This window comes from Liquorilactobacillus sp. (genome assembly GCF_047719775.1).
In the GTDB taxonomy this organism is placed as follows: domain Bacteria; phylum Bacillota; class Bacilli; order Lactobacillales; family Lactobacillaceae; genus Liquorilactobacillus.
This window is the reverse complement of record NZ_JBDNTS010000004.1, coordinates 57,672-115,342: the sequence shown is the minus strand read 5'-3', so window position 1 is coordinate 115,342 and position 57,671 is coordinate 57,672. Positions and strand designations below refer to the sequence as shown.

The 57,671-nt window shown below is 37.0% G+C and carries 52 protein-coding genes and 1 tRNA gene (1 of these 53 only partly in view); 8 read left to right on the top strand and 45 right to left on the bottom strand.

Going from position 1 to position 57,671, the window contains the following annotated elements; genetic code table 11:
• Positions 1–492, bottom strand: the 5' portion of a protein-coding gene (locus ABF682_RS03380; protein ID WP_415619008.1) for an MBL fold metallo-hydrolase. 273 nt of this gene lie to the left of the window's left edge; the window shows 492 of its 765 coding nt (coding positions 1–492); it begins with the start codon at positions 490–492; its stop codon lies off the left edge, out of view.
• A 64-nt stretch (positions 493–556) separates the two neighbouring features.
• On the opposite strand from ABF682_RS03380, the gene ABF682_RS03375 reads away from it, so the two are divergent.
• Together ABF682_RS03375 and ABF682_RS03370 are read left to right on the top strand one after the other, a co-directional pair.
• On the top strand, positions 557–1,018 hold the full coding sequence (locus ABF682_RS03375; protein WP_289977958.1) for a hypothetical protein: 462 nt from the start codon (positions 557–559) through the stop codon (positions 1,016–1,018).
• Between the two features lie 50 nt (positions 1,019–1,068).
• A complete protein-coding gene (locus tag ABF682_RS03370) occupies positions 1,069–1,626 on the top strand; it encodes a M15 family metallopeptidase (protein WP_415619007.1) in 558 nt (185 codons plus the stop codon).
• Positions 1,627–1,895: 269 nt separating this feature from the next.
• Here the strand turns inward: ABF682_RS03370 and nrdG are convergent, their stop codons facing one another.
• The 6 genes from nrdG to ABF682_RS03340 form a co-directional block, all read right to left on the bottom strand.
• On the bottom strand, positions 1,896–2,486 hold the full coding sequence (nrdG, locus tag ABF682_RS03365) for an anaerobic ribonucleoside-triphosphate reductase activating protein (protein ID WP_289977955.1): 591 nt from the start codon (positions 2,484–2,486) through the stop codon (positions 1,896–1,898).
• On the bottom strand, positions 2,479–4,638 hold the full coding sequence (gene nrdD, locus ABF682_RS03360) for an anaerobic ribonucleoside-triphosphate reductase (protein WP_415619006.1): 2,160 nt from the start codon (positions 4,636–4,638) through the stop codon (positions 2,479–2,481). The genes nrdG and nrdD overlap by 8 nt, the downstream gene beginning before the upstream one ends.
• Positions 4,639–5,052: 414 nt before the next feature.
• Positions 5,053–5,520, bottom strand: coding sequence for a tRNA (adenosine(37)-N6)-threonylcarbamoyltransferase complex ATPase subunit type 1 TsaE (tsaE, locus tag ABF682_RS03355; RefSeq protein WP_415619005.1), 468 nt, complete (start codon positions 5,518–5,520; stop codon positions 5,053–5,055).
• A gap of 128 nt (positions 5,521–5,648) precedes the next feature.
• Positions 5,649–5,747, bottom strand: coding sequence for a zinc ribbon domain-containing protein (locus ABF682_RS03350; protein WP_354669246.1), 99 nt, complete (start codon positions 5,745–5,747; stop codon positions 5,649–5,651).
• A 41-nt stretch (positions 5,748–5,788) separates the two neighbouring features.
• Positions 5,789–6,763: a phosphate acetyltransferase gene (pta, locus tag ABF682_RS03345; RefSeq protein ID WP_289977950.1), complete on the bottom strand. Its 975-nt coding sequence runs from the start codon at positions 6,761–6,763 to the stop codon at positions 5,789–5,791.
• Positions 6,764–6,781: 18 nt separating this feature from the next.
• Positions 6,782–7,465 carry a uracil-DNA glycosylase gene (locus ABF682_RS03340; RefSeq protein WP_415619004.1) on the bottom strand — a complete coding sequence of 228 codons (684 nt, stop codon included), beginning with the start codon at positions 7,463–7,465 and terminating at the stop codon, positions 6,782–6,784.
• Between the two features lie 161 nt (positions 7,466–7,626).
• Here ABF682_RS03340 and ABF682_RS03335 point away from each other — a divergent pair, with 161 nt between their 5' ends.
• The 3 genes from ABF682_RS03335 to ABF682_RS03325 are packed head-to-tail and all read left to right on the top strand — an operon-like array spanning position 7,627 to position 9,640.
• On the top strand, positions 7,627–8,493 hold the full coding sequence (locus tag ABF682_RS03335) for a Cof-type HAD-IIB family hydrolase (RefSeq protein WP_289977946.1): 867 nt from the start codon (positions 7,627–7,629) through the stop codon (positions 8,491–8,493).
• Positions 8,494–8,525: 32 nt separating this feature from the next.
• Positions 8,526–9,041, top strand: coding sequence for an LURP-one-related/scramblase family protein (locus ABF682_RS03330; RefSeq protein ID WP_289977943.1), 516 nt, complete (start codon positions 8,526–8,528; stop codon positions 9,039–9,041).
• A 20-nt stretch (positions 9,042–9,061) separates the two neighbouring features.
• Positions 9,062–9,640, top strand: coding sequence for a GNAT family N-acetyltransferase (locus ABF682_RS03325; protein ID WP_289977942.1), 579 nt, complete (start codon positions 9,062–9,064; stop codon positions 9,638–9,640).
• Between the two features lie 222 nt (positions 9,641–9,862).
• On the opposite strand, the gene ABF682_RS03320 is transcribed toward ABF682_RS03325, so the two are convergent.
• From ABF682_RS03320 to rpoN, 11 genes are all read right to left on the bottom strand, one after another.
• Positions 9,863–11,029 carry a 2-isopropylmalate synthase gene (locus ABF682_RS03320; protein ID WP_415619003.1) on the bottom strand — a complete coding sequence of 389 codons (1,167 nt, stop codon included), beginning with the start codon at positions 11,027–11,029 and terminating at the stop codon, positions 9,863–9,865.
• A gap of 478 nt (positions 11,030–11,507) precedes the next feature.
• Complete coding sequence (locus ABF682_RS03315; RefSeq protein ID WP_415619002.1) at positions 11,508–12,623, bottom strand: 3D domain-containing protein; 1,116 nt, start codon at positions 12,621–12,623, stop codon at positions 11,508–11,510.
• 327 nt (positions 12,624–12,950) lie between these two features.
• Positions 12,951–13,418, bottom strand: a complete 468-nt coding sequence (smpB, locus tag ABF682_RS03310) for an SsrA-binding protein SmpB (RefSeq protein ID WP_289977936.1) — start codon at positions 13,416–13,418, stop codon at positions 12,951–12,953.
• Between the two features lie 24 nt (positions 13,419–13,442).
• Positions 13,443–15,791 carry a ribonuclease R gene (rnr, locus tag ABF682_RS03305; RefSeq protein ID WP_415619001.1) on the bottom strand — a complete coding sequence of 783 codons (2,349 nt, stop codon included), beginning with the start codon at positions 15,789–15,791 and terminating at the stop codon, positions 13,443–13,445.
• Between the two features lie 105 nt (positions 15,792–15,896).
• Positions 15,897–16,133, bottom strand: a complete 237-nt coding sequence (gene secG / locus ABF682_RS03300) for a preprotein translocase subunit SecG (RefSeq protein ID WP_289977931.1) — start codon at positions 16,131–16,133, stop codon at positions 15,897–15,899.
• Between the two features lie 390 nt (positions 16,134–16,523).
• A complete protein-coding gene (gene eno, locus ABF682_RS03295) occupies positions 16,524–17,849 on the bottom strand; it encodes a phosphopyruvate hydratase (RefSeq protein ID WP_289977930.1) in 1,326 nt (441 codons plus the stop codon).
• A 103-nt stretch (positions 17,850–17,952) separates the two neighbouring features.
• Positions 17,953–18,708: a triose-phosphate isomerase gene (tpiA, locus tag ABF682_RS03290; RefSeq protein WP_289977928.1), complete on the bottom strand. Its 756-nt coding sequence runs from the start codon at positions 18,706–18,708 to the stop codon at positions 17,953–17,955.
• Positions 18,709–18,742: 34 nt separating this feature from the next.
• On the bottom strand, positions 18,743–19,933 hold the full coding sequence (locus ABF682_RS03285) for a phosphoglycerate kinase (RefSeq protein ID WP_289977927.1): 1,191 nt from the start codon (positions 19,931–19,933) through the stop codon (positions 18,743–18,745).
• Between the two features lie 100 nt (positions 19,934–20,033).
• The gene (gap, locus tag ABF682_RS03280) at positions 20,034–21,047 is read right to left on the bottom strand and encodes a type I glyceraldehyde-3-phosphate dehydrogenase (RefSeq protein ID WP_289977922.1); all 1,014 of its coding nucleotides are present in this window, start codon (positions 21,045–21,047) and stop codon (positions 20,034–20,036) included.
• Positions 21,048–21,107: 60 nt separating this feature from the next.
• Positions 21,108–22,136, bottom strand: a complete 1,029-nt coding sequence (locus ABF682_RS03275) for a sugar-binding transcriptional regulator (RefSeq protein WP_289978640.1) — start codon at positions 22,134–22,136, stop codon at positions 21,108–21,110.
• Between the two features lie 320 nt (positions 22,137–22,456).
• Positions 22,457–23,773 carry an RNA polymerase factor sigma-54 gene (rpoN, locus tag ABF682_RS03270; protein WP_289977920.1) on the bottom strand — a complete coding sequence of 439 codons (1,317 nt, stop codon included), beginning with the start codon at positions 23,771–23,773 and terminating at the stop codon, positions 22,457–22,459.
• A 65-nt stretch (positions 23,774–23,838) separates the two neighbouring features.
• Here rpoN and ABF682_RS03265 point away from each other — a divergent pair.
• Positions 23,839–23,910: transfer RNA gene (locus tag ABF682_RS03265), tRNA-Arg, on the top strand.
• Between the two features lie 531 nt (positions 23,911–24,441).
• A complete protein-coding gene (clpP, locus tag ABF682_RS03260) occupies positions 24,442–25,035 on the top strand; it encodes an ATP-dependent Clp endopeptidase proteolytic subunit ClpP (RefSeq protein ID WP_289977919.1) in 594 nt (197 codons plus the stop codon).
• Positions 25,036–25,210: 175 nt separating this feature from the next.
• On the opposite strand, the gene whiA is transcribed toward clpP, so the two are convergent.
• From whiA to ABF682_RS03130, 26 genes are all read right to left on the bottom strand, one after another.
• Positions 25,211–26,161, bottom strand: coding sequence for a DNA-binding protein WhiA (gene whiA, locus ABF682_RS03255; RefSeq protein ID WP_289977917.1), 951 nt, complete (start codon positions 26,159–26,161; stop codon positions 25,211–25,213).
• A 22-nt stretch (positions 26,162–26,183) separates the two neighbouring features.
• Entirely contained in the window at positions 26,184–27,203 is a 1,020-nt protein-coding gene (locus ABF682_RS03250) for a gluconeogenesis factor YvcK family protein (protein WP_289977914.1), read from the bottom strand.
• Positions 27,200–28,084 carry an RNase adapter RapZ gene (gene rapZ / locus ABF682_RS03245; protein WP_289977913.1) on the bottom strand — a complete coding sequence of 295 codons (885 nt, stop codon included), beginning with the start codon at positions 28,082–28,084 and terminating at the stop codon, positions 27,200–27,202. The genes ABF682_RS03250 and rapZ overlap by 4 nt, the downstream gene beginning before the upstream one ends.
• A 156-nt stretch (positions 28,085–28,240) precedes the next feature.
• Complete coding sequence (locus ABF682_RS03240; RefSeq protein WP_289978638.1) at positions 28,241–28,711, bottom strand: S-ribosylhomocysteine lyase; 471 nt, start codon at positions 28,709–28,711, stop codon at positions 28,241–28,243.
• Positions 28,712–28,778: 67 nt separating this feature from the next.
• Positions 28,779–31,613 (bottom strand): excinuclease ABC subunit UvrA, encoded by a 2,835-nt coding sequence (gene uvrA / locus ABF682_RS03235; RefSeq protein WP_415619000.1) that lies wholly within the window; start codon positions 31,611–31,613, stop codon positions 28,779–28,781.
• Positions 31,614–31,629: 16 nt separating this feature from the next.
• Positions 31,630–33,633, bottom strand: coding sequence for an excinuclease ABC subunit UvrB (gene uvrB, locus ABF682_RS03230; protein WP_289977909.1), 2,004 nt, complete (start codon positions 33,631–33,633; stop codon positions 31,630–31,632).
• Positions 33,634–33,739: 106 nt separating this feature from the next.
• A complete protein-coding gene (locus ABF682_RS03225) occupies positions 33,740–35,182 on the bottom strand; it encodes a nicotinate phosphoribosyltransferase (protein WP_289977908.1) in 1,443 nt (480 codons plus the stop codon).
• Between the two features lie 142 nt (positions 35,183–35,324).
• The gene (locus ABF682_RS03220) at positions 35,325–35,840 is read right to left on the bottom strand and encodes a 3H domain-containing protein (protein ID WP_415618999.1); all 516 of its coding nucleotides are present in this window, start codon (positions 35,838–35,840) and stop codon (positions 35,325–35,327) included.
• A 264-nt stretch (positions 35,841–36,104) separates the two neighbouring features.
• Positions 36,105–37,832 (bottom strand): phospho-sugar mutase, encoded by a 1,728-nt coding sequence (locus ABF682_RS03215; RefSeq protein WP_415618998.1) that lies wholly within the window; start codon positions 37,830–37,832, stop codon positions 36,105–36,107.
• Positions 37,833–38,200: 368 nt separating this feature from the next.
• Positions 38,201–39,130, bottom strand: a complete 930-nt coding sequence (trxB, locus tag ABF682_RS03210; protein ID WP_415618997.1) for a thioredoxin-disulfide reductase — start codon at positions 39,128–39,130, stop codon at positions 38,201–38,203.
• 64 nt (positions 39,131–39,194) lie between these two features.
• Positions 39,195–40,217, bottom strand: coding sequence for an NAD(P)H-dependent glycerol-3-phosphate dehydrogenase (locus ABF682_RS03205; RefSeq protein ID WP_415618996.1), 1,023 nt, complete (start codon positions 40,215–40,217; stop codon positions 39,195–39,197).
• An 11-nt stretch (positions 40,218–40,228) separates the two neighbouring features.
• Positions 40,229–41,062 (bottom strand): prolipoprotein diacylglyceryl transferase, encoded by an 834-nt coding sequence (gene lgt / locus ABF682_RS03200; RefSeq protein ID WP_415618995.1) that lies wholly within the window; start codon positions 41,060–41,062, stop codon positions 40,229–40,231.
• A gap of 17 nt (positions 41,063–41,079) precedes the next feature.
• Positions 41,080–42,018, bottom strand: a complete 939-nt coding sequence (gene hprK, locus ABF682_RS03195; protein ID WP_289977900.1) for an HPr(Ser) kinase/phosphatase — start codon at positions 42,016–42,018, stop codon at positions 41,080–41,082.
• A 48-nt stretch (positions 42,019–42,066) separates the two neighbouring features.
• Positions 42,067–42,411: a phage holin family protein gene (locus ABF682_RS03190; protein WP_289977898.1), complete on the bottom strand. Its 345-nt coding sequence runs from the start codon at positions 42,409–42,411 to the stop codon at positions 42,067–42,069.
• A 24-nt stretch (positions 42,412–42,435) separates the two neighbouring features.
• Entirely contained in the window at positions 42,436–42,741 is a 306-nt protein-coding gene (locus ABF682_RS03185) for a PspC domain-containing protein (protein ID WP_289977897.1), read from the bottom strand.
• A 113-nt stretch (positions 42,742–42,854) separates the two neighbouring features.
• Positions 42,855–43,526, bottom strand: coding sequence for a phosphate signaling complex protein PhoU (gene phoU / locus ABF682_RS03180; protein WP_289977895.1), 672 nt, complete (start codon positions 43,524–43,526; stop codon positions 42,855–42,857).
• Positions 43,527–43,718: 192 nt separating this feature from the next.
• Complete coding sequence (gene pnpS, locus ABF682_RS03175) at positions 43,719–45,122, bottom strand: two-component system histidine kinase PnpS (protein ID WP_415619029.1); 1,404 nt, start codon at positions 45,120–45,122, stop codon at positions 43,719–43,721.
• Positions 45,100–45,840 (bottom strand): response regulator transcription factor, encoded by a 741-nt coding sequence (locus ABF682_RS03170; RefSeq protein WP_289977893.1) that lies wholly within the window; start codon positions 45,838–45,840, stop codon positions 45,100–45,102. Before ABF682_RS03170 ends, pnpS begins: the two co-directional genes overlap by 23 nt.
• Before the next feature lie 18 nt (positions 45,841–45,858).
• The gene (locus ABF682_RS03165; RefSeq protein WP_415618994.1) at positions 45,859–47,007 is read right to left on the bottom strand and encodes a PDZ domain-containing protein; all 1,149 of its coding nucleotides are present in this window, start codon (positions 47,005–47,007) and stop codon (positions 45,859–45,861) included.
• A gap of 421 nt (positions 47,008–47,428) precedes the next feature.
• Positions 47,429–48,316 (bottom strand): permease-like cell division protein FtsX, encoded by an 888-nt coding sequence (gene ftsX, locus ABF682_RS03160; protein ID WP_289977888.1) that lies wholly within the window; start codon positions 48,314–48,316, stop codon positions 47,429–47,431.
• Entirely contained in the window at positions 48,306–48,995 is a 690-nt protein-coding gene (ftsE, locus tag ABF682_RS03155) for a cell division ATP-binding protein FtsE (RefSeq protein WP_289977887.1), read from the bottom strand. The genes ftsX and ftsE overlap by 11 nt, the downstream gene beginning before the upstream one ends.
• Before the next feature lie 103 nt (positions 48,996–49,098).
• Positions 49,099–50,212, bottom strand: a protein-coding gene (gene prfB, locus ABF682_RS03150) for a peptide chain release factor 2 (protein WP_415618993.1) whose coding sequence is annotated in 2 segments (ribosomal slippage) — positions 49,099–50,139 and positions 50,141–50,212 — 1,113 coding nt in all. Because the reading frame shifts where the segments join, the coding sequence is not laid out codon by codon here.
• Positions 50,213–50,306: 94 nt separating this feature from the next.
• Positions 50,307–52,670 carry a preprotein translocase subunit SecA gene (gene secA / locus ABF682_RS03145; protein WP_289977883.1) on the bottom strand — a complete coding sequence of 788 codons (2,364 nt, stop codon included), beginning with the start codon at positions 52,668–52,670 and terminating at the stop codon, positions 50,307–50,309.
• 173 nt (positions 52,671–52,843) lie between these two features.
• Positions 52,844–53,386: a ribosome hibernation-promoting factor, HPF/YfiA family gene (gene hpf, locus ABF682_RS03140; RefSeq protein ID WP_289977881.1), complete on the bottom strand. Its 543-nt coding sequence runs from the start codon at positions 53,384–53,386 to the stop codon at positions 52,844–52,846.
• A gap of 116 nt (positions 53,387–53,502) precedes the next feature.
• Positions 53,503–54,195 (bottom strand): ComF family protein, encoded by a 693-nt coding sequence (locus tag ABF682_RS03135; RefSeq protein WP_415618992.1) that lies wholly within the window; start codon positions 54,193–54,195, stop codon positions 53,503–53,505.
• Positions 54,192–55,520, bottom strand: a complete 1,329-nt coding sequence (locus ABF682_RS03130; protein WP_415618991.1) for a DEAD/DEAH box helicase — start codon at positions 55,518–55,520, stop codon at positions 54,192–54,194. Before ABF682_RS03130 ends, ABF682_RS03135 begins: the two co-directional genes overlap by 4 nt.
• On the opposite strand from ABF682_RS03130, the gene ABF682_RS03125 reads away from it, so the two are divergent.
• A complete protein-coding gene (locus tag ABF682_RS03125) occupies positions 55,515–56,198 on the top strand; it encodes a YigZ family protein (protein ID WP_415618990.1) in 684 nt (227 codons plus the stop codon). The genes ABF682_RS03130 and ABF682_RS03125 overlap by 6 nt on opposite strands.
• Positions 56,199–56,456: 258 nt before the next feature.
• On the opposite strand, the gene ABF682_RS03120 is transcribed toward ABF682_RS03125, so the two are convergent.
• Positions 56,457–57,560, bottom strand: a complete 1,104-nt coding sequence (locus tag ABF682_RS03120) for a glycosyltransferase family 4 protein (RefSeq protein WP_289977871.1) — start codon at positions 57,558–57,560, stop codon at positions 56,457–56,459.
• Positions 57,561–57,671: the final 111 nt, after the last annotated feature.

Sequence of the window (57,671 nt, the reverse complement as noted above, 5' to 3'; positions counted from 1 at the left end):
AATCATCTCTGGAATTTCCGCTGTGTCTGCTGTATAAGTAAGAACTTCCTTTGTTACAACATCTTCAATTCTGACAGCATAGGCAACAACGGGATGTTTAGTTCTTAAAAAAGTTATTCTTAAAGACTTTAAAACTAGCTCTTCAGCAGGATCGTATGCAACTCCAACTGTTGCACCCGGCCAAGTGAGATCAGCAAAGTGCGCTTGATCTTCGGTATGCCCATAAAGTGGCAATCTTTTCCCCTTCACATCTTGATTATTCAACTGCCAATAATATTGTAAAACTCCGACATCCGCGATATGATCGTTGTGATAGTGCGAGAGCAATACCCCGTCAAGCTCTAGCGGATTGAGATACCGCTCTAAGCTCAATAGTGCCCCACTACCGCAATCTAAAAGTAAATTATAGTCATTTGTCTGAATCAAGTAGCTGCTTGTTCCTTTACCTGCATAAGGATAGCCACCATACATCCCTAAAACCGTGACTTTCATTACTAATCATCCTTTCTTTACATTAATTATAACATATTTATTTTACTTACAAGGAGGTACTACAATGCAAAAACTTCATTTAACTTTCGGTTCGTCGTACGTAATTGAAAATATTAAAGCTCAAAATAAGGGGAAAAAGTTCTTTCAGTTTACCGGTGAAAGTAATCCCCAGCAGCACGCTCTAATGACAATCGATTATGAAAAAGAATTCTTTAAATCTAATCTCAATTACTCTATTTTGAATGGTAATCTTGATATAATTAAAGAAACACCTTATTTCTTTAGTCATTTTTCACTAGATGAAAAACAACAAAAAATATATTTAGCTACTTTACAACATGTTCCCGCTGAATCTCTTTCATTCTTATTCTGCCAATCGCTTAACCACGACTTTGATTTCTTAGTTATCTCTTGTTGGGCAACCACTGCTCAATACAAGAATTGGCTAACACAATACAACTTCATTACAACCTCTGACGACTCTTCTACTAGCTCCTACTCTAGAAAAATGCACATTGACTCATAATTCAGTCCTACTTCTCATAATAATTAAATTTAAAAAGGAAGGGATTTCTAATGAATTCAGGCAAACAAGGATTTACAAATATTCAAAAACTAGACCCAGATATCATAGTTGATCTTAAATATGCGACAACTGATAATTTTACTAACCAAATAGTCTATGATTTTACAACCGCAATTGCTCGCACAGGAACTGCACAAAAGTTAGCTATTGCAAGCGAACTAGTCAAGAAGCAGGGGTATTTCTTGAAGGTTTGGGATGCCTATCGCCCAGTTAGTGCACAAAAAAAATTATTTGTTGTTTACCCTGATCCGCATTTCGTGGCTGAACCTAATCCAAATTTTAGTCATCAAAAAGGAGTAACCTTTGATTTAACTTTGGTAGACACAAATAAAAATGAGGTTAAAATGCAGAGCAGCTTTGATGATTTTTCCAAGCGTGCTCATCGTAACTTCAAGCGAAATCTTGAAGAAGAAGGATACTATCAGATTTTAAATAGTGCGATGTTAAAAGCTGGTTTTGTAGGATACTCCGAAGAGTGGTGGGACTATAGAGACTCCGAGATGGATAATTATCAACCATTAGCAGCCAATCCAAACGATTATTCTTAAATTCAATAAAGAATTAGACTTATTTGACAGTTAATCCTTGTTTTAAACGCTAATTCTTGAAATGGATTGTTTGTGTAGTCTGAAGTTGAATCATCAGGGCTGGATCAAAAGTTAATTTCTGATTCCAGTCCTTTGTTATGAGTAATTCGAAGTTAGTCGGAGAATGTTGACTTATGGAACAAGTTTATACGGAATAAACAGGGGCAGGGACAAAAGTTAACTTTTGTCCCTGCCCCCACAAATCATCTCACTTCTTTAAAGAAACCATATTAGCGTAATAACTTGTCCCACAAAACTACCTTTTTACTTTTCAAGCTCTTTTTTACATCAATTATTCTCTGATTAGAGCTGCCTCTAAATTGCAATGTCAAATCCTTTTTTGCAAGTTCAAACCGTCCATCGACTAATATATCAATCAATGATAGCAGTTCTAGCTTATCTTCTGATTCTTGCATCAACTCATCCCACGTATATCCTGTCCAAGACCAGACATCTTTTGTATTACCGTATTCCTCACGAAGTCTTTTAACTAATTTCAAACAAACTTGCGTATTTAAAAATGGTTCCCCACCTAATAAGGTCAGTCCCTGACAATATTCGGCACCAATGTCGGTCATAATCAAGTCCTCTAATTCTTGGGTATAGCGTGTCCCATAGTGGAAATTCTGTGCCACTTTGTTGTAACATCCGGGACACGCAAATTTACAGCCACTTGTGTATATACTGCACCGAACACCCTCACCATCAACAAAATTAAATGCTTTGTAATCAGCAATAAATTCTTGACTTAAATCACTTGCCAGCCATTCTCGTGGTTTCGGGTCTTTGGGCCTACGTTCTTTCTTGATTCTTTCAGCCATTGTATCCCGTCCCATCAAAAAGATTTTTCTCACGTGATGCAATCTCAGTGTGCCTGCCATGAACCATTGGGCGTTGCAGCGGATTACCTAAATATCCGCAAGTCCTCTTTACACAATCACATGTTTTTGGATCATGATTACCACAATCAGGGCATTCAAATCCTCTAGCAGTAGGCTTGAACTCGCCCTCGAAGCCACATTTAAAACAATGATCAATTGGTGTGTTTGTGCCCAAATAACCGACTTTATCATATGCCCAATCCCAAACGGCTTCCAGTGCCTTAGGGTTTTGTCTTAAATTAGGATATTCACAATAATGAATGAACCCACCTGAAGCATACTTTGGATAATCTTCCTCAAATGTTAACTTCTCAAAAGGAGACGGATGCTTTCTTACATCGTAATGAAAACTATTTGTATAGTATTCTTTGTCTGTAATATTCTTGATTTTACCGAATCTCTTAGTATCAAGCACACAAAAGCGATCTGTCAACGATTCACTTGGAGTTGAATAGACACTAAAATGATAATCATATTCATCAGACCATGCCACACAATTCTTCTTTAGCTGACGAACAATCTCAACTGTAAAAGCATGTGCTTCCGTATTGCTTTCCCAATCAGACCCATAAAATGCCGTACCTACTTCATACAATCCAATATATCCCAGAGAAATCGTTGCCCGTCTCTTCTTAAAAAGAGTTGAAACATCCTCTCCTGGTTTGAGTCGCTTGCCAAACGCACCATATTGATAGAGAATTGGTGCATTCTCTGGAATCGCTTGTTCTACCCGTTTTGCTTTAAAGACAAGTGCTTCTTTACAAATTCTCATCTTCTCATTGAAAATCTTCCAAAATAATTTTTTATCACCTCGGGCTTCAATCGCAATTCTAGGAAGGTTGACTGTTACAACCCCTAAATTCATCCTACCAGAATTGACTTCTTTTCCATTTTCATCTTTCCAACCTTGTAAGAAACTGCGGCACCCCATTGGAACCTTAAAGCTTCCAGTTAATTCTTTTATCTTATCGTACATCAAAATATCAGGGTACATCCTCTTAGTAGCACATTCAACAGCTAGTTCCTTGATATCATAGTTAGGATCTTTAGGTTTTAAATTCAAATCCTGCTTCAAAGTAAACACAAGCTTAGGGAAAATTGCAGTCCTTTTCTCTCTCCCTAATCCCTTTATTCTAATCTGCAAAATGGCCTTTTGAATCTCACGTTCAATCCAAGATGTTCCTAGCCCAAACCCAAGTGTTGTAAAAGGCGTCTGCCCTTGTGACGAGAATAATGTATTTATCTCATACTCAAGTCCTTGCATTGCATCATAAATATCTTTTTTAGTCTTTTTCTTTGCAAATTCATGCAGTTTATCATTATCATCAATATAATCCTTAGCATCCACTACGTGCTTCTGAAAATTTATTTTGGCAAATGGTGCCAACAATTCATCGACCCTATCGGCTGAACATCCACCATATTGACTTGAAGCAACATTGGCAATAATTTGGGCCATCTGAGCCGTTGCTGTCTGAATAGAATGAGGACTCTCTACTTCTGCATTTCCAATCTTAAAACCATTGGTAAGCATTTCTTTAAAATCAATCAAGCAACAGTTAGTCATTGGACTCCATGGCGTATAATCCAAGTCATGATAATGGATATCCCCACGTAAATGTGCTTTAGCAATATGCATTGGCATCATTTTCAGACCAAGTGTCTTACCTACCGCGCCAGCAGTCAAATCTCTTTGAGTATTGAAGACATTGCTATCCTTATTTGCATTTTCATGAACCAATTCTGGATCTTTAACTTGCAGCCGCTCTAGTCTACTAGCCGGATTGGTCTGATCCTGCCAATACTCCTCATTTTTTTTGTAGACATTTATGTAGTCGAGGGCTTTAGTCTGGTAACCAGCTTTATTGAGCACACTAATCACAGCACGATGAACCTCATGCGCATCAACTTCAGCCATGCTTCCAATCGATTTTAAAATCTCTTTAATCAATGTTTTTTTCTGCTTCTGCAGACCCATTTCATCAAATACTATTCCAAGCTTGTAGGAAGCAAAATTCATCTTACTACCATCACGCTTAACAAAATATGTTGGCTTTTTCACGTTCTTCTTTTCTTCTACATTTACAGTCACAATGTTTCCTCCCTACGGTTAATTCGATATATATATTGTATCCTCATAGGAGATGTAATACAACAAATAGTGTTATTGAAATGAACGCACACTACATATTGTTTTTTAACTTTGTAATACTTATTATAATCCGAATATGTTGCCATAATAATAAAGTAAGCGCGACCGCTTTAGACTAAATGATGCATGCCTAAGTCAAGTGAAGATTACTATATAAAATTTGAGTGCCACGTACGAAATATAAGAAAAAGACCAGATCAAAATTTATTTGATCTAGCCTGCCATATTCCTTAATCTCAAGCTACTTATTTTTTGCAATATCCAACAAAAAGCTGTATTATTCAGGATTTTATACTTAACCACTACTACACGATTTTCTCTACAAAAAGCATACTGAAAGAAATTGAATCGGCCTTATACGGCTAATTCACCAAATCGGTTAAGCAATTGTTCGTAGTGCGGTCCTCTAGCAATCAACTCAATCTTTCGCCAATCATCATGTTTATCATCTTTTTCTAAATTGATTATCAAGTGATCAGATGGAATATCTTCAGTTACAAATTGCGACCATTCGAGTACACTAACACCATCTTGATTAAAATATTCTTCAAGTCCTAAATCTCCTGCACCAATTCCTTCAAGACGGTACAAGTCCATATGAAATAAGGGTAGACGACCATCGTGATACTCCTTAATTAGATTAAAAGTCGGACTCTTAACATTCTTAGTGATTCCCAAACCAGCAGCTAATCCCTTTGTAAAAGTTGTTTTTCCTGCTCCTAAATCACCATTCAGCAAAATAATATCTCCTGGTATCAAAAGACTACTCAAAAGTCGCGCATATTCACTTGTTTCTCCCACATTCTTAACACTAAGCTCCATATGAATCAATCCTCTTTGTGTCTTTTTTGTGACTTACATCAGCACTAAAGTACCGAGCTTCTAGGAACAAGCATAACTTATCTCATACATTTCAGTATTCGACAGCGGTTTACTCTATTTACTAAGGTTTAGCCCAAACCAAGTTTTAATATATTTTTACTTGCATTTACATCTCTATCTAGCTGCGTATAGCATTGAGGACAAGTCCAAGAGGTTTCTCTATTTATTCCGTATAAACGTGTTTCATAAGTTTTCTTAGTTACCGATCCTATAAAGTTGCCTGCAGTGCGGTAATAATTGCAACCTTGTAAATATCATTTTCATTAGCACCACGTGATAAATCAGATATTGGCTTATTCAAGCCTTGTAAGATTGGACCAACTGCTTCAAAACCACCGAACCTCTGTGCTATTTTATATCCAATATTCCCCGATTGTAATTCCGGAAAGACAAATACATTTGCTTTCCCTGCAACTTCAGAATTTGGTGCCTTCTTTGCTGCAACAGATTCTACAAACGCAGCATCAAATTGTAATTCTCCATCAATCTGCTCACTTGGTGCCAATTCTTTTGCCAATGCAGTTGCCTTCGCTACTTTTGTTACTTCATCAGATTTGGCCGAGCCTTTTGTTGAAAAACTTAACATAGCAACTTTGGGATCAATATCAAAAAGTCTTGCAGTCTGAATGCTTTCGACTGCAATTTCTGCTAATTCCTGTTCATTTGGATTAATGTTAATTGCACAATCGGCAAACAAATATTTCTCGTTCTCTCTTGTCATTACAAAGGCTCCACTTGTTCTTGTAGTTCCAGGTTTAGTCTTAATAATCTGCAAAGCAGGTCTGACTGTATCACCGGTTGGATGAACAGCACCTGAAACAAGTCCGTCGGCTACTCCCATGTATACAAGCATCGTTCCAAAGTAATTAACATCTTTCAGCATTTTTCTTGCTTGTTCTGGTGTGTTCTTTCCTTTTCGCCTGTCAACAAAAGCTGCAATCATCTCTTCAAATTTGTCACTTGGGTAAGAGGTCACATCTATTACAGATATTCCAGCGGGCAGCCTGCTGACACCAGCTAATTCCTTCACTTCATTTTCGTTGCCAAGAATCACACTGCTAATCAACTTATCTTCAGCTAATCTAACTACGGCCTTAACTACCCGAACATCATTTCCCTCAGGAAAAACTATTTTTTTATTCTTACCCTTAATCTTCTCAACTAAACTTTCAAATAATTCCATAATTAACCCTCCACTTTACTAATTTATTTTTTCTGGCAACTGCCAATCAATTGGTTTCTCTCCCATAGCAACAAGTGCCGCATTGGTTTTCGAGAATGGTTTTGATCCAAAGAAACCGCGGTGTGCTGAAAAAGGACTCGGATGTGCTGAAGTTAAAATGACATTCTTCTTCCGATCAATTAACTCAATCTTGTCCTGTGCAGCTTTTCCCCAAAGTATAAAAATAACAGGCTGCTGTCTTTCTGATAAGCCCTGAATTGCCTTATCGGTTAATAATTCCCATCCCTTGCCCCGATGAGAAAATGCTTGCCCCTCTCTTACAGTCAAGACCGTATTCAACAACAATACTCCCTGCCTAGCCCATTTCTCAAGATAGCCATGATTAACCGGCCTAATTCCCAAATCACTCTCAAGTTCTTTATAAATATTCTGGAGAGACGGTGGAATCTTAACACCCGGTAAGACTGAAAAGCTACAACCATGTGCTTGATTAGGTCCATGATACGGGTCTTGTCCTAATATACAGACTTTGACTTGTGAAAACGGAGTCCACTCAAATGCTTGAAAAATATGATACATATCTGGATGAATCTCTTGGTTTGCATATTCTGTCTTTAAGAAACTATGTAAATTCAAATAATAGTTCTTTTCAAATTCAGGTCCTAAAATCTCCTGCCAGTCATTATTAATAAGCGTTTTCATTTGCGACACCTCGGATTTATTTTATCATATTTGCCCTCAAAAATATTGCCTTTCATTAATTTTTTATTGATTATATTTTTTGAAGGATTAACTCACTAAAAAAAAATCACTATTCATGGTAAAATGTTCATAAAGTCGAATTAATAATGGGGGAAAAAAGTATGATACAAATTATTGCTTCTGATATGGATGGAACTCTACTAAATGATCACATGGTTATTTCAAAAAGAAATGCTGCTGCAATCAAAGCTGCACAAAAAGCTGGTGTCCATTTCGTTGTTTCTTCAGGACGCGGGTATACAGAGATTAAACCTTTAATTGAAGAAGCGGGATTTAATTGCCCTATGATTACATTAAATGGCGCTCAGGTGTTCGATGAAACCGGCAATCTTCTGAGCTCTGCTGCGATTAATGATACGCTTGCAAGCAAAGTTTTACATCTATTGAAGAAAAAAGGCTTATATTTTGAAATCGTTACATCAGCTGGTATTTACTCTGACAGCAAAACAAATCGGATTGAGAATTTTGCTGAATTATTAACACGAGTCAGCCCCGAAACACCATACAAACTAGCCGTTTCTATGGCTGCTGCACGTTTTGAATTAATGAATGTCAATTACACTGATGATTATTTGAAAATTATTGACGACCCTTCATTAAAAGTCTATAAATTCGTCACGTTCAGTAATGAAGGACCAAAAAAACTAGATCCAATCAGAAAAGAATTAAAACAATTCGATTCACTGGTTGTTACCTCATCCTCAAGTTCTAATATTGAAATCAATCATGTCAATGCACAAAAAGGTGCAGCCCTTCAAGCATTTGCAGATTTGATGAATATCCCTATGGATAACGTGATGGCGATTGGTGATAACAATAATGACATGTCAATGCTAAAAGTTGCAGGAATTAGTTATGCAATGGATAATGCAATCACAGAAGTTAAACAAACTGCTAAGCGCTTGACCAAAAGCAACACTGAAGATGGTGTCGGTATAGCTATTGAAGAAGTCTTAAAGGAAAAATAGATTTTAGACTTGAACTCAAGGGAGGTTTTGAATTGCGTAACTTGTATGCCCATCGACACCGTCTTAGCACTCAAGGTGCAACTAAAATCGTAGATGAAAAATCGAAAGCAATCTACCTTGTTGTCGGCAATTGGGGCAGACATCAAGATGTTCTATCTGTATATGCAATCTCTGGCGAGTTGTTGGCACAAATCAAACAGCATGGATTCGGAATCTTTCCCAAATTTGAACTTTTTCGTAATAATAAAAAGGTTGGCTCTCTCCGGCGGATCAATTTTGGCAACAAGGACCTGATCCTTATAAAAGGATTAAATTGGGTAGTGATGGGTAATCTTATCAACTTTGCTTATAAGATTTATCATAAGCAAACCTTAATAATGTCATTACAGGAAGTTATGCTACCTTCTGGCAAATTCTTAGAATTAGCGATTAACAATGAGATTGATGAACCGGTCTGTTTATCTATTGTTGCAATTCTAGATTATTTTGCCAGTTCATCTCAAAAAAAGCCACATTCTCGTTATCGATTACAAGTCAGATATGATTAAATTCTAAAAGGAGAAGAAGTTTGTTAATTAGAAAAGCCACTAAAGATGATTCAAGTGCAGTTGTTTCTTTATTCAATATTATCATTGATGAAATGGACTTGGATATAGTCAAAACGCTGGACCGTTCCAAACTAGATATCGTCTTCCAAAAATCATTTGAAACACCAGAATTTTTAACCGACTGGGCTCAAACTACAGTTGCAGTCGAAAACGATAAAGTAGTAGGATTTTTATATGGTTATCCCTGCGAAAATGAGAAAAAAGTCAATACACTAATGCATTCCTTCTTACAAGATGCTGGCTTACCTCCTTCAATTGTAATATTTTCTGACCCTGAAACATTTCCTAACGAATGGTACTTAAATTCAATCGCTGTTGATCCCGAGTATCAAGGGCACGGAATTGGAAGTAAATTGCTAGCCGTTACTCCTAATATAGCGGCAAATCAAAATAAGAACAAGATTGGCTTGAATGTAGATTGGGAGAATCCACGAGCAGAAGCCTTATACTATAGTTATGGTTTTAGAAATGCAGGCTTAATAATATTAGGTGACCACAATTACAATCACCTGCAAAAAAGTGTAGGTAAGAATTCATAATCTAATAATCTAAATTTTGATTAGAATTTAAAGCTTCAAACAGAGCAGGAGTGTGACATAAGTGCACTGCCTTAAAAAAGTTGGACGAAGATTTTTGACTTATGGAACACATTTATACAGAAATAAAGGTTGGGTCAAAATTTAACTCTTGGCCCAACCCTCTTTGCTTCTAAAAAAATATATAGACTAGTGTTCATTAGTTTATCTCATTAAAGAGTACTGTCATTTTTTATTCGTAACTGACTGCATTTCGTTCATCATTTGCACTAAATCATCATCAGAAACAATTGATTGATTATCAGCAATTGATTTAAACTTGATAAAAATATCCTTTGTAGTGTTTTTATCTATCTCATACCCCATTTCCTCTAACTTAACAGTCACAGCATGCGAACCAGATAATTTTCCCAGAGGTATTGATGAATGGGCAACTCCTACACTTTGTGGAGTTAAAATCTCATATGTTGCATGATTCTTCAAAAAACCATCTTGATGAATTCCAGATTCATGGGAAAATGCGTTTGCTCCTGTAATAGGTTTATTATTAGGTATTTGCATATTAGATTTTTGACTAACCATTTTAGCAGTTTCAAAAGTTTTATTTAAACAAATATTTGTCGCTGCCTGATAGAAATCACCACGCACCATCAGCATAGTAGCAACCTCTTCAAGTGCAGTATTTCCAGCACGTTCTCCTATACCATTGACTGTTCCTTCTATCCTAGTTGCACCATGACGAATCGCAGACAATGCATTTGCTGTGGCCATTCCCAAATCATTATGGCAATGCACTGAGAATGTTACTTCATCAAATTCAGGAATATTATCCTTTAAATAATCGAATAATTCACCAATTTCTTCAGGATTAGTGTACCCAGTAGTATCAGGAATATTAATCACATCAGCTCCCGCAAAAATTGCGGTACGAATTGCTCTGACCAAAAAATCCCATTCAGTTCTAGTTGCATCTTCCGGAGAAAACTCAACATGTGTAAATTTTTGATGAGCATAACTAACGCAATCATTGATGGTTTCAATTACTTCCTCTTTAGTCATATGTAACTTTGCTTCACGATGAATTGGACTTGTGGCAATAAATACATGAATCTGACCATTCGGAGTGTCACCTAAGGCATCAATCACAGCATCAATATCCTTTTTTACACAACGTGCAAGACCAGTTACCTTACAATTAGTTATTTCTTGCCCAATTTTTCTAACCGATTTGAAATCATTCTTTGAAGCAACAGGAAATCCTGCTTCAATTACATCTACACCCCAGCTAACTAATTGTTTAGCTATGCTTATTTTGTCCTCAATGGAAAAATTGACACCGATTGTCTGTTCACCATCACGTAAAGTTGTATCAAAAAATTGTATTTTTTTCATATCTTATAACCTCCTAATTTATTAAGAAAATTTGTAAATAAAAAACGCCCTATTCATTAAGAATAGGGTGTTCATTTACTGCTCAAGCCCCATTCTAACTACAAATAGGACTCGACATATTGTCGGAGTCCTCCATCATAGTAGTAGGGCAAATTCAATTACATAACTATTTGATTGAATATACATACAAAGGACTCTCCTTTCATTTATTAGTTATATCTTAGACTATTTTAATCAACAGGTCAACAATTATTTATATTTTAATTTTCAAAGAATTAATTTATGCTGTTTAGCAAATCTTTTTTCCTACCCAATCTTTATCCTAATTAAGAGATAGCTTGTAAAATACACCATAAATCAACAAAGAAGACTAATCAAAAAATAAATTTTGAATCGTCTTCTCCCTGTATTTAATCAAGATTGTATTTCTATCAAATTTATCTAGAAATGACAAGATTATTAAATTATTATGTTAGCCTTAACTTAATATCTTAACTGTAACCGTTTTTCTTCCCCAGCTTTGAGCTTGTCCAACAGTTGAAAAGTGTACGTCAATAATATTTCCCTTAATCGCACCACCTGTGTCTCCTGCCACGGTGACACCATATCCAGAAACCCAAACAATACTTCCTAGTGGAATAACACTAGGATCTACAGCTATACAACTTGGATACTGACTTAAATTAATTCCTGTTGCACTATAAGAACTCAAACCGCTTTGTGCAACTGAATAACCAGTTGATTGCATAACAAGTGTCTTTGAGCTGCTACTTGTCGTTGTCGTTGTTGCTATATTAGTAGTTGTTGTTGAACTAGTCGAACTAGCACTAGATGCTGTTGAACTCTGACTAGAAGAGGCAACTGCTGCTGAAGAACTTGATGCAGACTCCTCTGAACTACTGCTTGCCTGTTGTGCTGATTGTGAACTTGCACTGGCCTCAGCTGCTGCTTCCTTTGCCCATGAAACCTTGTTAGCAAGAGTTGCTATTGTTGCTTGGTTATTTTTAACCAGTTGCTTCAAAGAATTCAATGAAGCATTCATCTGATCTTTTTTCAAAGCTAAGTCTTTTGCTTGTGTATCAAGACTTGCTTGATATGTTAACAATTGTTTACGATCATTTGAAATTGTATTCACACTTTGTTTAACAGCATCCAAACTATCATTATAAACAGACTGTAAGCGTGTCAATGCTATCACATTTCCTAACCATTGAGATAGATCACTAGAATTCTCCAAGACTTGAAGCGTAGCATTTGTACCTTCCCTTAATTGGAGTTCCCTTAATCTGGATTTAGCATCAGCAATCCGCTTTTGCTTTTCTTCTTTTGCCGCTGTGAGTTTTTGCTTAACCGCTGCAATATTAGAAGAAGTATCCTTTTTCTTTTCATTTAACTGCTGAATTTCTTGATACACCTGATTAACAGCAGTAATCTTCTTAGATAATTGATCATTGTTAGTATTTAATGTTTTTTGAGCACTACTCTGCTGTCCCTGTAAATTATCGACAGTATCAGCAGAAACCCCACTTGTCATGGTCGTCATTGCAAGTGCTATTAATATGATGTACTTTGTGCCGACCCCAATTATTTTCATAAGAATTAACCCCTTTACCATTGAATATTATATGCAATTCGCTAATTTCATTGGTTGCAGACATCTTACAAAATATTACTTATTTGTTTCATTATTACTTTTTTCTTAAGAATTGTAATAAAAAGAACACGATAACCTGACTACACATGATATAAGTGTAAAAAAATTAATTTTAAATAAATAGAGGAACTGGGTTAAAAGTTAATTTTTAACCCAGTTCCTCTATTTATTCCGGATAAACGTGTTTCATAAATCAAAAATACATGCTATTCAACTAGACTATTAATAATGTTTTAATTGAATGCAAACATACATGATTGCCTAGTCTCAGCCATAATTCTTCAAAGTCCGTTGTATTTGACGCTCTTGATCCTTACGCTTAATGGTTTCTCTCTTATCATAGTCATTTTTACCTTTACCAACGCCCAATAAAACTTTTGCAAATCCACTTTTAATATACACTTTCAAGGGTACCAAAGTTACTCCCTTGTCTGAAGTCATTTTACCTAAATCAGTTATCTGCTTTTTGTGAAGTAATAACTTGCGGTTTCTAAGTGGATCATGGTTAAATTGATTGCCTTGTTCATATGGGGAAATATGAATATTCATCAACCAAACTTCTCCGTTACGAACTTGTGCAAACCCATCTTTAAGATTTATTCGTCGTGCACGGACTGATTTAATTTCTGTCCCAGTTAAAACAATCCCTGCCTCAATCGTATCAATTATTGCGTAATCATGACTTGCCTTTTTATTTTGAGCCAGTGGAGGATTCTCATGTCTCTTCTTTACCATTACGAACACCTCCTAACTTAGTTATCAGTGTCTTTTCTTTAATTTATCCTTAAAGGGACGGTATCCATGTTGTTTTTCTCTACTTTTTGACTGTCCTTTTTTGTTATCATATTTACGATTCCCCTGATATTTTCTATCACCGTTACTTCTTCTTGAGTCACTGCCGTTACCAGCTTTGACAAGCAAATCTGTCTTAGGCGCGTCCTCAGGATTTAAAAGAGTGAAATCAACTTCCTTTTGATCAACATTGACATTAACTAGCTTAACCCTTATTGGTTGACCAATTCGATAAGTCCGCTTGGTATGGCGTCCAACTAAGACCATGTGCTTATCCAAGTATTCATAGTAATCGTCCTTCATTTCACTAATATGGATAAGTCCTTCAACTGTGTTAGGCAACCCGACAAACATTCCAAATTTCATTACAGAACTAACAACTGCATCGAATTCTTCACCTACATGATCAGCCATATATTCAGCTTTCTTCATTGCATCAGTGTCACGTTCCGCATCAATTGCACGACGCTCCATTTGTGAGCTATGAAGAGCTATTTCAGGAATTTCTTGCTTATACTCTTCCTTTGTCTCATCATTAATTCCATTTTGTTCATAAAAACGAATTAGTCGATGAACCAAAAGATCAGGATATCTTCTGATTGGAGATGTAAAATGCGTATAATCCTCTGCTCCAAGTCCAAAATGGCCTAAAGGCTGATCTGAATACTTTGCTTGTTGCATGGAACGGAGCAACATTGTTGAAACCATTGCTTCTTCGGGTTTACCTGCAACTTTTTTCAAAATTGTCTGCAACATCTTAGGCTTTACATCATTACTGCTGCCTGTTGCTTCAATTCCCAAACTAGACAATGCTTCAAAAAATGAGAGCATCTTTTCCGCTTTTGGAGTTTCATGGATACGGTAAATAAAGGGAACACGTAAATGATTGAAGTGTTCAGCAATTGTTTCATTTGCTGCAAGCATAAATGATTCGACTATTCTTTCACTAGTACCGCGTTCACGCAATTGAATATCAGTTGGATGCCCTTTTTCATCAACAATAATCTGTGCCTCAGTATCTTCGAATTCAATTGCCCCACGTCTTTTTCTCATTTTGAGCAAGATTTTGTGAAGTTCATTCATCGTTTCAAACATTGGAACCAGGTTCTCATAGCGTGCCTTTGTTTTTTCATCACGTGATTCAAGAATCTTATTGATTGCAACATAGGTCATTCTTTCCGTTGTTTTAATAACACTCGGAAAGATTTTGTGATTGATCACGTTACCTTCAGTATCTATCTCCATTTCGCAACTCATTGCCAGACGTTCAACTTTGGGATTTAGCGAACAAATTCCATTTGATAACTTATGAGGTAACATCGGAATTACACGGTCTGTCAAATAGACCGAAGTTCCTCTGTTAAAGGCCTCATCATTCAATGCTGTACCTACTCTTACATAATGAGATACATCTGCAATATGTACTCCTAAGTGATAGTTTCCATTATCCATCTTCCATGCGGTAACCGCATCATCAAGGTCTTTAGATTCAATACTATCAATTGTAACCAAGTCTTGCTCAGTTAAATCAACTCGTCCTTTACGCTCATCATCAGTCACATGATCAGGAATTTGTTCAACCTCTGTCATAACCTCAGTGGGAAATTGAGTTGGAATATCATGTTGATAGACGACTTGCAAAATATCAATTCCTGGATCACTGACATTTCCAATTACTTTTATAGCAACACCCTTAAGAATTCCTGGGAGATGTGCATCAGGATACGCAGTGATATCCGCTAAAATCACTTCTCCTGCAACAGGATTGAGACCTTTGTCTTCAACTAAAAAAGTATAGTGCGCCAACTTACGATCTTTCAGCTTTACCGTTCCAATAATTCCTGCAGGATATTCTTCCGCCTCATCTACAACAAACTCACCAACGACTTGTTCAATCGCATGCTTAACAATTCCAACGACTTTACCCTCAGGGCCCCTGCCATTTTTTTCATCAGCTTTCCTAAGTGTAACAACTTCAACTTCATCACCATTCAACGCTGCCATTGTTTGCGTCGGATTAATGAAAAAATCTGGGGTATCGACATCTACAGTTACAAACCCAAAGCCACGATCATTTGCATGAAAAACACCAACAAATTTTGGGAGAGAGTCATCCTTAGCAATTGTAAATGCACCATTTTGATTAAGTGTAACTTCTTTATCATGTTCTAATTGTGCCAATGCCTGCACTACAAATTTAAACTGAACAGCTGTTGTCATGGCAATCGCTTCAGCTAGTTCTTGAACTTGAAAATCACGGTCTGGTGATTCTCTTAATTCTCTTAGTATTTTTTCTTTAATAATATTATTTTCCATTAATTTCCTCGTTTACTTACTTGATTATCTATTAAGAGCCATTCTTAATCCAAAAAAAAAGTAAAACTCCCCTGCACAGAGTCAAGCAGAAGACCTTACTTTTTATCAATGCGATGAAATATAAACCAAAGCCAATGAAAGTAGAAAGAAGATGACTCCCAACACAGCTGTTACCTTCTGCATAAATGCCTCAAATCCGCGAGGCTTTTGCTTGCTAAATAAATCAGCCGCACCACCTGACAAAGCGGAAGCAGCATTATCGTTTTTTGCAGGTTGCATCATTACTGCAATTATAATTAATACTGAAACAATCATCAAAATAGTTAAAATTAAATTATACAAGTTCATACCCCCTTACTCCATAGGTAATCTACATCTATTATAATGTAGCATAAATAATCTTTTATTTCCAGTCAGTTATAACACTTATACACCACGATCTTTTAATAATAATTCTTCTGAATATATCTAGATTCACTTCACAGTACAACATTATCTTGCAATATACTTTCTAACATTCCGGATGTCAAGTTATTCAGGCTTATTTCTGTATTTAATTATAAAAGTATCCGTTCAAAGTCTCCAAAATAATTAATCAAGCATAAAAAAGAGACCGAATCAAAATTTAGCTTTTGATCCAGCCTCGCTATTAGATATTGTTTTTGTATTTTCTTCTTGTTAAGTTGTCTTACTAATTCAAAACTAACAAGCAAAAAACACTCTTTTATTTAATTACTTGCCTTCAATTTCTTGACGAGCTTGTTCACTCAAGTTATAGAATGAATGAATACCCTTGTATTGAGCTACGCTTTCGCTCAATTGGTCTTCAATTCTCATCAATTGGTTGTACTTAGCAATTCGGTCTGTCCGACTCATTGAGCCAGTCTTAATTTGACCTGCATTTGTAGCAACAACCAAATCAGCAATTGTTGTATCTTCAGTTTCACCTGAACGATGAGAAACAATCGCTGTATAGCCAGCTTCTTTAGCCATTTCGATAGCTTCAACAGTTTCTGTCAATGTACCAATCTGGTTAACTTTGATGAGGATTGAGTTTGCAGCACCCATCTTAATACCCTTTTTCAAGTATTCTGTGTTTGTAACAAAGAAGTCATCACCAACAAGTTGAACTTTCTTACCTAATTCACTAGTAATTGTCTTCCAGTCATCCCAGTTATTTTCATCAATAGGATCTTCAATTGAAATAATTGGATACTTGTCAACTAAACCTTCAAGATAGCTGATAAATTCTTCTGTAGAGAATTCTTCACCTGTTGACCAGCGTAACTTGTATTTACCAGTTTCGCCATCCCAAAGTTCTGATGAAGCAACATCAATTGCGATTGCAACGTCACTACCTGGCTTGTAACCAGCAGCTTCGATTGCTTCAATCAAAAACTTCAATGGTTCTTCGTTGTTTTCAAAATCAGGAGCAAAACCACCTTCATCACCAACAGAAGTTACTTTGCCAGCTTTAGCAAGTAATTTTTGTAAGTTATGGAAAGTTTCTGAACCCATACGAATCGCTTCTTTGACAGACTTGGCACCAACAGGCATAATCATAAATTCCTGGAAGTCAACCTTGTTGTCAGAATGAGCCCCACCATTAATAACATTCATCATAGGTGTTGGGAGAACGTGTGCATTGAAACCACCTAAGTAGTTGTAAAGAGGCACTTGTAATTCATCTGCAGCAGCACGTGCAGCAGCAATTGATACAGCCAAAATAGCATTTGCGCCTAATTTACCTTTGTTAGGTGTACCATCTAAAGCAATCATAGCTCTATCAATAGCAACTTGATCTGTAACTTCGTAACCAACAATTTCTTTTGCAATGATGTCGTTAACATTAGCAACAGCTTTTTCTACACCCTTACCCATGTAACGCGACTTGTCACCATCACGTAATTCAACAGCTTCATGTTCACCAGTAGATGCACCTGAAGGAACAATTCCACGGCCAAAAGCACCTGCTTCTGTATAAATTTCTGCTTCAACTGTTGGGTTACCACGTGAATCTAAGACTTCGCGTGCATAGATTTCTGTAATACTAGACATAATATACTCTCCTTTGAGTTTTAGATTGGCTTGAGTTTCTCGCCCAAACCTATTTTAAAGGTTTTCTTAACAACTTTCAATTGTTAGTCGTAAAAAATATCAATTATTTGTTAAAGTTGACCAATGCCAAATATGATTCGGGAACTAATGACGCACCACCAACAAGCCCACCATCAATATTTTCCTTGCTCATAAGTTCCTTAACATTAGCTGGTTTTACAGAACCGCCATATTGAATACGAACTTTGTCAGCAACAGTTTCATTATAGAGCTTTGCAACAGTTTTACGAACAACTGCACAAATCTCTTCAGCTTGATCTGATGAAGCTGTCTTACCTGTGCCAATAGCCCAGATTGGTTCATATGCAATTACAGAACTTGCAACTTGCTCACTTGAAAGACCCTTTAATGCTGCGGTTACCTGTCCTTCAACCCATGCTTCTGCCTTACCAGCCTCACGAGTTGTAAGAGTCTCACCACAACAAATAATTGGTAAGAGACCGTTTTTGAAGATTGCATGGGCTTTTTTATTGATATCTTCGTCAGTTTCGTGGAAATAATCACGACGTTCTGAATGACCGATAACTACATAATCAACGCCCATTTCTTTAAGAACTTTTGGAGAAGTTTCACCAGTAAATGCACCTTCATCTTCGAAGTAGCAATTTTCAGCAGCAACTTTTAATTCTGAACCCTTTGCAGCTTCCAAAAGTGCTGGAAGATCAACAGCTGGTGCAGCAATAACTGATTCAACTTTACTTGCAGCTGGCAAGTCCTTTTTCACAGCATTAACAAATTCAGCAGTCTGTTCTGGATTCAGGTTCATTTTCCAGTTACCTGCAATAATTGGTGTACGCACTTATATCATCCTTTCAATTTTGCCTATTATAGATTTATTTATCTGAAACAGCAGCAATTCCAGGAAGTGTCTTACCTTCGAGATATTCGAGGGAAGCACCACCACCAGTTGAAATATGTGTCAATTGATCAGCAACACCTAATTGTTGAACAGCAGCTGTTGAATCGCCCCCACCAACAATTGTTGTAGCATCGCTAAGGGTACCTAAGAACTTACCAACTTCAAGAGTTCCTTCAGCATAATTACTCATTTCAAATACACCCATAGGTCCATTCCAAACAACTGTCTTAGCATCTTTAAGAACATCTTTGAATAAGGCGATTGACTTAGGTCCAATATCAAGTGCCATATACCCATCAGGAATGTCACCATCAACAATTTTATTAGGTACATCATTATCAAATTTTTCAGCAACAACTGAATCAATTGGTAATACTAATTTGTCTCCAGCTTTTGCAATAATTTCCTTAGCAAGTTCAATCTTATCAGATTCAACCAATGAATTACCAATGCTCATGCCTTTAGCAGCATAAAATGTGTAAGTCATACCGCCACCGATAATAACCTTATCAGCCTTTGCAAGAAGATGATCAATAACACCAATCTTATCTGAAACCTTTGCACCACCTAAAATGGCAACAAATGGATGAACAGGAGTATCAACGGCATTGCCCAAGAATTTGATTTCTTTTTCAAGTAAGAATCCAGCAGCAGCTTGGTCCATGTTACTTGCAATTCCTACATTAGAAGCATGTGAACGATGAGCTGTACCAAATGCATCGTTTACAAACAAATCGCCAAGTGATGCCCAATATTTTCCTAATTCAGGATCATTCTTAGATTCTTTTTTACCATCTAGGTCTTCAAAACGTGTATTCTCAACTAACAAAATATCGCCATTATTCATCTTGTTAATTGCTTCTTCAAGTTGTGCACCACGAGTTGTTGGAACAAATGTAACTGGTTTTTTAACCAAATCAGCTAATTTTTCGGCAACTGGACGAAGTGATAATTCCTTCTTATCTTCTTCAGTCTTGACACGACCAAGATGTGAAAATAAAATCGCTTTCCCACCATTTTCAACAATATATTTAATTGTTGGTAATGCCGCAACAATACGGTTATCATTTCCAATAACACCATTTTTAATAGGAACATTAAAGTCAACACGAATTAAAACTTTTTTACCCGTAACATCTAAATCAGAAACAGTTAGTTTAGCCATGAATTGTAATCCTCCATTTTTTTAAAATAAAAAGCGAAGAGAGTTGCCTCCCCCCGCCTTAATGAACTAAATCGATTAAAAATTTAGCGTCAGCTAAATCTTAAAGCATGCTAGCAAATTTTTCCAAAGTACGGATCATTTGTGCTGTAAAACCAGATTCGTTGTCATACCATGCAACAGTCTTAACAACTTGTCCTTCACCTGAACCAACAACCTGTGTTTGAGTTGGATCAAATACTGAACCAAATGTTGTTCCAATGACATCTGATGAAACGATTCCATCATTATTGTAACCAAATGATGCGTTGCCATCTGTAACTTTCTTAACAGCTGCATTAACTTCATCAGCAGTTACTTCTTTGTCAAGAGTTGTAACTAATTCTGTTAATGAACCTGTGATAACTGGAACACGTTGTGCATGTCCGTCTAACTTACCGTTCAATTCAGGAACAACTAAGCCAAGAGCCTTAGCAGCACCAGTTGAATGAGGAATTGTGTTAGCTGCAGCAGCACGAGCATTACGAACATTGCCACCACGATCTGGACCATCTTGTAATTTTTGTGTAGCTGTGTAAGCATGGATTGTTGTCATAGTACCAGCTTTAATACCAAAAGCATCATTCATAGCTTTTGCTAAAGGAGCTAAACAGTTTGTAGTACATGAAGCAGCAGAAACAATCTTATCATCGTTTGTCAATGTATCATCATTAACACTATAAACGATTGTCTTCATCTTACCAGCTGGTGCTGAAATAAGAACACGTTTTGCGCCGGCTTCAATATGTGCAGCTGCCTTTTCTTCTGATGTGTAGAAACCTGTTGATTCAAGAACCAAATCAACACCATCATTCTTAACCCAAGGAATGTTGCGTGCATCTGCTTCTGCGTATACAGGAATTTCTTTGCCATTAACAACAAGTGCATTGTCTGTAGCAGAGATTTCAGCATCGAATTGACCATGAGCTGTATCATACTTCAATAAATGTGCCAACATAGCTGGAGATGTCAAATCGTTGATAGCAACAACTTCCAAGCTTTCTGAAGTCTCAGCAATACGGCGGAATGCCAAACGGCCAATACGGCCAAAACCATTAATACCTACTTTAGTAGTCATACTAAAATTTCCTCCTTTAGGAAATAAAAAATTTATTTTAAAAAGTGTGTTGGTTAAACACTACTTTTTTAAAATCAAGTTTGCTGCCCCCTCATCTGTAATCAGACAAGTTTGCTTAGGAGCATGTTTCATGTAAGCCACAATTGCCTTAGCCTTTGAGGCACCGCCAGCAACTGCAAGCACACATTTCATCTCAGTGAGATCCTCTAATTGTAATCCAATCCTTGGGATCTTATACACTACCTTACCCAATTCATCAAAAAAGTAACCAAAAGCTTCCCCGACCGCATGTCTTTTTTTAAGCATTTCAATTACAGAAATAGGCATGTCTCGTCTTTCAGCCATCCGAATAGCATCACCTACACTATGAATAGCAGCATCACTATTTCGAATTAACTCAATTACACGCTGAATTGCTGGTTCCTTGAGTAAAGGTTCAAATGCCTCCTCACTCAGTTGTTCAGGTACATACAACGCACGGTGCTGCCCACCAGTATGCATTGCCATCTGCGAACTAACCGTATTGGCTTGAATATCAACTGCTTCCCCTACACCGCCTCTGGCAGGCACAAAAAGTAATTCACGATCCTCACCAATCCGCTTTGTGAGAGCCTTTGCAATTGCCGCCATCGTAATGCCTCCCATGACAGCAATCACATTCTTACCATTCGGCAAAGCTGCTGCCAACGATTCATCAACAAGCTTGCCCATTTCCTCTATAACTCTTGGCTGCTTGTCAGAATCACCTGCTACAATCAAACACTTTTCAATGCCCAATCTCTTTGAAAGCTCAACTTCTTGGTGTCTCATATCTGCAAATTGATCCATTAACCCTCTAAGGCCCTGAATAACATCCTGACCTTTTTCAGTAATAATCATGCCAGACCTAGTTGAAGCAATTAAACTTTGCTCGCGTAGAAAATCGGTCTCAGTTCTAAGCACACGCTCCGTCAATCCGAACTCCTGCGAAAGAACTCGCCTGCCAACAGGTCCCATCCAAGAGATATACCGTAATATCATGAACCGTTGCACCATGGTTTCAACCATGTCGGGAGCAATCTTTTCAATCCATTCAAACTCCTGATGCATCATAGTTACCTTCCTAATGGGACCAATATTGTCCAGTGGTGTCGTTAAACGACCCAGCAAGTCAAAAAACAAAAGCACAACAACAATTTCTCTTTAATTGTTCTCATACCTCCATCAACAACTGCATTATAGCAATATTTCATGCCTAATGCAAGCCAGTAAGTTCTTATTAACAATGGTCGTTAATAGACTAAATTTATATCAATAGCGAGCCTAATTATTCTGTTATTCCGAATTTTAACGTAAAAATTATAGAAAACCACTCCAAGTAGCGAACAATAGTATAATTTCATTTACATTTAAAAAATTCAACCATAAATTTAATTTCTTTTTCTTTGTGTTGAACTGCCAATCTTCAGTTCTTCGCGATATTTTGCAACCGTTCTACGTGATATTTGTATTCCAACCTTTTCTAATTTCAGGACTATCTTACTATCTGACAATGGTTTTTGCTGATTCTCAGCCGTCACAATCACATTTATGTGTTCCTTTATTGTATCTACAGAGATATCTTGTTCCATACTATTTACAGGCCTTCTAAAGAAGTATTTCAGTTCATAGACTCCATAATCACACCGCAAATACTTCCCATTGACAGCTCGACTAATAGTAGACTCATGCAGGTTTAACTTTTGCGCAACATCTCTTAAAAGTAGCGGTTTCAACTGCTGTCCATCATTCAAAAAGAAATCATGCTGGCGTTCAATTATGACCTCTGCTACTCTGACAATGGTTTCCGCACGCAACTCAATATCTTTAATAAGTTCTTGGAAATCTTTTTGTTTTTCTTTCAAAAATTTTTGAACTTCAATTTCATTTTCTGTTGTAAACTTATTATAGTAATCTTGCTTGAAGACAACTAAAGGTTTTGTCCTCTTGGTTGTTTTGATACTAAAGTCAAGTGTCTCTGGATTTTTTTTTATTATTAAATCAGGATAAACATACCCAATATTTTCTTGTTCAAAAGCTGCCCCTGGCGCTGGGGTCAGTCGCTTAATAAATTCAACAACCTTTGAAACCTGTTTTGTATCTATGGACAAATCAACTGCAATTTTGTCCCAGTCCTGATCAACCAAATTTTCAAACTCATTTTCAATAATTAATTGTGCTGCAGCAGGAGCATTTTCGATATTTTGAATTTGTAAAAGCAAACACTCTTTCAAAGAACGTGCGCCAACGCCAGGTGGATCAAGTTGCTGCAGCAAAGTCAGCGCATCCATCATCGTAATATAATCAACACCAGTTTTTGCAATTAACTTTTCTAAATCAACTTTCAAATATCCATTCTCATCAAGTTGTCCAATTAAATAAATAACCCAACTTCTGAGATTTGTTTTTCTCATCGTTAAATGAACCTGTGACAATAGATAGTCATAAAGCGACTGACCTTTATTATCCGTAATCATGTCAAATTGGCTTGCCTTGAGCTCTGACATACCAGTCGAATTACCAGTATAGCTCATCGTTTCTTTGATAGAAACAAATGGATTATCCAATTGTTTTTGTTTTAGATATTTCGCAAGATCTTCAGTACTATAGCGCAATATCTGAATTGACTGCTGCATCTGTTGGGTCATGGCAAATTTTTGAATCTGCTTTTGAATCTGCCCATATCCATAACTTTGATTGTGGGGCATAAAATTTCACCTATCTTTTCAACTTGTAAATTTGAATTCTTTCTTGTAGAATAGTATGAGTAATTGCGCCGCTAGTGTAATGGATCGCACGCAAGATTCCGGTTCTTGTAATGTGGGTTCGACTCCCACGTGGCGCATAGTATCTATTGGTGATTATAAAGGCTTACCGCTTACAAAACAACTATTAGCGAACAGCAACGTGCTTAAAATACGTCCAGCAAGTTTTACTATTATTTTGAAGGTGGCAATATATTATTGCTTTTATAGTAGTCCACAAAGATAAATTGATAAAATCTATACAACCTCAATGAAGCAAGGGAGTGCTTGCAAAACTTGAACATGCAAATCAAGTTTTGGAGGTGCTTTTTTGATTCGTAATTATGCTTACATCTTAAAGCCGAAACATGTTTATTCACAATAAATAGCTGAGCTGGTCAAAGTTTAACTTTTGCTCCAGTCCCTCATTTTTTTAATAATCAGATGCCTGCCTTATAAAAGAAGCTTTAAAATTATTCAAAGCTTCTTTTATAACTGCTGCCTAGATCACAATTATTTCAAGTCCTGCCTTTTTATTTGACCTTTTTTGACCATTAAGTTAAACTAGCAATACAAACGTTTGAGTGCTACACTTAAAACGTTAAATTATAGTTTGAGGGGGTCGTCGTTCAATGAATTTAGTACCTACTGTTATTGAACAATCAGCACAAGGCGAACGTGCGTATGATATTTACTCAAGACTTCTAAAAGATCGCATTATCATGCTTTCTGGAGAAGTCAATGATGACATGGCTAATGCTATCATTGCACAATTGCTGTTCTTAGATGCACAGGATTCAGAAAAAGACATTTACATTTATATCAACTCACCAGGTGGCAGCGTGTCTGCTGGATTGGCAATCTATGATACGATGAACTTTGTTAAAGCAGATGTTCAAACGATCGTAATGGGGATGGCTGCTTCTATGGCAAGTGTCCTTTCAACTGCTGGTACAAAGGGCAAACGTTTTGCATTGCCTAATTCAGAAATTATGATTCATCAACCATCAGGTGGCGCACAAGGTCAAGCAACTGAAATTAATATTGCCGCAGAACACATCTTAAAAACTCGTAAACTTGTCAATAAGATTTTGGCAGATGGTTCTGGTCAAGATATTAAAAAAATTAATCGCGATACTGAACGTGATAACTTTATGACTGCTCAACAAGCCGTTGATTATGGTTTGATTGATGGCATCATGGAAAACAAAAAGAATCTAAAATAAGATAATAAACTGAGAATGTGGAATACGTCGAGAAATGTGACTTATAAAACACGTTTATTCGTAAAAAAATAGAAAGACAGGCTCAAAAAGTTAATTTTTGACTCTGTCTTTCTATTTTTTACCTTAATATCATACCAATTCACTTATTTCAGTGGTCAAATTTTACCGACTTATGTCATACGCCCTTTAATATTTCATTACCATTTCTTAATTGTTCAGCCAATTCATTTATTTTCCGTAATCGATGATTGACTCCTGATTTAGAAATTGGTCCATTTTCTACCAAATCCCCCAGCTCTTTTAAACTAACTTCTGGATGTGCCAATCTTGCACGCGCAATATCTTGAATCTTGGGCGGTAACTTGTTAATTCCATAATTTGCATCAATAAATCCAATATTCTCAATTTGATGCTTTGCCGCATCAGCCACTTTATTCATATTAGCATTCTCGCAATTAACAATTCGGTTGACTGAATTGCGCATGTCGCGCACAATTCTAATGTCCTCAAACTTGAGCATTGCGCTTGTAGCCCCAACTAAGGACAAGAAATCTGCAATTTTTTCTGCCTCTTTTAAGTAAGTAATATATCCACTACGTCTTTCAGTCTTACGTGCGTTCAACCTATAGCGGTTCATTAAGTCACAAATTACATCATTTTGTTCCTCATATAGTGAATAAATTTCTAAATGATAACGACTTGTTTCTGGATTGTTTACCGAACCCGCTGCCAAAAAAGCTCCTCTTAAGTATGATCTGACTTTTGCATCATCTTCTAAAAAATTAAGAGGGACTCCCGTCTTCAACTGAAAACCATCAAGTATATCAAGATCTCTTAATACTTGTTCACTACCTGTTTTTAGACGAACAATGTACAAATTATTTTTCTTGAGCTTCATCTTTCTTCTCACTAATAATTCGCTTTCAACCTCATAAAACTTTTTCAGCAGCTGGTATATTCGCCGAGCAATTGCAGGATTTTCTGTTTGAACATTTAATACAAAATGATGGTTTACAAGGCTCAAAGATCCGTTCATTCGAATTAATGCCATCAATTCAGCCTTTGCATTTCCAAAATGAACCTCAAGTGTTGTCAATTCTTTTTTCACATCACTGGCGTAAGACATGCAGCCACCCCCTCTAAATTTTCTAGTTCAATTTACTATCCATCCAAGACAACGGGCGACTCGTTAAACCAAGTAATTCATCAACAACCTGTCTACCATTATGAAATACCCCATGATTTCTGAGTTCTAAAAAATTATTGGAAACTACCCTACATCCTAAATTGCGCAGACCATTAAAATCATGCTTGACTTGGTACAAGTATTCATCATATTTTTGCTGATCCATGTAATCATCCGGCACAGGTTCAGTATTGACAAAAACCGTGTCAATAAAATTCATTCCTAAATGCTGGTGTAAGACACGCACATGATCCGCATCTGTAAAGTGCTCTGTCTCACCCTTTTGTGTCATAATATTGCAAATATAAATTACTTCTGCATTCGTTTTGCACACAGCCTCACCAACATTTGAAATCATCAAATTAGGCAAAATACTGGTAAATAGGCTACCCGGTCCTAAGACAATTTGATCTGCTTCCATTATGGCATTGATTACTTCTGGAACTGCTTCAGGGATTGCATTATTTGATCTCGAAACCCAAACCTTATCAATTGTTTTTCCTGCAGCCGAGATCTCCGATTCTCCAACGATTACTGAACCGTCTGTAAATCTTGCATTGAGAACTAATGGATAGTTGGATGCAGGATAGACATGACCTTCTACTTTCATCAACTTTGTAAGTTCCTGAACTGCACTAAAGATCCCACTGTTGTTCATTTCTGATAGTGCAGCAATTATCAAATTACCAATTGCATGTCCTGAGAAAAATTGATCCTTAGAATCGAATCTATACTGAAAAATATTCTTATAGATTTCAGGTAAATCAGATAACGCTACTAGCACATTGCGTATGTCACCTGGAGGAACTACATTGATATAATCCCTAATAATACCAGACGAGCCGCCATCATCAGCTACGGTTACGACTGCCGTAATATCTGCATTTTTTCTTCTTAAAGCTTTCAAAATTACTGGGAGGCCAGTTCCACCACCAATAACAACAATATTCGGACGCCGTTTTCTTAATAAGTGTTTCGTCATGAGCGATTGACTGTCTCCTTCCGCCGTGCAATATCGCGATGTGAAATTCTTACGGGATAATTTTCTTTCAGTGCCTCTCCGATTCTTTTTGATAAGGCTACTGAACGATGTTGTCCTCCAGTACATCCAATTGCAATTGTTAAACTTGTCTTTCCTTCATCCTTGTACCCAGGAATGATTGTCTGTAGTAATGTAATAAATTGCGTATAAAATGCTTCAGTTTTATCAGAATTCATTACATAATCGTAGACATCTTTGTCTAGACCTGTCTTCTTCTTTAAAGCATCAATGTAATATGGATTTGGCAAGAATCTTACGTCCATAACAACATCAGCATCTATAGGCACACCATATTTGAAACCAAATGACATGACCTCAATATGAAATGCCGTCTCTGAACTAGTTTCAAAATTATGGAAAATCTCTTCACGCAATTGTCTAGGTGTAAGCTTGCTAGTATCCACTACAATTTGAGCTTTCATCCGCATATCTCGTAAAAGATCCCGTTCAAGATTGATTCCATCCATTAATCTGCCTTCCATCGCAAGTGGATGAGATCGTCTTGTTTCCTTATATCGAGCAACCAACTCTTCATCAGATGCATCCAAAAAAAGAATTTTTGTATCTATAAAACTATCATTATCTAGATTTCTTAACAATTCAATTATCTCGTCATAAAACGCTCGTGATCTTAAATCAATTACAAGTGCAACCTTGTTAATTTTGCCTGATTCACGAACTAACTCCCAGAATTTAGGCAATAAAGATGGTGGCATATTATCAACGCAAAAATAGCCTAAATCCTCAAAGCTTTGCACCGCTACAGTCTTTCCAGCGCCGCTCATTCCAGTTACTACAACAAGTTTTAATGGCTCTTTCATTTATCCAAACCCCCATTAATTAACCTTTCGCCATTATAACATACCGGGCATGTCATAGCGACTTTTTATCAGTTTCGCCAAATGTTACCCTAAAAAAACAGACAATAACAAATTCAATAATCTGCTACCGTCTGCCCGAAATATTATATTCCTAATCTAAACCACTTTACGCTCAAAGGCATCAGATGAAATTCCTTCAGCAAGAATCTTCTTGCACCATTCTTTGGCGGAGAAAAGTGAATGATCGCGATAATTACCACAACTAGTAATATCAGTCCCTTGAACATCGTCCCAAGTAGAATCAACAATCTGTGCTAGTGAACCCTTTAATGCTCTTGCAACATCTGCTGTGTCTTGTTCGCCCCAGACAATAAGATGAAAACCTGTACGGCATCCAAATGGCGAACAATCAATCACACCATCCATCCGATCGCGTAGATATCCCGCTAACATATGTTCAATCGTGTGCAGTCCTGCAGTTGGAATTGCATTTTCATTTGGTTGTACCAATCGCAAATCATAATTTGAAACCTTGTCACCCTTTTTACCTTCTTCAACTGTAATTAATCGCACATAAGGTGCTTTGACAGCTGTGTGATCCAGTGTAAAGCTTTCAACTTCTGCCATCATTAAACAACTCCAATCTAATTGTAATTAACCTTAACTCTAGCATTTTACTAATAAAAATCAATACCTATTGATCCTTATATCTATTCAATACCATTTTAAGATATTTACCTGTGTAACTTGCCGGATTCTCTGCAAGGTGTTCTGGTGTTCCGGTACCAATGACTGTACCACCGCCCGCACCACCTTCTGGTCCGAGATCTATTAAATAATCTGCTGTTTTTATGACATCTAAATTATGCTCAATTACCAAAACAGTATTTCCTGAATCAACTAGACGCACTAAAACACGTAACAAGTTCTTAATATCATCGGTATGTAGCCCTGTAGTTGGTTCATCCAAAATATAGAAAGTCTTGCCATCTGACTTGCGGTGCAGCTCCGAAGCAAGCTTCATTCTTTGTGCTTCACCTCCAGATAAGGTTGTCGCTGGTTGTCCTAATTGGACATATCCTAGACCCACATCGACAATTGTCTGCAATTTTCTTTTAATTTTGGGAATCGCACTAAAAAATTCAAGTGCCTCCTCAACCGTCATGTTCAATATTTGTGCAATGTTTTTCCCCTTATATTCAATCGCAAGCGTTTCAGAATTATAGCGTGCTCCGTGACACACTTCGCATGGTACGTACACGTCAGGTAAGAAATTCATCTCAATTTTGATGATGCCATCACCCTTGCAAGCTTCACACCGACCGCCTTTGACATTAAAACTAAAACGTCCTTTACTATAGCCGTGAACTTTTGCAGCATTTGTCTGCGCAAAGAGATCACGTACATTATCAAAAACACTCGTATAAGTAGCAGGATTACTGCGAGGAGTTCTCCCTATTGGGCTTTGATCAATATTAATAACTTTCTCAAGTGCTTCAGTTCCAACAATTGCCTTGTACTTACCTGGCTTTTCAGAATTATTATTTAATTTCTGCGCTAAAGCTCGTTTTAAAATCATATTAACTAATGTCGACTTACCAGAACCAGAGACACCTGTAACTGCAATAAAAGTACCCAATGGAAAATCAACGTCAATATTTTTCAAATTATTTTCACTAGCACCTTCAATAGTAATTCTTTGTCCATTACCCGTACGCCTTTCTTTGGGCACTGGAATATGCTTCTTACCTGACAAATATTGACCAGTCAATGATTTAGCAGTCCGCGCAACTTGTTTTGGTGTCCCTGCTGCCATTACTTCTCCACCATTACTGCCCGCACCCGGTCCGATATCAATCAAGTAATCAGCAGCTCTCATTGTATCTTCATCATGTTCTACAACTATCAAGGTATTACCCAAGTCTCTCATTTTCTTCAACGAATCTATCAAGCGATCATTATCTCTTTGATGCAATCCGATTGAAGGTTCATCAAGAATATATAAAACACCTGATAAATTCGAACCAATCTGTGTTGCCAATCTGATTCGCTGCGCCTCACCTCCAGAGAGAGTTCGCGCTGAACGACTAAGTGTCAGGTATGCGAGGCCAACATTAATCAAGAATGTCAAGCGATCTCTAATTTCTTTTAAAATCGGCTGTGCAATTGCAGTATCTTGAACATTAAATTTCAAATTTTTGAAAAAATCTAACGCAGCTTCGATATTATCTTCGGATACCTGCCCAATATGTTTCCCGTCAATCTGCACCGCAAGTGCTTTACGATTTAAACGATATCCTTGACAAGTCTGACATGTCAGACTTGTCATGTATTTACGCATTACATCCCTAGTAAAATCACTGTTTGTTTCGTGATAACGCCTTTCAATATTTGGAATGACGCCTTCGAACTTAGCATCAACATCCCTAACTCCTCCGAAATCATTTTCATAGTGGAAATGGAATGTTTTCTCGCCTGCACCATATAATACAATTTCCTGATCTTTTTTAGGCAATTTATCAAATGGTACGTTCATCTCAATATTAAATTCCTGACACATTTGTTCTAGCATCATTGGATAATATTGTGAACTTATCGGATTCCAGGGCTCAACTGCACCTTCCTTGAGCGTCTTTGAACTATCTGGAATTATTAAATCAAGATCTACCTCAAGCTTCATTCCCAAGCCATCACATTCTGGGCAGGCGCCAAAGGGAGCATTAAAGGAGAATAGTCTAGGCTCTAATTCACCAATCGTGAAGCCACAATACGGGCATGCAAAGTTTTCAGAAAACTGTAATAGTTTATCATCGCCAGTATCAGCGCTGGCATACCCATCTGATAGACGCAACGCCGCTTCAAAAGAATCAAATAGACGTGACCTGATTCCTTCCTTAACAACCACACGATCTACAACTACTTCAATTGTATGCTTCTTGTTTTTATCTAGGTCCAGCTTATCCCCAATATCTAGAATTTCACCATCAACACGAACCCTTACGAATCCATCTCGCTTGACCTTCTCAAAAATTTTTTTGTGCTGTCCCTTTTTTTCACGAATAATTGGCGACAAAATCTGTACTTTCGTTCTTTCCGGTAGTGATAGTATTTTATCTACCATCTGTTCAGGAGATTGGCTTGTAATCTCATGACCATCATTTGGACAATATGGTGTCCCTACACGTGCCCATAAAAGACGAAGATAATCGTTAATTTCTGTGACAGTTCCTACTGTTGAACGCGGATTTTTTGAAGTTGTTTTCTGATCAATTGAAATGGCTGGCGATAAACCATCAATCGAGTCGACATCAGGTTTATCCATTTGTCCTAAAAATTGGCGGGCATATGCTGACAAGCTCTCAACATAGCGCCTTTGTCCCTCAGCATATAATGTATCAAACGCAAGCGAACTTTTTCCTGAACCAGATAATCCTGTGATAACAACCAGCTTGTCCTTAGGAATTGTCACATCAATATTCTTCAGATTGTGAGCTCTTGCACCATGAATAACAATCTTATTTTGTGCCAAAGTATCTTCCTCTTTTCTATTTTATGCGGGCCTTTAATTCAATAATGGTATCTCTCAATGTCGCAGCCTGTTCGAAATCAAGTTGTTTAGCTGCTGATCTCATTTGTTCTTCTAATTTAGCCAACATCTCTTTTTGGTCATCTTTCTCCATATCATAAAATTCAAGTTCCGTAAATGACTGCTTCTTTTTACCGCCTTCTGCAGGTTTTGTAATCGAAATCAAATCGCGAACCTTCTTCTTGATAGTTTTTGGAGTAATGTGGTGCTCTTCATTATAATTTTCTTGAATTGCACGTCTTCTTTTTGTTTCATCGATTGCGCCTTGCATTGAATCCGTAATTTTGTCAGCATACATGATCACACGACCATTCTCATTTCGTGCAGCACGACCAATTGTCTGAACCAATGAGCGCTCACTTCTTAAGAATCCTTCTTTATCAGCATCAAGTATTACAACTAGTGAAACTTCGGGAACATCAATCCCTTCTCTTAACAAGTTGATCCCAACTAAAACATCAAAGCGCCCCAACCTTAGATCTCTGATGATTTTTGTCCGTTCTAAAGTTTTTATGTCCGAATGTAGATATTTTCCCTTAATCTGTAATTCCTTAAGGTAATCCGATAGGTCTTCCGCCATTTTTTTAGTCAGTGTGGTTACAAAAACTCGCTCTTTGCGTTCAATTCGTTTGTTAATTTCACCGACCAAGTCATCCATCTGCCCCATAATTGGTCTGACTTCAATTATCGGATCTAATAGCCCAGTTGGTCTGATAATTTGTTGTACTATTTTATTTGTCTGCTCTTGCTCATAAGGCCCTGGTGTAGCCGACATATAGACAATCTGATTTACATGCTGCTCAAATTCATGCAATGTTAATGGTCGATTGTCAATTGCACTTGGTAATCTAAATCCATAATCAACTAACATTTGCTTGCGTGCACGATCGCCATTATACATTCCCCGCACCTGTGGCATTGTCACATGAGACTCATCTACCACTAATAAAAAATCTTTTGGGAAGAAATCTAGCAATGTATAGGGTGGTTCCCCAGATTTTCTTCCATCCATATGTCGTGAATAATTCTCAATTCCGGAACAATACCCCATCTCACGCAACATCTCAATATCATACGTTGTTCTTTGCTCCAGACGCTGTGCCTCTAATAACTTGTGCTGATCTTTTAATTCAGCCAGACGGACTTGCAGCTCTTCTTGGATTCCATCGATGGCCTTCTCCATAATATCTTCGTTTGTCATAAAGTGAGTGGCAGGAAAAATTGAAACATGTTCTCTTTCTGCCACAATTTCACCTGTAAGTACATCAACTTCACGAATACGATCAATCTCATCTCCAAAAAATTCAATACGCAATGCTCGCTCGTCGCGTGAAGCCGGGAAAATTTCAACAATATCACCATGTACACGAAATCTTCCACGTTGAAAATCAATGTCATTTCGTTCAAATTGTATATCGATTAATTGCCGTAGTAATGCGTCTCGTTCCAATTCTTGTCCCACGCGTAAGGATAGCGTATGTTTTTGATATTCGTTTGGATCACCTAATCCAAAAATAGAAGAGACAGAGGCAACAACAATCACATCATTTCGTTCCAACAATGAACTAGTTGCAGAATGTCGCAACTTATCAATTTCATCGTTAATACTTGAGTCCTTTTCAATATAAGTGTCACTCGAAGGTACATATGCTTCAGGTTGATAATAATCATAATAGCTGACAAAGTACTCAACTGCATTATTCGGAAAAAATTCTTTAAATTCACTGTATAATTGTCCAGCTAGTGTCTTATTGTGAGCCAAAACAAGGGTAGGTTTATTAACGTTTTTTATTACGTTTGATATTGTAAATGTTTTGCCTGTTCCCGTTGCCCCCAAAAGGATCTGGGCCTTCTCTCCTTCTAGAATTCCTGAAGAGAGCTCCTCAATCGCTTTTGGCTGATCACCTGTGGGTTTATATGCAGAAACTAGTTCAAATTGACGATTGTCTTGTCGTTCAATCATTCATCCTACCCCCTAATTAATAAATGAAAAAGGCGTGGATAATGGTTTTTATTACCCATTATCACGCCTACTCATTTTACCATATCGAACATACTTTCGTACACCTTTAAGAATTCAATTCTGAATATTTTTCTATCATCTCAGTTCTCATTGTTTTCAGTGCCTTCGTCCAAAAAACATCATATAAGTCTGGATTCTTTAAACGCAAGCATGCCTTCGGTAAAGATTTAGTCATTTTTTTTGAAAGATTTTTAACTTCATTTGTAGCTGGTTCGCAATAAACCAAACTACCCTTATCGAAAATCTGAATCATCAATGGTTCTAACTTAAAATTATTAATTTTTTTCTTCTGCTGCGTCTTGTTTGGGTCAGAGCTATACACACTACCTTCGTTTAAATTCAGCTCACCAAACAACCCTAATAAATCTCCTACAGCTTTGCCATTATTATTGTATAATCGATAAAGTTTCTTAAATCCGGGGATTGTTGTCTTCTCAATCGTGTTACTCAATTTAATTTTTGGTGTTATCTCACCATCAACCTGTGTCGCAACAAGTTTATACACACCACTTAATACTGGATCAGACGACGCTGTTATTAGCTTTTCACCAACTCCGAAGCTATCAATCGTAGCCCCTTCCTCTAAGACATTCTGAATAACATCTTCATCCAGAGCATTTGAAACAGTGATTGTTGCATTCTCAAAACCTGCTGCATCCAACATCTTTCTGGCTGTTTTTGTCAAAAAAGTAATGTCACCGGAATCAATTCGAATTCCAATATGATCAGTAATTCCCTTAGCCTTTAATTTTTTAAAAATCTCAATCGCATGCGGTACCCCGGAATTCAACACATCGTAGGTGTCAACCAACAACAGACAGTTATTCGGATAAATTCGGTACCAAGCTTCAAAAGCCGCTCGTTCAGATTTAAAAGACTGAATCCAGCTATGTGCCATAGTACCGAGTGGCGTTAACCCAAAAAGCTTTGCGCTCAATACATTTGCCGTACCAATACAGCCACCAATCACGGCTGCGCGGGCACCAAACATTGCCGCATCAGCTCCTTGCGCGCGGCGTGACCCGAATTCCATTACGGGCCTTCCCTTAGCAACCATACATATCCGCCTAGCCTTGGTGGCAATTAATGATTCATGGTTAATAATATTCAATAACATCGTTTCCAATAATTGTGTTTGAATAAGCGGTCCTCTAACTGTTATTAATGGTTCATTAGGAAAAACAGGTGTCCCTTCTCTAACCGACCATACATCACACTCAAATTCAAATGTTCGTAAATATTCCAAAAATTCTGGCGAAAAAGTTTCAAGTGTTTCTAGATACTCTATATCTGAATCTGTAAACTCTAACTCTCTTAAATATTTGATAACCTGTGCAAGCCCTGCATAAATAACAAGTCCGCCCTCATCTGGTACTTTTCTGAAATATAAATCAAAATAACCTACTTTGCTTGGCTCCTCTTTAAAGAAACCATTGGCCATTGTTAATTCATATAAATCCATCAACAAGGTCAAATTTCGCTGTTCCATCACTTTTCTCCCAACTTGACAAGGCAAAGTCAGATCAAAAATTGCATTGAATCTAAACTCCCTTGTCAGCTACATCTATTTACTCCTAAAAAATCAATATCTAGAAAATAACTCTTTTTACGTTAGATGTCAAGACAGCTGGTTAGTCTAGATAAAGCAAACCTAAATTGGACAATCTCTTTTTAATTTCAAAAAAATCCGCTTCACTATTACATGATATATTGTGTAAATGAATACCTTGCGTCAGGCTGGAAAGTAGCTGATGATTGCCATTCTCAGCTCGGCTCATAAAATCATTGATATCGTGTAATGTTGAAATCCCGAGTGTTCCTACTATTTGACCATATAGACTGTGGTCCACAATAACATCTTCGATCTCTCCACCCATACTAACCACCGTTTCGAGTTCCAAACGAGTCTCTTCAATCGAATGCTGACAAGCCAGTAAGCCATGATAACGAGCTTCTTTTTTCTGGTATTTATATCCACTGACAGTTGCAATAATGGGCTCACCTTTTGCTCTCAGCAAAGCAATATCCCCCACAATTGTTTGCCGCGACACACCATACTTCTTGGCCAAAGTTGTCGCACTAATTAAATCAGAATTTAACACGTCATCTCTTACACTGGCACGTCTTTGTACGTTACTCTTTTTCAATCTTATCACCTGCTTTTTGTCTGGAAAAACAAACGAGACTGAGTCAAAAGTTAAATTTTGATCTAGCCTCGTTTTTGATTCGGGATAAAAGTGCTCCATAATTGAAAATTCTTCGGCCAACTCCAAATTACTAGCAAAAGATGCACAATGCTCATAATTTTTCTTTAGCGCTCAAATTTTATGTGGCAACCAAAAAAAGCCGACTTTTGGGAATCACTACACTACCAACTTATGTTACACTCTTTGTTGCTTAAAGCTTGATAACTACTTTGCAATAAAGCTTTTAATATCATCCTCAAAAGCCTGACGCTTCCGTAGCGATTCTTCTTGTGTACTACCTTGTGTTCCAATATAGAATTTAATCTTTGGCTCTGTTCCTGATGGTCTCACAGCAATCCATGATCCATCCTCTAACAAGTATTTTAAGACATTTGACTTGGGCAGTTCAATACTTGACACATCACCTGCAGCTGTCGTCTTTCTCGAGTTGGCAAAGTCTTCCATGGTAGCAACTCCAACCCCAGCAAAATCAGCAGGTGCAGTCTCCCTAAATTTAGTCATCAAATCTTTAATCTGCTGTGCACCTTCAACACCGTCAAATGTTAATGAAACAGTTTTCTCTGCAAAATAACCAAATTTAGCAAACAATTCCTGCAAACCATCATAGAGGTTCTTCCCCTCACTCTTATAATAAGCAGCAACCTCGGCCAACATCACGAGTGACTGGATAGCATCCTTATCCCTCACAAATGGACGAATCAAATAACCATAACTTTCTTCAAATCCGAACATAAAGCTATGATTATTAGTCTCTTCAAAAAGCTTAATCTGCTCAGCAATAAACTTGAATCCCGTTAAAACATTAATCATTTCAACGTTATAGCTCTCGGTAATTGCAGTCGCAAACTCACTTGAAACAATCGATTTAACCACAGCTGCATTTGCAGGCAATGTCCCTGCATTTTTCCGTGCCGTTAAAATATAATCAAGCATGATTGCTGCTATTTGATTACCTGTCAGCAATTGATATTCTCCTGATGGTTGACGAACTGCTGCTCCTAATCTATCTGCATCAGGATCAACAGCAATCAAAAGGTCTGCATCTTCTTCCTTGCCATGCTTAATGGCTAAGTCAAAAGCAGCTGCGTCTTCAGGGTTAGGTTTCTTGACTGTTGAAAAATCTGGATCTGGTGTTGCCTGTTCAGAAACCATTGTAAAGTTTGAGAAACCTGCACCTTGTAGTGCTTTTTCACCCAATATTGCCCCAGTTCCATGTAATGGTGAGAAAATTAATTTGAGTGTTTTTCCTTCTTTTTTAACTAATTCAGGATTAATCGTAACTTTCTTTACTTCTGCTAAGTATGCGTTATCGACAGCGATACCAATAATCTTCATTAAACCGTTTTCAAGAATTTCAGCTTTATCAGCAACCTTAATGGCAAACAAATCTTGTGCCTGTCTCACGAATTCAGTAATCATGTCAGATTCTTTTGGTGGCATTTGTCCACCATCTTCACCGTAAATCTTATATCCATTGTATTCCTTAGGATTGTGACTAGCAGTGATCATTATTCCTGCATAGGTCTTTAAATGCCGCACTGTAAACGACAACTCTGGAGTTGGACGTAGACTTTCAAAAACAAAGCTGGCAATTCCATGTGCTCCTAAAACACGCGCAGCTTCATGTGCAAAATCCTCCGAATGATGACGAGAATCAAAACTTATTGCAACTCCACGTTTCTTTGTTGCTTCATCAAGTGTATCCATCAATAAAGCGAGCCCTTCGGTGGCCTGACGAACAGTATAGATATTCATCCTATTTATCCCTGCTCCAATTATCCCACGCATGCCCGCAGTTCCAAACTCAAGAGGTGCATAAAATGCATCCTCAAGCACTTCTGCATTATCCTTATTTTGCTTTAACTCTTTTGCTAATTCCTTGTCTAACTCAGGATAGTTAATCCATGTTTGATAAGTTTCTTTCCAACTCACAAAATCACTCCCATTGTTTTTCTAGAATCAGTATACTATATTACCAGCACCTTTTTCCAAAAAACGGACAAAATATTCAATTATTTTTCATGTTTCTTAACAAACATCAATTATTATCATTCTAAGTTCAGCTTAAACAATAAAAAAGAGGCTGAATCAAAAGTTAACTTTTGATTCAGTTCCTCTATTTATTCCGAATAAACGTGTTTCATAAGTCAAAACTCTCCGTCCAACTTCGAATTACTCATAGCAAAGTACTCGCGATGTTCGTAATTTCGAGTTAGTACCCAAATTTTCCCGACTTATGGCACACTCTCTAATCTTAGATTGTTTTTATAATCATTACTCTAGCAATAGTTACTCGAATTCTAATCCTTTAATGTCTCTAGATAGCTATATGCACCTTGACCGGCAACTCCGCCATCGCCGACAGCTGTCGTTATCTGCCGTAATTCTTTCTTTCTCACATCACCAATCGCAAATACTCCTGGAATTTTTGTTTCCATCTTCTCATTAGTTACAATCCAACCTTGCTCATCTGTTATACCAAGGTCTGTAAAGGACTCTGTCATTGGAACTAAACCAACGTAGATAAAAACACCCTCAACAGACACGACTGATTCAGTACCAGTCTTTTTGTCAAGCGTCTTAACTCCTATAACTTTCTTGCCATCACCTTCAATACTTGTTAGCACGGTATCCCAAGTAAACTTTATCTTAGAATTTCCAAATGCCCGCTCCTGCAAGATTTTCTGTGCACGTAGCTTATCGCGCCGATGAACCACATTAACTTCTTTAACCATTTGTGAAAGATATGAGCTCTCCTCAATTGCAGAATCACCCCCACCTACTACCACAACATCACGATTGCGGAAGAAAGCACCATCACAGACTGCACAATAAGAAACACCACGTCCACCATATTCTTGTTCTCCTGGAACACCCAGTTTTTTATATTGTGACCCTGTTGCTATTATTAATGCATAAGTTTCAAATATATCACTATCTGTTTTAATTGTTTTTAGTCCATCCTCAGCAACAGATACTTTTTCAACATTACCATAAGCATATTCGGCATTAAACTGCGTTGAACTTTCATACATTTCTTTTGCCAAATCAGGCCCTAAAATCGACTTGAATCCTGGATAGTTCTCAACCTCTGCTGTATTATTCATTTGCCCGCCGTATATTCCGCGATCAAGCATTAATACTGACAAGTTAGCCCGGGAAGCATATAGCGCTGCCGTCATCCCTCCAGGTCCTGCACCGATTACAACCACATCATATTTTTTCGTCAAAGTCATTACCTTCTCTCATTTAAAATCATACCTACAGTATAACTTACTTTTAATAAGTATTCCATTAAAATGTTTCTTCTTCAGATTTTCCTTCGCGCATCATCAAATCTGCTATCGCAGTCTTTATCGCCTCTCCTTGGTAAACCACGTGGTAGATGGCTTCAGTAATTGGCATTTCAATTTTACGATCTTTTGCTAGCTCATACGCTGCCTTAACGGTCGTCAATCCCTCAATAACCATTCCCATATTATTGACAACATCTTCAACCTTGGCACCTTTACCCAATTGATTGCCAGCACGCCAGTTTCTTGAATGAACACTTGTACAAGTAACAATTAGGTCTCCCACACCGGATAATCCAATAAATGTTAATGGATCTGCACCAAGTGCAATTCCTAGGCGCGCAATCTCGGCTAACCCCCTAGTCATCAAAGCTGCCTTTGCATCATCACCATAACCTAGACCGTTTAGAGCTCCTGCACCAAGTGCAATAATATTCTTAAATGCTGCACCGAGTTCAACTCCAATAATGTCACTATTTGTATACACGCGGAAGTAGTTATTCATAAATATGTGCTGAACGCTTTTGGCAGCTTGCAGATTAGATGACGCTGCAGTAATCAAAGTTAAGTCATGCCGTGCGACCTCTTCAGCATGACTAGGACCAGAAAGTGCAACAATTCCCACAACATGTTCCTGCACTATTTCTTCCGCAATAATTTCAGAAATACGCTTATGTGTATCTAATTCTAATCCCTTGCTAGCATGGACAATAATTGGATGAAGATCCAATTTTTCGATTAATAAACCAACTTTATGGGAGGCTTCTCTCATAGCTTTAGTTGGAACCGCGAGCAATATCAACTCTGCTTCTTTTAAAACCTCTTCCAGATTGGCAGATGCCACCAACTTCTCAGATAGCTTAACATCCGAAAGATAAGCTTTATTAGTATGCTTCAGATTAAGTTCATCAACTTGTTCTTGTCTTCTTGACCAGATTTTTACTTCTTTTCCATTCATAACCAAAATATTTGCAAGAACACTGCCCCAAGAGCCTGCTCCAACAACCGCAACTTTTTTACACAAAAAAACCACTCCTATTTATGATAAGTTTCATCAGTACCATCCAGATACCATGAATCTAACGGTCTCCAATAGCGGCGCATTACTAACCAAACCACAGCACCAAAAAATAATATGACTGATAGCCACTGTGAAACTCTCAACGGTCCAAGCATAAGACTATCTGTACGCATTCCTTCAATAAAGAATCTTCCAAATGAATACCAGATCACATAGGCAAAAAAGACCTCTCCGCGCTTAAACAAATGTTCTCGGTGTCGCAATAACATCAGAAGAACAAAACCTGTTAAATCCCAGACCGATTCATATAAAAACGTTGGCTGATAATATGTTCCAGCGATATTCATTTGTTTAATTATAAAATCCGGTAAATGTAATCCCTGCAAAAAAGATAAAGTAGTTACTCTTCCATGTGCTTCTTGATTCATGAAGTTGCCCCAGCGCCCTATTCCTTGCGCCATAATCACAGTAGGTGCAGCTACATCAAGCATCAACCATGATGAAAATCCCCTTTTTTTACACAGTGTCACCAAAACTATTACAGCTCCAATCAAGCCGCCATATATTGCTATTCCACCATCCCAGATACGATAAATCTGGCTTAAATTCTGCGAGTAATATCCCCACTCGAAAATAACATAATAAACCCGTGCACAAATTATTGCTACTGGCAGTCCCCAGAGAATTAAATCATAAATATTATCTTCAGCAATTCCTCTTTTTTTTCCTTCGCTCACAGAAAGATATGTAGCAATCACCACTGCACTAGCAATAATAATTCCGTACCATCTGACCTCAATTGGACCTAAGGAAAAAGCAACTGGATTTAACACACCCAAAATTGGCATAAATAAAAAACACATCCTTACTTATCTGAATTCTCTTGAATAAGACTATTCAAATTTTGCTCAAACCGTTTTGTTGCATCATATCCCATCGTTCTGGCACGATAATTCATCGCTGCGGCTTCAATGATAATTGCCAAGTTACGCCCGATTTTTACTGGTATTGAGATCTTAGCAATATCTACATCAAAGACTCTTAGCTTCTGTTCGCCAGTTCCTAAGCGATCAAATTGCTTATCAGGATCCCAATTTTCTAAGTGGACAATCAATGAAATATCGGTCTCAGAGCGAACAGCCCCAGCTCCGAAAAGATTCATGACATCAATAATCCCAATTCCACGAATTTCAAGCAAATGCCTAAGAATTTTCGGCGCTTCACCAATAATTGTCTGTTCATCCTTTTGATAAACATCTACCCGATCATCTGCGATCAATCGATGTCCTCTCTTAATCAAATCCAACGCAGTTTCCGACTTACCAACACCAGAATCACCTGTTATTAGGACACCCAAGCCATAAATATCGACTAGAACACCGTGTAGTGACTTTCTTTCTGCCAATTGTGTCTCTAAAAAATCTGTAACCTTGGAAGACAAGCGAGTTGTGGGTAGCTTTGAACGTAAGACCGGTATATTATGCGCCTTGGCTGCTTCATCTAATTCTTCCGGTACAGGCAAATAACGAGAAATTATAAAGCAAGGTGTAACATCTTCTACACACAATTGCTCCATAATTTCTCTGCGTTTTTGTTTATCCATCTTTCTAGCAAATGAAACTTCTGTCATTCCAAAAAGTTGAATACGTTCTGCTGGATAATAATCAAAATACCCTGTCAATTCAAGACCTGGCCTTGATATATCACTTGTAGTTACCATTTTTGTGCTTAGATACTTGCCACCTGAAAATACCTTCATCCCTGTTGCTCTAACTAAGTTCTCAACACTCACCATATCACTCACTTAAAAAGCCCTCCCAAAAATTTAATTCTTCTAATCAAAAAGCTTTCTCTAACGCTTGAAATAATTCGTTACTACAATATTTACCAAACTAAGAATTAAAGCTAACAAAAAAGCAGCACCGAAGTTCGCAAATGCAAACGAACTGCCAACTAAATAAGAAGTCAATTCAAGCATGAAACCATTGATAACAAAGTAAAATAGCCCCAGAGTCATAAAAGTAATCGGTAATGAAAAAAGCAGTAATATTGGCTTCACAAACATATTAAGCAGTCCTAGGATAATTGCTGCAAGAAGCGATATCCAAATACTGGACACATGAAATGCCTGCGGGAAAAAACCAGCCGCTGAAACAAATATTACCGCATTAACCAAGGCCCCACGCCAAAAAGACATCTATAATTCCTCCATAATTTTAATTTAATGGATATCCTTTTCATGAACATCCTTAAGAACCTTCCGTGAACTTTTTCTTTTTTCCTGTGGATTGTCTTGACTCCCTTTTCTAAACAGCACAGAAAATAAACTGCTTTCCTCAGATGGAATTAAGACAGTACACATTAAATAAATACCCACAATCAAAAACGTAATATGCGGTATAACTGCTAAAACGATAAAAATCACTCTCAAAATCCAAGGATTAATACCAAAATACTTAGCTATCCCGCCACATACACCAAAAATAACTCGATTATCTGATCGTCTCATTTTTTTACTAGCCTTCACAGCTGCTTCTCCTCCTAACAAATAAATAGGTCTTCTATCAGAATTTTACAGTGTCATAAGATGTTTAGCAAATTATGTAAAAAGGAGCCTTCAAATTTAATAAAAAATAAATTTTAATATTGTCTAGTATTTGGGTTCAACTCAACAATTTCTCCTCTCTTGAGAAAAATTATCCACTCACAAACATTGGTTACATAATCGCCAATGCGCTCTAAATAAGTAGCAACCAAAGTATAATATGACCCACTAATAACCAAGTCAGAGTCCTCTTGCATTATCGTAACACATCTCTTCCTGATTTTCCTAAGCTCCTCATCTAAAAATAAATCATCCTTTGCAATTCTAAGAGCTCTTTCTTCACTCTTTTTCATATAAGCATCGAGTACACTCTGAAACATTTGGCAGACATATTCACCCATCTTAGCAGTCTCAACCTCTATTTCAGCAATTCTTTGCCTTCCTTTTATATTCACGGTAGCATGACTGATACTCACAGCATGATCCCCAATTCTCTCAATATCAGAGCTCGCCTTTAAAATAGTAATAACATCTCTTAAGTCCTCAGTTACTGGTTGATACAATGCAATTAACTCAAGGGTCATCTTCTCTAAATCATTTTCACAATTATTTATCACAAGGTCCTTTTCAATCACAGACTCTGCAAGTTCCTTATCATGATTCACGAAAGCCTTAGTTGCGCGAAGTACCGCCTCATTGACCATCATACCTAATTCCGCAAATCTAACGTGTAACCTTTTCAACTCATCGTTAAATGTTTTACGCACACTAACGCCTCCTTTTCTTATAATTTTTATCAGAGAAAATATTCCAATTATTTATTAGGTTAGATTCTATACTTTTATTAAAACATACGCAATCCTTAGTAATAATTCACTCTACAAAAAAAGGCCGCAACAAAAAACAATTCTTTGTAACAGTCTCTGGATTAATAACTCATCTAGCTTGCAAGGATTTCTTTACGCTTTTTGTACATCTAATTCTATCGGAAATTTTATTATGAACTTAGACCCAACACCAACCTGACTTTCTAACATAATCTCGCCATTCATTGCCGCAACATACTCCTTAACGACAGATAGTCCCAGTCCTGTTCCTCCGCTATCTCGTGAACGCGAGACATCAATTCTATAGAAACGTTCAAAAATCCGCTCTTGCTTGTCTTGCGAAATTCCATAACCATTATCTCGAATACTGATGCTCCAACTTTTCTCATCAATTGAACCATCAATCCAAATTTTTCCTTGAAAACTATTATACTTGATTGCATTTTGAATTAGATTATCAATGACATGTCTCAATTTATTCTGATCCATACTAACCACATATTTCTCGGATATTTCCAAAAAGACCATAATTTTCTTTTTTTCCAGCTGGGGCTTAAATGTCTTTAAAAGTTCAGCCACATAGACCCTTAAATTAATTTCCTTCAAATTCAATTCTGTGTTTGCATCAATTCTTGCTAAGGATAAAATATCTTCAACTAATTCTGTTAGTTTCAGACTTTCCTTATGAATAATTGCCAAAAACTCCTTTAGAGCCTGCTTGTCTTCCATTGCACCTTGCAGTAAAGTTTCACTGAATCCGGTTATCGCTGTAATCGGAGTCTTCAACTCATGGCTGACATTTCCTACAAAATCCAACTGCATTCTCTCAATTTCTTTTAACTCTGTAATATCATACAACAGCACCATCACTAAAAGACGGTGCTTGCTGACCGGAACATAAACAACATGCGCATCAACAACCTTATCTGTTAAATCAAGTCGAATTTCACTATGCTGATCTTCCTGTGAAGAAAACGCAGCCTCAATCAGACGACTCAAATCGTATGTTCTAATTTCATTAATGTAGATTTGCCCTTGTAAATTCATTTCACGTCCCATCAAATCACTCATGGCGTGGTTACTCATATAGATCTTCCTGTCCTGATCAAGAATCATTACACCAATCGTAAGATATTCAATCAGCGAAAAGTAACCTCGTTGCTGAACCGTAAAGTTCTTGGTGAAATCATGTTGTCTATTCTCAAGCCTGTTGATTGTCCGCGAAATTTCATATAGTGGATCACTGGGCTCAAGCAAAATATGACCTGGTTTTTTTCCTTCAGTAATATCGTTTAACTTCTGCGAAAGTAACTCCAACTCTTGCTTGCCTTGTTTATATCTAATATACCTAAAACTTACCTCAACTCCAGCCAATAAGGCTGCAAAAATAATAATCAATAGGCCTTCACTGGCACCTAAAATTTCCTTTAAGCTTGTACCCTTCTCGGTCGTAAGAATCGAAAGTAGCGTATATATAACCGCAATTATTATAATAAAATCAATAATAAATGCCCTAATTATCTTGATTGCTTTCACCTTCAAATCGATATCCAAATCCTCTGACAGTTTCTATATAACTTGGTTTTTTGGGGTTCTGCTCAATCTTCTCCCGCAAATGGCTGACATGCATGTCTACCATTCTAGTTTGCCCAACATAATCGAATCCCCAAACACCATTTAAAAGCTTATCACGACTTAATACCCGGTGTTTTCTTTTTATAAAATATGCAAGTAATTCAAATTCTTTAGGTGTTAGTTTAACTTTCTCTCCATTCTTCGTAACAGAATAATTTACTAAATCGACCGAGAAGTCTGGAAAATGATAAACTTCTTCTGGTTCCACTTCGCTTTCTATCCTATCTTTGGTAGCAAGATTGTTATCAGGAACTTCCTCAGTTCTTCGAGCAATGGCCTTTATTCGTGCTATCACCTCTCGTGGTGAAAATGGCTTGGTCAAGTAGTCATCGGCACCAAGTTCAAGTCCAATAACCTTATCATACTCTTCACCTTTTGCCGTCAAAATCATAATAGGTGTTTTTACTTTTTCCTGTCTTAATCTCTTAGTAATTTCCAACCCATCCATCTTTGGCAGCATTAAATCCAATAAAATAAAATCGAATTTGAAATTACGCCCCTTATCAAACCCAGTCTGTCCATCAAGTGCAGTGTCAACCTCATAACCAGCCTGTTCCAGATTATACTTCAATAATGTTACTATAGACATTTCATCATCAACTACAAGTATTTTTTTCACTACATTCCCTCCAAAGAATTAATGAAACAATATTACCCCGATTTCGTGTGGTGAATTCGCAAAAATTGCACTCTCGGTTAATTTCAATTGACCTTCATATGTTCTAACTTTTAATTTGCAATACGCTGAATTCTTTTGCAACGCCTCATAAAACTCTGACTCTGTTGTGACAGAAATTCCATTACACGTAATGATTACATCCCCGATTTCCAGATTCATCTTTGCAGCAGGGGTTTCAGGTTGAATTGCAACGACTCGAATTCCATCGTGAGTTTCAGCATACCATTTGCCCCTTCTCTTCATCCTTGCATACCTTTGCACAAAGCGCAAGGTAACTACCAAAAGTAATATGACAAATACAAAGATTCCAGTAACCGGGACCAGGAACCCTAATACCGTTCCAACTACAGCGATAACAAGTTCCTCTCGCGTGTTAACTTTCGCCCCTTGTAACTCTGACTCAACCTTGTTACGCCAAAGTCTTAGTGTCCAAGAAATCCATAACGGTAAAACAAACAATGTAAATGATTGCCCACCAACGTTAAAGACAGGCCAAAATGAAATAACACTGTGTATAAGGTCCCCAGGCACAAGAACAATCAATGGCAGAACTGTTTGGTCTTTCAAAGAATACCTAATTAATCTTCTGCCACGCTTTCCGTTATATACTTTTGGCTGAAAAAAGCCCTGCTTGTAGCTTCTTAACATTATTAATTTCGTCAAATAAAAAATTGATAAAATTGCAAAAACAACACCTGGTTTAATCCCATCCAAAAATTTCAAGCTTGCCGGGATAGTTAATTTGTTACTAAGCAGTTGTAAACTAGATATTCCTATTGTACTTCCAGTAAAAAGTAATAACAAAACAGTATTCAAATCTATGTATAATGACAAAACAATACCAATAACTGCAACTCCCATATAAATAAAAATCCACTGTTTTGTAAGTTCCAGTCCTAATAAGATAGTAATGCTCGAACTTAATAATCCTAATTTGAACGCATTTTTTATATAATAGCGTCCCTCAAAAAAATCATTATTTATTGCTGTTCTAAAATATTTCCGTTCATTTTTTATTCTTCTCAAATAACCAAAAAAAATTACCATTAGGCCAAACAAAACAACTGGATTTAGAATAAGCAGCATCCCAAAAAATATAAGCTCCACCTTAATCACCCTCCCAAGCTACTTAATATCCATAGTTTATAGTATAACAATATATTATGATTAGTACAAAAAGTAACAAATTACGCAGCTAGCAAATCTCTAAAATCAAGGACTTGATTAAGCCCAAGAAAAGAGGATGTACTATGGTGAAGTGCATTACAAAATTTGAACACTAACACGATTACGAACATGGCATATACTTTAATTAGCTCAGAATTTTGATTTGTATAACATGTTTACTCAAAATAAAAAAAGTTAGGTCAAAATTTAGCTTTTGACCTAGCCCTTTCAATGATTACGTATAAATTAGTTCTACAATCCATCTTACTCTTATATCATGCTGTCACAATTGTACAACTTCAATAAAAAATATATCCGACAGTTCTAAAGCTTTTATCACCTATTAAATTCACTGCTACTGCTAAATTCTAAGAAAACGTCTCATTGAAATTCCAGAACCAATTGCGCCAATTACAATCCCAATCAAAATGAGCAGCGTGTCAATCTGAAACAAAAAGACACTTGGGGTCAATAGTCTATATCCTGTACTGGCAAGCGAATTTGAAATAATTCCATAGAGCCATACATACCCGAAATCGACAACAAGAATCGGAATAATCGCACCAAATAATCCCGTCCAAGCTCCTTCAAGAATAAAAGGCCACCTAATAAAGCCATTGGTTGCACCAACCAGACGCATAATTGCAATTTCGTTTTTCCGTGATAGAATTGTAATTCTAATTGTATTAGAAATTAAGAAGACGGCAACAAAAAGCAATAACAAGCTTATGGCAATTCCCCATCTTTGAATGTTGTCAACAATATTGAACAGTTTTTTTGCAGAAGCTCCACCATATTTTGCATCGTAAACATGCTTCATCTTCTTTGCTTCTTTAGCAATTTTAACCGTTTGCTCCGGTTTCTTTGCACTCACAACAAAAACATCATTTAACGGATTATCATCACCGCCGAAAAGCTTGAATTCTTTCCCATAACTACCAATTACATTTTTGAGTTCTTGCTCTTTACTAGAAAATTTAATTTTGCTGACTGAATGAAGCTTCACTAGGTCCTGTTTTAGTTTTGCTTCTTGTTTATTAGTCGTCCCACGATTAATAAGAACTCTGACCTGCACATCATTTTCAACATCAGAAGCAACTTTGTTAACATTCATTAGAATTGAAAATAAAATGCCAACCAAAAGAAGGGTCACCGTAACTGCACTAAGCGCAGCAACAGACATCCAACCATTACGTTTTAAGCTCTTCAAGCTTTCAATCACATGTCTTTTAAACGTACTAATCTTCATCTTGGAAAAATCCTCCTTCAGTCTGATCACGAACAATTTTTCCGTCTTCTATTTCTAAAACACGGTGCTTATATTGATCGACAATTTGACTATTATGTGTAGCCATTACAACCGTCGTTCCTTCACCATTAATTCGTTCAAGAATTTCCATTATCCCAGCAGCGGTATCTGGATCTAAATTACCAGTTGGTTCATCAGCAATTACGACTTCAGGTTTGTTAGCAATGGCACGCGCAATTGATATTCTTTGCTGTTCCCCACCTGAAAGTTCATCGGGAAACGCATTTACTCTATCCTTTAATCCCACCAAGTCTAAAACATAATTTACCCTTGTTGCAATTGTTTCTGGATCCTTTTCAATCACTTGCAGTGCATAAGCAATATTTTCAAAAATAGTAAGCTTTGGTAAGAGCTTAAAATCTTGAAAAACAATCCCTAATTCGCGTCTTAAAAATGGAATTTCACTACTTTTAATCTTTTGTAATTCATAATCATTTACTATGATTTCACCAGAAGTAGGATGCTCTTCCCGATACATCATCTTAATAAATGTCGACTTTCCAGCTCCACTGGGACCAATCACGTACACAAATTCACCCTGTCGAATCTTAACACTAAAATCGTTTGCTGCTAAGACTTCATTGGAGTACTTTTTAAACACATGTTTAAATTCAATCAAAAGGATTTTCCTCCTTGTATTTTGATATACCCCAAATATTATATCATTAATACAAAAAGCAATATTGCAGCAACGTTACAATTTAATTTCAATTAGTTTATTATTACGGGTTTCTTAATTGTAACTCGTACTGCAAGAATGCATTTATAAACCCATCTAAATCTCCGTCCATAACACTTTGTGCATTTCCCGTCTCGAAATTTGTCCTGTGATCTTTTACCAATGAATAGGGATGGAATACATAAGATCTAATTTGTGACCCCCAACCGATTTCAAGCTGTTGTCCTTGAATAGCAGCCTTTTTCTTTTCCTGTTCTTCCAGTTTTAGCTGATATAATTTAGACTTTAACATGCTTTCGGCAGTTGCACGGTTTTGAAATTGTGAACGTTGTGCTTGACTAGATACTACGATTCCCGTCGGAATATGGATTAGGCGAACTGCTGAAGATGTCTTATTGATATGCTGTCCACCTGCACCACTGGCACGAAAAACTTCCATCTTAACATCGTCTGACCTCAACTCAACTTCGATATCATCTCCCAATTCAGGCATCACATTGATTGATGCAAATGAAGTATGACGCCTTCCAGCAGCATCAAAGGGTGAGATTCGCACTAATCTGTGAACCCCTTTTTCACTGCGCAAATATCCATAAGCATTGGTTCCCTTAATCATTAATGAAACACTTTTGATCCCTGCCTCATCTCCAGCCTGATAATCTAAAACTTCCACTGAGAAATTGTGCTGTTGTGCCCAACGATCATACATTCGCAGCAACATTGAACCCCAATCTTGTGATTCAGTCCCACCAGCACCTGGATGTATCTCTAAGATAGCATTGCTCTTATCGTACTTACCGCTTAACAAGAGTGTTAGCTGATAACTATTCATCTTCTTCTGTGCACTTTCAATTTTTTCATCCAATTCAGCAATGATCTCTTCATCCGGTTCAAGCTGAACTAATTCCAGAAGAATTTTAAGTTCAGCAAGTTCATCAACCAATTCTTTAAAATTATCATGTTTGATCTTCAATTCATTAGTCTCTTCGATTAATTTTTGAGCTTCATTCTGATTATTCCAAAAATCTGGATTAGCCATTTGCGCTTCATTCTCAGAAATTCTGATATCCAATGCATCTAAGTCAAAGAGACCCCCTAAAGTCTGCGACTTGTTCATTCATTTTTTCGATAATTCGCTTGTAATCACTTATTTCCATTTGTATACCTCTTTTTCTCTATTAATAACTAAAGAGTCTCAACATATGCCAGTAAAACTGAACATGTCAAGACTCACAAGTACTATCTAAATTATTACCGTTTGATATCCTGTCTAATTTCAGCTTTCAAGAATAAGCGGGTAACATCATACTCAATATCCCCAATCATCTGCTCAAACATTCTAAACCCATCCGTCTGATATTCAACTAATGGATTCAATTGTCCATAGCCACGTAGTCCAATAGATTGGCGCAATTGATCCATTTCATCAATATGATCCGTCCATCTTGAATCAACTACTCGTAAAACAACAACTTTCTCAAATTCCAACATTTGCGAAGCATCATATAATTGTTTTTCTTTCGTTGCATAGTTAGCATCTGTACAATCCATCAAGTAATTAACAATTTCTTCAGGCTTTTTGCCTTGCACATCCTTAATTGTAATACTATCTTCATTAACCATCGCACCAATTGCAAAATCAAGAATTGCCTGTAAATTCCAATCTTTCTGTTCCCCTTGTGTATGCATCTGCACAAAATGTTCAACAGTACGCTTAATCATTGCTAGAATAATTGGTTTAAGTGATTTTTCTTCCATAATGACCTGTTGTCTTTGCGCATAAATAACTTCACGCTGTTCCCGCATTACATCATCATATTGCAACACTTGTTTACGCGTATCATAGTTATTCCCTTCTACACGCTTTTGCGCTGATTCAACTTGACGTGAAATCATCTTACTCTGAATAACAGCATTCTCATCCGTAACTTTAAATCGTTCAAGAATTGCCTTTACTCTTTCAGAACCAAAACGCAACATCAAGTCATCCTCTAATGAGAGATAAAATTGTGTTAACCCCGGATCACCCTGACGGCCTGAACGACCACGCAACTGATTATCAATTCGGCGAGATTCATGACGCTCAGTCCCAATAACAGCTAATCCACCAACTTCACGAACACCAGGCCCTAATTTAATATCAGTCCCACGACCAGCCATATTAGTAGCAATTGTCACTGCACCACGCTGACCCGCATTCATAATGATTTCGGCTTCCTTAGCATGGTTTTTAGCATTCAAGACTGCATGCACAATTCCTGCTTTATCCAAAAGTTCTGACAACAACTCAGAAGTCTCAACTGCAACAGTCCCAACAAGAATTGGCTGTCCTTTTTCATTGCGTTCCTTGATATCATCAATTACCGCCGTAAATTTACTCTCTAGAGTCGGATACAGCAAATCTGGGCGATCCTCACGCAGAACCGGTTTATTAGTAGGAATGGAAATAACTTCCATATTGTAGATTTCACGAAATTCCTCTTGTTCGGTCTTAGCAGTACCTGTCATACCAGCAATTTTCCTATACATTCTGAAGAAGTTCTGATAAGTAATATTAGCCATTGTCTTCGTTTCTTGTTGAATCTCAACATGTTCCTTGGCTTCAATTGCTTGATGGAGTCCATCTGAATAACGACGTCCCTCCATAATACGCCCTGTAAACTGATCAACAATTAAAACCTCACCATCAGAAACAACATAATCTTTGTCGCGTAACATTATAAAGTTTGCACGCAAAGCATTATCCAAATGGTGTGTTAATGCAGTATTATCGGGATCATACAAGTTCTCAAGCCCGAAATACTTCTCAGCTTTCTTGATACCTTCTTCATTCAAAGAAGCAGTTTTTGATTCAAGATCAATCTTAAAATCAGCTTCTTCGGTTAAAGTCTTAGCAAAACGATCTGTTCTAGTATATAAAGTTGTAGACTTTTCAGCCTGTCCCGAAATAATCAAAGGGGTCCTGGCTTCATCAATCAAAATTGAATCAACTTCATCGACTATTACAAAATTAAGTGGCCTTTGGACCATATCCTCGCGATAAACAACCATGTTATCACGAAGATAATCAAATCCTAGCTCACTATTTGTTGAGTATGTGATGTCACATTTATATGCATTTCTCTTCTCATCTGGCGATAGATTCGAGACATTCAGTCCAACTGAGAGACCCAGCCAAGAGTACAACTCACCCATCTCTCTTGCATCGCGTGCCGAAAGATACTCATTAACAGTCACGACATGCACCCCTTGCCCAGCAAGTGCATTTAAATAAACCGGCATAGTAGCCGTCAAAGTCTTACCTTCACCAGTCTTCATTTCGGCAATATCACCCTCATGCAAGACTACCCCACCAAAAATTTGAACCCTAAATGGATATAGTCCAAGGACTCTTTTTGCGCCCTCTCGGACAACAGCAAAGGACTCTGGTAGTAAATCATCTAAAGATGTCCCTGCTGCAAATTTTGCCTTTAATTCTGGTGTCTTTGCTTGTAACTCTTCATCACTTAAGGCTGCCATGTCATCAGCGTATGCTTCAACTTTATCAGCAATTTTTCCCAAGCGTTTTAATTCTCTATTGTCACTTTCGACCCATTTTCTTAGGACATTTGCCATGTCATATTTCCTTTCCAAAAAAATCAATATAAAAATTTATCCTGTTATTTAAAAAAACAGTATACCACAATGTATCTTATCATCAATTGCCTTAATTTGAAACAATTATAACAGATTTTAAATTTCAAAAAAAGACGAGCCTATCTCCGAAGAGAACCGCCCGTCTTTTGTGATTAATTTTCTGTAGATTCAATCAAACCATATCTACCGTCTTTTCTGCGGTAAACAATATTAACACCATCTGTCTCTGAATCTTCATAGATAAAGAAGTCATGCCCCAACATATTCATCTGAAGAACAGCCTCTTCACTATCCATTGGTTTCAATGAGAAATGTTTGGAACGAACAATGTCAAAACCATTCTCATTTTCTTCCTTATCATCTTTTACTTGAACACTTGTGAATCCTTTTTCACGTGACTTGCGATTAATTTTAGTTTTATGCTTGCGAATTTGACGTTCTAGCTTATCTGTCACTAAGTCAACACTAGCGTACATGTCTGCCGACGTCTCCTCGGCCCTCAGTACAAGGTACGGTAATGGAATAGTAACCTCAACCTTGGCGGTCTTATCGGAATAGACCTTTAAATTGACATGGGCCGTCGAGTTAGAAGTATCTTCAAAATATTTTTCTAATTTAGTTAACTTCTTTTGAACATAACTCCTGATTGCCTCTGTGACTTCGATATTTTCTCCACGAATATTGTACTTAAGCATAACAAACCTCTCCTTTCACAACTCAACACCATCACTCACTAAAATAAATCAGCAAGCAAATATATGCTATCTTTATTATAAAAGAAAACGTTACAATTAACAAATATTATCCTTAGCTATCTTGCAAGTGTGATTGATTTTATTTCTCTTGCACCTGCATTCTTCATTATTATTGCGGCATGATACAATGTACGACCCGTTGTATAAATATCATCAAGTAATACTATATTTGTCGCTTCAACTTTTACACCACTATGAGTATTCAATATAAATGGCTGACTCATTGTTAAACGCTCTCGCCTATTCAATTTTGATTGCTGTATTTTCTCACAACTTTTTACTACGAGCAAATCTGTCAACTTCAATCCTGAAAACAAAGCTTCAACTTGATTAAACATCCTTATCTGGAAACTCTGAAAAGAAAGTGGAATCGGTACGTACAACCATCCTTTACTATATTTTTTTTGAATAACTGCTTTTAATTCTTCATTGAAGATATTAAAATAATAATAGTCTCCCATAAACTTAAACCTTTCAAAGTATGTCTTCATTGCTTCGTTATACTCATACAATGCGGTATTCCCTAATAAGTCATCATATATTTTTTCCCATTTCTTGCAGTCAACACAAAGCTCTTTCTTATTCATTCTTCTTCCACAACCAGGGCAGTTAGGATGATTAATTAATATCATGAAATTATTGTGGCAATTCTTGCAAAGAAAGCTTTTCCGTGGCTGCTGTAAAGAAAGTACCCATGCAAAATCAAAATATTCATTGATTCTGCCTTGACACATTAAGCAATAATTCATTTTTTATTTTTTCCTTTCAAGTTAAGTGCAACAATTTGCTTCCTTGCATTAACTACATTCCTTTTTTTTCGACTACACAAAAAAACTACATCTCCGTCAGGACACTGAGTACTTCTACCAACCCTACCAGCAATTTGGACAAGAGATGCACTATTGAAAAGCTCGTCATCCGCACCTAAAACTAAAACATTCAGACCGGCAAAAGTTACGCCGCGCTCAAGAATAGTTGTGGTTACCAAATATTGAAAAGCTCCATCTCTCATCTTCTGAACTTTTTCAATTCGTTCCTTATCAGCAGAAAAAACGGTTTCTCCCACACATCTTCCTTTAATAAACTTTTCAATTACAATGTTTACATCTTTTAAAAAATCAATTCGTGATACAAAAATTAGAAAAGGGGCTCCACTATCAATCCAAGTATTTATGGTTTTCCTGATATTATTGCAAATTTTTCCTTTCTGTAATTCCTTTAACCACTTCGACCTGATAATTAGCTTTGGAACAGGCAACTCGTATCCATGATATCTGGAAGGAAGATATTCAACTGCTAATTTTTTCTTCCGTACTTGACTCCTTAAAAAATTAGTGGGTGTCGCTGTTAACATAATTAGTGAACTAACAGGTTTTCTAGCTGAACTAACTGCATTCAGCAGCATTGTATCACCCTTAAATGGAAAAGCGTCAACTTCATCAATGATAAGCATATCAAATGCATTTTTAAAACGTAACAATTGGTGTGTCGTACAGATTACTAATTGTGTATATTCGTATTTTTCTGTCTGATAGCCATGTAAAAGAGCCATTGTAGTGCATGCGAATGCCGCTTTTAATCTCGGGTATAGTTCATTACAAACATCAACTCGTGGTGAAGCAATACAAACTCTTTTGTGTTGCTTAAAGGCAGCGGCCAGACCCGCAAATAATATCTCAGTTTTCCCCGCACCTGTGACTGCCCATAATAAAAGATCCTTGTTATTTTGCTGAATCTGAACTACTTTCTTTGAGCATCTTAGTTGGTTTTGAGATAATTCTCCCTCCCACGTCAATGGATTAGAAATATCAAAAAAATGATTAGGTTCTTCTATCGTGTATAATATATGTTGTGTTGTAAGTCGTCCAAGCATTATACATGCGGGACAATAATATTGTTGATTGGGTAAAAATGCACGTTGCTTTATGGTTCTTTGCTTACATCTATTACAAATTATCGTATTTTTCTGTACTTTAAGAGCGTCTTTTTTGACAAAGCAAGTTTCATCTTCAATCATGATTTGGTCTGTCTTTTTTAACGTCACCCATCTTCCAAAGAAATCTTCTTTTTGCATTACCACACCACCCTGTCAAAGAATAAATACGCAAAGGAGTTGAATGGCATCGAAAGTTATTTAACTATTGGAAAAGAAAATTCTGCTGAACTAATAATTAAAAAGTCAACTTTTATCTGTAATGTCGCACACACAAATACTGAACAAGATGCGCAACAGTTTATTGAAAAAATTAAAAAGCTTAACCCAAAGGCAAAGCATAACTGTTTCGCTTATTTGATTGGCGATAAAAATGATATTCAACGTCAAAGTGATAATGGCGAACCTTCAGGAACAGCTGGTATCCCAATTTTGGATGTACTTCTAAAAACAAATGTTCGCAATGCAACTGCTGTCGTAACAAGATATTTTGGTGGAATAAAGCTTGGAACTGGTGGATTAATCAGAGCATACGGACGAGCAACGACATTGGCTTTGAAGAATGTAATTGTTTTGATAAAGCAACAAAATATTACGGTGATAACAATTAGTTATTCTCAACTCGGTCGACTTCAAAATTTTGCCGCAGAAAATCAGCTAGTTGTCGACTCAATTTCTTATCAAGAAAATATTCGACTTTTACTTGCAACAAACCTTGCCGAAACATCTGTAATATTAGCAAAAATAAAAGACTTGCTGAATGGGCAAGTCAAATTCAAACCAAATGGAACAAAGTATATTGAAATACCGCAAAAATAAATAAAATCGGAATCTACGACAACACATTGAGCCAAAAGCTGTCTTTTAACCCAACCCCTCATTGCACATTTTTCTTGCCAAAAGAGGCTGTATCAAAGTTAAATTTTGACACAGCCCTTTCTATTTATTACAAATAAAAGTGTTTCATAAGTCAAAATTCTCCGTCTAACTTCAAATTACTCATAGTAAAGTTCTTGCTATGTTCGTAGTTTCTAGTTGATACTCAAATTTCCACGACTTTGTACTTTGTACTATCCGTTATTTCTTATTCTTAGATGAAAATTTATGATCCTTTATCTTCAAAACCTTCCCTATCCACTTCAATACAGGTCTTCTCTCAGGCCCAACTAGCCCAATTGATTCCACAAATAATTCAAGCCCTATCAAGGTTGCAACAGTCAATAAGATTGAACCTCCTAAATTGGAAATCGGATACAGCAATGAAATCATTGAAAATATGAGAGCTATCCCATATATCACAAGAACCGTTTGTGTATGAGACAATCCCATTTCCATTAATCTGTGATGCAAATGATGTTTATCAGCTTGTGCAATTGGTTTTTTATTTAAAAAGCGCCGTAATATTGCAAAAACAGTATCTGTAATTGGAACCCCAAGTATGATCACTGGAATAATTATTGAAATAAAAGTTGCATTTTTGAGTCCATAAAGGGAGAAAGTTGATATCATGAAACCAATAAAAAGAGCCCCTGTATCCCCAAGATAAATTTTAGCCGGATGAAAATTATATGGTAAGAAACCTAACAGAGCTGCTACCAGCATAAAAATCCAAACTGAAACATATGTACTTGTAACCGTCAAGAAGAAAAAGCCTGTAATTCCAGTCGTAAATAAAGCAATCACCGATACCCCAGTGGCAAGCCCATCAAGTCCATCAATCAGGTTAACTGCATTAGTAATGGCTAAAATCCATATTAAAGTAATTGGAAGACTTAAAATCCCCAAATTGAGTGTACCCAAAAAAGGAAGTGTCAAAGTCGTCATTCTTATATTTGCAAAAAAATAAATTATTAACCCCGCAATTGTTATCCCTAATATTTTTTGTTTAGGTTTAAGTTCAAAAATATCATCAATTACACCAGTCAGAATTATTACACATTCAGCTGCAAAGAGCGGCCAAAACTGGCTACTTGGATATTCTTTTCTTAAGATAAAAATATTTGTTATATTAAAGGCCAAAAAAATTGCAAGGCCTCCCATTGTCGGCATCGGTGATTTGTTGACACGCCTAGCATTCGGATTATCAACCGCGCCTATTTTGAACGCCAACCGTCTAACAAGCGGCGTCAAAAAAAACGAAAATGCCAGTGTTGCCAAAAAAGACGTAACAACTGTATACATACGCCGTCCTCTTTCTTTTTTCTTTAATCAAATTAAAGAAGAGCTTAATTATCTACTAGATTATATAACCAATCTTGGTTATTATAACATAAACCCTGATAGGTTTTATAG

What these genes read in the sequence shown, in the direction of transcription:
- rapZ (WP_289977913.1), bottom strand. Translation starts at nt 28,084, where the DNA reads ATGAAAGAGCCATTAAAACTTGTTGTAGTAACTGGAATGAGCGGCGCT.
- whiA (WP_289977917.1), bottom strand. Translation starts at nt 26,161, where the DNA reads ATGTCTTACGCCAGTGATGTGAAAAAAGAATTGACAACACTTGAGGTT.
- ABF682_RS03190 (WP_289977898.1), bottom strand. Translation starts at nt 42,411, where the DNA reads ATGTCTTTTTGGCGTGGGGCCTTGGTTAATGCGGTAATATTTGTTTCA.
- clpP (WP_289977919.1), top strand. Translation starts at nt 24,442, where the DNA reads ATGAATTTAGTACCTACTGTTATTGAACAATCAGCACAAGGCGAACGT.
- smpB (WP_289977936.1), bottom strand. Translation starts at nt 13,418, where the DNA reads ATGGTAAAGAAGAGACATGAGAATCCTCCACTGGCTCAAAATAAAAAG.
- eno (WP_289977930.1), bottom strand. Translation starts at nt 17,849, where the DNA reads ATGTCTAGTATTACAGAAATCTATGCACGCGAAGTCTTAGATTCACGT.
- ABF682_RS03250 (WP_289977914.1), bottom strand. Translation starts at nt 27,203, where the DNA reads ATGACGAAACACTTATTAAGAAAACGGCGTCCGAATATTGTTGTTATT.
- ABF682_RS03285 (WP_289977927.1), bottom strand. Translation starts at nt 19,933, where the DNA reads ATGGCTAAACTAACTGTTTCTGATTTAGATGTTACGGGTAAAAAAGTT.
- ABF682_RS03135 (WP_415618992.1), bottom strand. Translation starts at nt 54,195, where the DNA reads ATGAATTATTGCTTAATGTGTCAAGGCAGAATCAATGAATATTTTGAT.
- ABF682_RS03275 (WP_289978640.1), bottom strand. Translation starts at nt 22,136, where the DNA reads ATGCATCAGGAGTTTGAATGGATTGAAAAGATTGCTCCCGACATGGTT.
- hpf (WP_289977881.1), bottom strand. Translation starts at nt 53,386, where the DNA reads ATGCTTAAGTACAATATTCGTGGAGAAAATATCGAAGTCACAGAGGCA.
- uvrB (WP_289977909.1), bottom strand. Translation starts at nt 33,633, where the DNA reads ATGATTGAACGACAAGACAATCGTCAATTTGAACTAGTTTCTGCATAT.
- secA (WP_289977883.1), bottom strand. Translation starts at nt 52,670, where the DNA reads ATGGCAAATGTCCTAAGAAAATGGGTCGAAAGTGACAATAGAGAATTA.
- gap (WP_289977922.1), bottom strand. Translation starts at nt 21,047, where the DNA reads ATGACTACTAAAGTAGGTATTAATGGTTTTGGCCGTATTGGCCGTTTG.
- ABF682_RS03240 (WP_289978638.1), bottom strand. Translation starts at nt 28,711, where the DNA reads ATGGCAGAAGTTGAAAGCTTTACACTGGATCACACAGCTGTCAAAGCA.
- pta (WP_289977950.1), bottom strand. Translation starts at nt 6,763, where the DNA reads ATGGAATTATTTGAAAGTTTAGTTGAGAAGATTAAGGGTAAGAATAAA.
- ABF682_RS03340 (WP_415619004.1), bottom strand. Translation starts at nt 7,465, where the DNA reads ATGAAAACGCTTATTAATAATGACTGGCAGGAGATTTTAGGACCTGAA.
- ABF682_RS03120 (WP_289977871.1), bottom strand. Translation starts at nt 57,560, where the DNA reads ATGTATACAGTTGTTACGTCTTTTTTGGCAACACTGGCATTTTCGTTT.
- ABF682_RS03370 (WP_415619007.1), top strand. Translation starts at nt 1,069, where the DNA reads ATGAATTCAGGCAAACAAGGATTTACAAATATTCAAAAACTAGACCCA.
- ftsX (WP_289977888.1), bottom strand. Translation starts at nt 48,316, where the DNA reads ATGAAGATTAGTACGTTTAAAAGACATGTGATTGAAAGCTTGAAGAGC.
- rnr (WP_415619001.1), bottom strand. Translation starts at nt 15,791, where the DNA reads ATGGAAAATAATATTATTAAAGAAAAAATACTAAGAGAATTAAGAGAA.
- nrdG (WP_289977955.1), bottom strand. Translation starts at nt 2,486, where the DNA reads ATGGCTGAAAGAATCAAGAAAGAACGTAGGCCCAAAGACCCGAAACCA.
- rpoN (WP_289977920.1), bottom strand. Translation starts at nt 23,773, where the DNA reads ATGCCCCACAATCAAAGTTATGGATATGGGCAGATTCAAAAGCAGATT.
- ABF682_RS03130 (WP_415618991.1), bottom strand. Translation starts at nt 55,520, where the DNA reads ATGCAAAAAGAAGATTTCTTTGGAAGATGGGTGACGTTAAAAAAGACA.
- ABF682_RS03225 (WP_289977908.1), bottom strand. Translation starts at nt 35,182, where the DNA reads ATGGAACAGCGAAATTTGACCTTGTTGATGGATTTATATGAATTAACA.
- ABF682_RS03320 (WP_415619003.1), bottom strand. Translation starts at nt 11,029, where the DNA reads ATGAAAAAAATACAATTTTTTGATACAACTTTACGTGATGGTGAACAG.
- ABF682_RS03315 (WP_415619002.1), bottom strand. Translation starts at nt 12,623, where the DNA reads ATGAAAATAATTGGGGTCGGCACAAAGTACATCATATTAATAGCACTT.
- ABF682_RS03375 (WP_289977958.1), top strand. Translation starts at nt 557, where the DNA reads ATGCAAAAACTTCATTTAACTTTCGGTTCGTCGTACGTAATTGAAAAT.
- lgt (WP_415618995.1), bottom strand. Translation starts at nt 41,062, where the DNA reads ATGCCAATTTTGGGTGTGTTAAATCCAGTTGCTTTTTCCTTAGGTCCA.
- ABF682_RS03335 (WP_289977946.1), top strand. Translation starts at nt 7,627, where the DNA reads ATGATACAAATTATTGCTTCTGATATGGATGGAACTCTACTAAATGAT.
- tsaE (WP_415619005.1), bottom strand. Translation starts at nt 5,520, where the DNA reads ATGGAGCTTAGTGTTAAGAATGTGGGAGAAACAAGTGAATATGCGCGA.